Source organism: Vampirovibrio sp., assembly GCF_041737375.1.
Taxonomy (GTDB): Bacteria; Cyanobacteriota; Vampirovibrionia; order Vampirovibrionales; family Vampirovibrionaceae; genus Vampirovibrio.
On record NZ_JBGSRV010000010.1, the window covers coordinates 230,687 to 287,271 of the forward strand.

Genomic DNA, 56,585 nt, shown 5'->3' on the forward strand with positions numbered 1-56,585 from the left:
CTTCCAGCCCCCGGCCTGATCTTTTTCAGCGTACATCTGGCTCACAATATCCCGAATGCGGCCTTCGGAATCCTTAAAAACCTGCTCCAGATTCAGACCGTGCGTTGCGCCTACTTTATTAACGGAAATATTGCCATAATCCAGTTTAATCATGATTGCTTTCTTTCTTAAAAAACTTTAAAAACGCAGTCTGGCCAATCATGGCCAACGTTTTAATATGAGCCTTATCATAACCCAAACAAAATAGAAGAATCCGGGTTAACCACCTTGGTTCAGAATGCAACAGGACTTAGCGCAGAATGAAACAAGCAGATCAATGAACCCCGCCGGGTGTGCGATATACATCAGCGATATCAGGCCCTATCGGTCTTTATTGCTGTTGCAAAATGCCTTGGGCTTGCATTACGATGCCTCCATTCCAATCAATCAAGTTTTTCTATGGTTTCTTCTCATTAATGAATAGTTTGAGGGCCTTTAACAATCAATGCCTATTCATTTTGAGAGGAATGACCCATGACCGGGATCTTCCGCTGCAAAATAAATAGCGACCAAGATATTTTGTAATTTTCCAAGCCGGAACCAGAAAGGGGACGCCCATGCCACTTCAATTTGGCAGTATTGTTCATTTTATTGGCCCAAACCCTAAAGTGCTAGACGCCATTCAACGCAGAAACCCGGATCATTTTTTGCACAAAAACATTATGCGTAACACCGAAGCCCTGTCTCTGTCCGGGAAAGATTTAGTGCAATTTGCCCACCACAAACTCAATGTGCACCCCCCAAAAGCACCGCTGTTAGAAATGCGTTACCCCAGCGAATTGTTAAACAAAATCAGCCGCCAAGGGCGTATTGAGCAATCTCTGTTCTGGGTGGATGCCCATCGAAAAAAAGCGCATTTTGAGCGAGAACTCAATCAACGCCTGGAGGGAAGCAAACTAAACCCCGATCAACAAGCCCAACTTTTTTTCGACTACTATCAGGAAGCCAAGCGGGCTAAAAACGGTAAAGACGCTGACGGCCAGGATATTTTGGAAATCGTGTTCCCCTTTCCAAAGAACGCGGACATTAAAACCTCGGGCCACTAACACACCTCACCCGGCAAGTTCTTGCAATTTAAGTGGGTTCATCCACAGGCTGGCGGTGCGGGGCAGCCATGGCGATATTGCGATGCAAGCCGGCCCGCTTGGTGCGCTTCAGCGGGCTTTTTTGAAACTGCGCCCGAAAGGCCTCCTCATCTAACCCAAGCAGGGCTTCAGCCTGAGGCTTGCGGTTAAGCGGGTGGGGCTGAAAAGCAGGCTCCACTGTGGGCTGGGCAAACTTGATGTTCCAGGGGCAGACATCCTGACAAATATCGCACCCAAAAATCCAGCCCGATAAATTATCCTGAATCGCAGCCGGAAAACGCTCCCCTTTGTACTCAATGGTCCAGTAAGAAATACAGCGGTTGGCGTCTATCACCCCCTCATCCACAATGGCCTCGGTGGGGCAAGCATCGATGCACCGGCGGCAAGTGCCGCAGTGATTGGCCATGGGGGTGGCATCATAATCCAGCGCCACGTTCAGCAACAATTCTCCCAAAAAGAAAAAGGAACCCTGACCCGGTAAAATCACATTGCCATTTTTACCCATCCACCCCAAGCCAGCATTCACCGCCAGTGGTTTTTCCATAATGGGGGCGCTATCGGTTAATGCCCGCCCCTGCAAACCGGGGCATAGCGCTTCAGCGTAAGCCAGCAACGCTTTCAAACGATCTTTGAGTACATAATGATAATCCGTGCCTCGGGCATATTTGGCAATTTTTAAGGCCTGCGGATCGTGTGGGTCATACTCATCCGGGGTAAAGTAGTTCATGGCCACACACAGGATGGACCGGGTTTCATCCATTAAAGAAGCCGGATCCCGTCGTTTGTCGTAATGAGTGACCATCCAGGCCATGTCCGCCTGAAAGCCCTGGCCCAGCCAGGCGCTCAGCCGCTCATCTTCCCCATTCTGGAACGGTTCCGCCGGAATAATGCCCACCTTGGCAAAGCCCAGTTGCAGGGCTTTTTCTTTCAGCAGGCGGGTCAATTCAGCAGAAGCTGGGGCGGGTGAAGTCATTCCCTTATTTTAATATGAGCCCGGTCATAGTACACCCTGTGCGGGTCACCAAAGCCGTAAAAAAGGGCACCGAAACCGATGCCCTTTTCTTCCCCCCGAAATATGAATGGCTTTACTGGCTAGGTGTTTGAGCGGATGTGCGTCCCCGGCCACTGGCTTGTCCGCCTTTGCGTCCAGCCGCAGCCGCTTCTTCCGGTGTGAACTCGTGAGCGGTGCCTTTCTCATGGGCGGCACGGCCGCCTTTACTGGCAATTTCGCGCTGTTTGCTGGGGTCCATGGAGGCAAAGCCTCGTTTGCTGGTTCCGCTGCCTTGTTTGCTGGTCATTGTTTCCTCCCGTGCGTGCTTTAAAAACAGAAGTAACATTACTCTGTCTGTTTCATAGTCCGCAGTAGTCTTGAGGCTATTATGCGACTGCCCGGTATATATTTCAATCCGCCAAACGGCGAAACTGAACCGGACAACCGTCTAATTTTTTAATCTCAAAAGACAGGGTACCGCTCGCCTTTTGATCGACGAAAACGCTGGCCTCCGCTATGATAAGCGCAAGCGTCCCGCCCCCCAAATTAAATAAAGATACCCGACCATGACCCAACCCATTCTGGATATTTCCATCCCCATTTCCCACCACATGATTTGCTGGCCGGGCGACCCGCCGGTAAGCGTGGAACGAACGCTGGATGTTTGCTGCGGCGATCCGGCCACCGTGTCCTTTTTAAAAATGGGTTCTCATACCGGCACCCATGTGGATGCCTTTTCCCATTTCAAAGCAACGGGAAAAAGCTTAAGCACGATGGATTTATCGCCCTACATTGGCCCTGCGCTGGTGGTAGAAATTGAAGACCCCGAAAAAATCACGCTGGGAGAGTTACAGCGAAATCCGTCGTTTCTGGATTTACGCAAGGCGGAACGGGTGCTGTTTAAAACCGTCAATTCCGCCAGAGAGTGGTATCAGCAGCCGTTCAACGAGCATTTTTGTCACCTCAACCCCCACGCCGCCGATTTTTTAATTGAACTGGGCGTAAAGCTCATTGGTATTGACTACCTTTCGGTAGAGGCTTTCCACGCCAAAACCCTGTATCAGGCGGAGGCCCCCACCCATCATCGCCTCATGGACGCCGGGGTTTACATTTTGGAGGGGCTGAACCTGAAAGACGTAAAGGCCGGTTGGTATGAACTGATTTGCCTGCCCATGCGCCTTGAAAACGGAGATGGCGCACCTGCCAGAGCCGTACTAAGACCCACCAGCCCATTGAAAGCGTAATATGGACATTGACATTGAATCCCAGCCGCTGAGACGAGAAAAAGCCCTGCAAACACTGGGGCAAGAAAAACTGATTGGCATTGTTCGCACCGATTCGGCCGAAAGCGCCATTTGGACCAGTGGACTTTTGATTGATTGCGGCTTTCGGGCCATTGAAATTCCTTTTACAGTGCCCGAAGCGGTGGATGTGATTGAGGCCTTGACCGAAACTTACCCCGACGCCCTGATTGGGGCAGGCACCGTGATGGATTTGGACACCTGCTATCTGGCCCTGTCCGCCGGGGCCGAATTTGTGGTGTCGCCAGCGCTGGTGGAAGCCCTCATTCCCTTTGGGCAGACCGAAGACATTTTGGTGCTGCCCGGTTGCATGACCCCCACCGAAATCTGGAGAGCCACGGAGCTAGGTGCTCTGGCCGTTAAATTTTTTCCAGCCCAATGCGCGGGGGGCGCGGATTTCATTAGTGCCATCAAAGGCCCCATGCCGCAAGTCAGTATCGTGCCCACCGGCGGCATTCAACTAGCGCATGTGTCAGGCTATCTAAAATCAGGGGCGTTGGCCGTGGGAGTGGGCGGGCCCTTGATTCCCAAGCACTTAGTGACCAAACGAGACGAAGCCGCCTTGCGGGAACTGGCCATGTCCTACCTCAGTCAGGCTCAGCCCCCGATGGATCGTTCCGTTTGAGCGCCCGTTTGCAGCATACAAAAATAAAAGCGTGGCTCGCCTAAAACAGCCCAGCCTTCGCACCAGCAGTTAAAAGATGAACGATTTGGAGCCGTCCACACCATGAACCCCATCAACCCCGTTAGCCAGCAAGGGCGGCAACAATCACCCGAGGCGGACTCCCTACGGATGGGCTGTGGCTGGGGCAGACAGGAAACCGATAAAGCCTGGATTCTGGTGGAAACCACCCACGGGGACTCTCACCCCGGCTCTATTCATCTGGGAGAACTGGCCCAGTTTGTGGACAAGGGCATTATCAGCGTCGGTGGCACCCCCGCCCATTACACTTGCACCGATATTTGTGACGGTATCGCCCAAGGCACGGCCGGACAGCATTATTCCCTGCCTTCCCGTGAAGTGATGGTGATGGCCTGTGAAATGCATGCCAAGGCCGGACATTTTGACGGGGCCGTGTTCCTTTCGGGCTGCGACAAGTCCCTGCCCGCCCACCTGATTGCCATGCTCCGGCTGAACCTGCCCGCTCTGGTGGTGCCCGGCGGGGTTATGGAGGCAGGCCCGGAAGGCTTTACCCTGGAAGGCGTTGGCACCATTTACGCCCAAAAACGCCGGGGCGAAATAGATGAGGCCAGCTATGAATTTTTGCGCTCCGGGGCCTGCCCTTCTGCGGGATCTTGCGCCTTTTTTGGCACGGCGGCCACCATGCAGCTGCTGTCAGAGGCCATGGGCCTGGCTATGCCAGCCACGGCCTTAATTCCGGCCCACTTAAACGCCTTAAAAGACGCCGCCCGTCAGGCCGGAAAACGGGTATTTGAGCTGATTGCGGAAGACTTACGCCCCCGCCAAATTTTCACGCAAGCGGCTCTGGAAAACGCCCTGATCGTGCATGCGGCCACCGGCGGCTCCACCAACGCGCTCATCCATTTGGCGGCCATGGCCCGAGAAGCGGGACTTCAGTTTTCTTACGAGCGTATTAATGAAATCAACCAGCAAGTGCCGTTTATCCTCAATTTAAAGCCCTCTGGCAAATTCACCTCCGATAAAATCTGGTACGCGGGCGGGGTTTACCGAATTTTAAAGGAACTGAAGGGCTTTTTAAATCTGGATGCGCTAACAGTGACCGGCCTTACGCTGGGGCAAAATCTGGAAGTACTTGAGAAAACCGGCCATTTTATAAACATGCCTCATTTTTTAAGCAACTATGGGGGAAAACCCGAAGACCTCATCCGCCCAATTCACAATCCGCTGAGGCCGGAAGGTGCCATTCGCATTTTAAAAGGCAATCTGGCCCCGGAAGGCGCCGTGATCAAAACCTCGGCCCTGTCTGCCGAGATGCGACGCTTTCGAGGCAAGGCCAAAGTGTTTAACAATCAGGATGATGCCCGTGAAGCCGTGCTTACTGGCAAAATCCATCCGGGCGATGCCATTGTGATTCGCTACGAAGGCCCTGCCGCCACCGGCATGCCGGAGCAATTCTACATTACGGAAGCCATCGCTTCCAACCCCCTGCTGGCCACCAGTACGGTGCTGATTACAGATGGCCGCTTCTCCGGGGCGACCCGTGGCCCCGCCATTGGGCATGTGGCACCCGAAGCAGCCCGTGGCGGCCCCATTGCTACGCTGAACGATGGAGATTTACTGGAATTTGATCTGGACACGAACGCTTTGAATATAATAGGAATGAATGGGCAAGAACTGCCCACCGACGACCTGGATCGCATCATGCAAGATCGTCGGAATCAGTTAGAGAGAGCAGATCAAAAGCCCTCACCCCGATACCAGAACGGGCTGTTGGGCTTGTATTGTCGCTATGCCTTGTCAGCAAGCGAAGGAGGCGGATTATCGACATCATCTCCATAGGTGAAGCGATGCTGGAACTCTCCTGCGAAGGGGATCTCCAAACCACACGGGCCTTCACGCGCGGCTTTGGCGGCGATACCTTAAACACGGCTGTCGCTGCGACCAGACTGGGTTCCAAAGTGACCTATATTACCCGCATGGGCAACGATCCCTTTGCCATGGCCCTTCAGGAAATGATTTTAAAAGAAGGCATTCAGATCTCGCCCAAGCGCCCCACCCGAGGCACCACCGGCCTGTATTTCGCCGCCGTGGATAGCGAAGGGCAACGCGACTTTGTGTATTACCGCCAAAAAAGCGCCGCCACCTTGCTGTCGCCAGAAGACATTAGTGTGGACCTGATTAAAAGCAGTAAAGTGGTTTACTCATCGGGCATTACCATGGCCATTTCCGATAGCGCCCGCCAAGCGACCGTCAAAGCATTTACGATAGCCCGTGAACACGGCATTATGACCGCCTTTGACCCCAACTACCGGGAAGGTCTCTGGCAAAGCGAGGAAAAGCTGGTCGATGCCCTAAATGAAATTTTGCCACTGGTCGATGTGTTTCTGCCCTCCTTTCCCGATGACACCGCCAGCATGATCAACTTCAACAAGCCGCAACAGGTGGTCGATTACTTTTTGTTTAAGGGCGTGAAACTGGTGGTGGTTAAAGTGGGGGCCCAAGGCTGCTATTTGGGCTATAAGCGAGAAGTTCAACACATCCCGGCCATGTCCATCAAAGCCGTTGATACCACGGGAGCCGGTGACGCTTTTAACGGTGGCTTCCTGCACGGACTTTGCACCGAGGAAAGCCTGCTTAACTGCGCCAAGCTGGGCATTACCACCGCCAGCCTCAAGGTCCTCAACCGAGGCTCGGCCATTGCCATGCCCTCCAAAGAGGCGGTTTACAGTCGGGCCTTCAGCTATTAAAAGCCTGTAAAACCTGTTGTGGGCTGGCCTGCTTTTGGGCGAACACAATTTTTTTGCGGGCATCCAGCCCATACACCGCTCGGCCAGTTACGAATTTAGGCACCCACGCCGCTTTATAAAAGGTAGATTGCCGACAACACTGGTCAAACAACAACGGGAAAGAGACGTTCAGCCGTTGCCCCAAGTGAAACAGCTTTTCCCAATTGAGGCTACAAAGCGCCAAAACCTGCACATTGGCATCCAAAAATTGCGAATGAGCGTCCCGGTAGGATTGCAGCAAAGCCAAGTCTTCTTTCAGCCAGTCGGAAGCAAAAAACAGCAGCACGGTCCCTTTTTGATTCGCAAAATCGCCAAGCCCCACACTGTGAGCTTGATGATCCAGCAGCCGAAAATCAGGCACCATGGCCCCAATAGGCAGCAAAGTAGTGGGTAAAAACATGCCAGCAAGCCATCCAAATCAACAGGCGTCATCACAAAACGCTTTCAAACTCTAACATAGTCTTGAGGGGCCACGGTCGTCAACTCAGTCCAGCAATTTTCTCAACCCAAGCTAAATTTTCAAAGATGCCATTCTCAAATGATCAGTCGCATCTGAATTCAGCCAACACCCTTTAAAAGAAGCCGAGCATACCCATTGAGAACCTTCATGCCCTTAAAATCCAGCAAGGTGGCACTTTAAAGTATGAAGCCTTAAAAGTGCGGCTTGAAAACAGAGGGCTTCAGGCATACAATAAGGCCATTGTTATTGTCTGGTTTATCATCATAGGAGATTGTACAAATGGTTGCACAAATTGGCAAACAAGCGCCTGAATTTACAGCCGCCGCTTTCCACGAAGGCAAAATCACCGAAGTTTCTTTGAAACAGTACAGCGGCAAATGGGTCGTCCTGTTTTTCTGGCCCTTGGACTTTACCTTTGTCTGCCCAACTGAAATTCAGGGCTTCAACGACAAAAAAGCCGAGTTCGACAAGCTGAACGCCCAAATCATCGGCGCCAGCGTAGACAGCGTTCACTCCCACAAAGCCTGGAGCGAAGGCGCGCTGGGTCAAATGAACTACCCCATGGTTTCCGATATCAACCACCGCATCAGCCGTGACTATGGCGTGTTGCTGGAAGATAAAGGCATCAGCCTGCGTGGCTTGTTCCTGATTGACCCCGATGGCGTTCTGCGTAGCTACCTGGTCAACGATTTGGCCGTAGGCCGTAACGTGGATGAAGTCATCCGCTTGTTGCAAGCCTTCCAGTCTGGCGAATTGTGTCCAGTAGGCTGGAAACCCGGCGCTCAAACCCTCGGCAAAGCCTAGGTTTTACACTTAAAAAATAGTTTAAAGGCTCGATAGCGTCCGTTATCGGGCCTTTATTCTGTTCTTCATTTTTCCTTCACTCACACAGACCATTAGCCGTTCTCTTTTAACAGTAAGCCATCCAGACTACTCAACCTCCCAAACACAAAGAAGCCTCTTCTTAATGCGGAAGAGGCTTCTTTCAGTTGAAAAATTATTAAGATTTAGTTGGCCAGATAATCCCGAATCTCGACACTCAGCTTGGAAGGATCCAGCTTGATGCTAGGCCCCATGGTGGAGGTCAGATAAATGGATTTCACATAGGTGCCTTTAGCGGCGGCAGGCTTGGCGCGCAAAATGGCATCGTACAAGGTGGAGAAGTTCTTCAGGATTTGCTCTTCGGAGAACTTTTTGCCTTTACCAATGGCGGTGTGCACAATCCCTTGCTTATCAGCCCGGAATTCCACTTTACCGGCTTTCACTTCTTTAATGGCCTGAGCCACATCGAAGGTAACGGTGCCAGTTTTGGGGTTGGGCATCAGGCCCTTGGGACCCAACACTTTACCCAATTTACCCAACAATGCCATGGCATCGGGGGTGGCAATCAAGACATCAAAATCCAACCAGTTTTCTTTTTCCATTTTTTCTACCAAATCTTCGCTACCCGCGAAGTCGGCGCCTGCGTTTCTGGCTTCGTTTACTTTTTCGCCTTTGGCGATAACAGCAACACGAACCGTTTTGCCGGTGCCTTCTGGCAGAACAACGGTACTACGAACCTGTTGATCGGCGTGTTTAACGTTAATCCCCAAACGAATGTGGGTTTCAACGGTTTCATCAAATTTAGCATGCTCCAGCGCTTGCTTTAAGAGGGAAACACCTTCTTTAATACCAACAGGCTGGGTGGCGGCACCCATAATTTCCTGAAAGTGCTTTTGGCGTTTGGATAATTTGGCCATTTTTTCAACTCCTTGTGGTCAGGCAATTGCCGAGGGCAATCTTCCACATTGATGACTAACAAATAACGAAAGGGGATTAAGCTTCGCAGGTAACGCCCATGCTGCGGGCAGTACCGCGTACCATTTGCTCGGCAGATTCGGTGGTGTGAGAGTTCATATCGGCCAGCTTGATGTTGGCGATTTTGGTCACTTGTTCAGCGCTCAACGTGCCTTTTTTCTCGGTGTTGGGCTTGCCTGATCCTTTGGGGATACCGGCTTCCTGAGTAATCAAAAACGCGGTAGGGGGCGTTTTCAATACAAATGTGAATGAACGGTCTTCATAAACGGAAATCTCAACCGGAATAATTTGACCGGTTTTGTCAGCAGTTTGCGCGTTGTACTGCTTAACGAATTCCATAATGTTAACGCCGTGCTGACCGAGCGCTGGACCCACCGGGGGAGATGGGTTGGCTTTGCCTGCGGGCAGTTGCAGTTTAATTTTACCGGTTACCTTTTTAGCCACTGGAACATATACCTCCAAAGATATTTAGGGAAAGTTGAATATGAATGTAGATCAAAAAAGAATTTTGATCCACTGTTTGTGGTTTCGCCGAAGGGCTTATTTACCAAAGACTTTGAAAAAGTCTCAAGCAACCCGACTTAGTGAGATTTTTGAACCTGGTTGAAAGCCAGTTCCACCGGGGTTTCTCGGCCAAAAATAGAAACGGAGGCTTTCAAGCGTTCTTTTTCCGGGTTGATTTCGGTGACAGTCCCTTCGAAATCAGCAAACGGACCGCTGACAATCTTGACCACTTCGCCGACCTTGAGATCGATTTCGATTTTGGCCACCGTGGCGCCAGGCCGTTGATCTTTCAGCAAAATGCGCTTGATTTCAACGTCTTTAGCGGGAATGGGTTTTTTCTGAGAGCCGACAAACTTGGTAACACCCGGCGTATGCCGAACCACATACCAGGAATCGTCATCCATTAACATTTCTACCAGCACATAGCCTGGGAAAATGCGCTCTTCTTTTTCAGTACGCTTGCCATCTTTAATTTTGGTGACGGACTTTTGAGGCACTTCTACCCGAAAAATTTTGTCGCCCATGTTCATAGACTCAATTCGGCGTTCCAGGTTTACCTTAACCTTGTTTTCATGCCCCGAATAGGTGTGCACAATGTACCAGCGACGCTTTGGCGGGCGCTTGGCAGTAGTGGCCGAATCTGCGCTAACGCTGATGGACTTGTCCGAATTTTTCTCAGACAACACCTTCACCCGGTGGTCTACGGAGCTGGGCTGCGGCTCATCCTCGTCGTCCAGGTCGCTGGCATCAAGCTGGTCGGCTTCCAATGCGTCAGAGGGAATTTGATATTCTTCTAAAAGGTCCATGTCAGTTTCCTGTAGTTCACTTTTAACTGCGATGGGGCGTAATGGCGTTAACAATAAAGTGGAATGTAAAATCCATCACAAACAAGATCAGGGTCATTATACTTACAACCGCCAACACCACGATAATTTGCCCGATAATTTGCTGGGTGGTGGGCCAACTGATTTTGGTCCACTCGGTGCGGACGCCCTTGAGATAAGTGGTCAATTGTTCCATAGGTGAGCCTGTCGCCTGTTGCGGGTGGGACTTTTTCCCGGAGGAGCCGGGCGTTTTTGAGGTGCTGGCCGATTGTAAACTCGTCATCTGAAGGATTTTAGACTCCTGGATAGACTGATGGGCCCGCTATGGTTGTCCCTCTGAAAGAAAGGAACTAAAAATCGCGCCCTGGAGGACTCGAACCCCCGACATTCGGTTTTGGAGACCGACGTTCTACCAACTGAACTAAGGACGCATATCATGGAATAAGGTTGCCTTGACTTGTGGACAAGACCCATCAATGAAACCAAACGCTAGAGGCATTGTATTTTAAGAACACTCTGAGTCTGATTTCCCTGACGAGACGTGGAACATTGTAGTCTGAAAGTACAAAGAAAAGAAGGCCCTGCCAAATTTGAAACATGATTGCTAGCCAAATTTACAGGATGCCACTCAATCAAAACAAAAAGTCATTGAATAAAAAGAGGCTCTGCATTGAAATTGGCCTGAAGTGCTAGCGTGTTTCTCTGTGGACAGTGTGACTGGTGCAGCGAGGGCAGTATTTTTTAAGTTCTAACCGCTCATTGACCTGATTCAGCCCTTTTTCTGTAGAGTAGTTCCTTTCGGAACAGTCTGCACAGGCTAAAATGATTTTCTTTTTTTTCTTTGCGTTGCCCATTTTTTAATAACCAATGGTTCTTTTGTGGATCGAGATGATAGCCCTAACCCATTCCAATGTCAACGCAAAGAACCCAGGATGCGGGAACTTTTCTTTACTTTTATCTTCTTCCGTATCTAAATCTTAAGTTATCTTAAGTTACCTTAAGAACATCAGCAACGAAGCAGATCACAGCCAAGCGATCTCGCTGAGAGCCTCTCAAACCTTTTGCTTTGCTGGATCAGTCGTAAACTTTTCTTACAAATGTACTCAACTCGTTGTTTATTAACTTTTCCATATAGTAAACTAACTCTTGTCTACAGAGAGCTTGCCCCAGATTTCCAGAGGGACAAGACCTTCCCAGGAGAGTTTTGAGGCAGTGACCATCGCGGTTTATCCAGGCAGTTTTGACCCCATTACATTGGGGCACGTGGATATTGTGACACGGGCCAGCCAAATGTTTGAGCGCGTGATTATGGCCGTGGTTAAAAATCCTCAAAAAAAGCCCAACATAGAAATTCAAGCGCGGGTACTGTTAGTAGAGCAAAGCCTGCAACACTTACCCAATATACAAGTTGAATCTTTCGAGGGATTGACGGTGGATCTGGCCAAGGCTCACAATGCAAAAATCATTATTCGAGGCCTTCGTGCCGTTTCAGATTTTGAAAATGAGTTTGCCATGTCTCAAATGAACAAACGACTTTGCCCCAGCGTGGAAACCCTCTTTATGATGGCCGGACTGGAATACCAGTTTCTGTCTTCCAGTATGACCAATGAAGTGGCTCGGCTGGGCGGCAGCATTGAAGGACTGGTACCGGAGAACGTTCGCGCGTATTATAAGTCTCAGCGTCCTATTGAAAAGGCGGGCGGCTGATGATTGAGCGCAGCGACGCCATGAAAATCATGGATCAACTTGAAGCTCAGATGATGAAAAAGGGCTGGCCGGTGCCGTTAACCCCTTTTTATCTGGTGGATCAGGAGAAAGTGGTCATGCTGCTCGATCAACTGCGGGTTTGCCTGCAAGATGAAATGGATGCCCGCTTTATCAAAGCCTTTTCAAGCGCCAGCGAGGCGGAAGCATTACTTTATCAGAAGAAGCCAAAAAACCAAGGAAAGGAGAGAAGCCATTAATACTTTTGCCAGAATGATTGAGCGCATGGAAGACTTCATTCTCACAGGAATGGGGATTCCGTTTACGCCTTTTACCATTGTTAACGGTGAAAAACTGGTGCCTCTCCTGGATCGCATCCGGGAAAACCTGCCTGCCGAAGTGCAACAGGCCCAGCGGGTCCTTGATCGCCGGGATGAAATTGTGATTGAGGCCCAAGCCAAAGCCAACCAGATTCTTCAGGATGCCAAAAAGCAATCTGAGTTTATGCTCAGCGAATCTGAATTGCTGCGGGCCGTTCATGAAGAGGCAAACCGCATTCGCCAGCAAATTACCATGGAGCTGGAAGCCATGCGTAAAAAGGCATTTGAAGAAGCAGAAGCCGCACGGGCTCAGGCTTACGAAGAAGCTGCCTCCGTTCGGGGTGGGGCAGATCAGTATGCCGAAGCCATTTTGGGCAGCCTGGACAAAAGTCTGGTGGAATTCCAGTCGGTGGTTCGCAATGGACAACGCCACCTCAAAAAAGTTCGCATGGATGCCGCCCAGCAAATGCCGCCCGCTTTGGCTCCCAATTACGGTGCTTATCGCCAGGAGCCAGCCCATTCGGCCAATGAAACTGCCGCCAGTGGCACCTATGCTCAGGAATTTTTGAAACAAACCACGCTAAGTAACACCTAACAGGCAAACGGCCTGTCAGGCAATACACTTTTCTTCTTACATCGTTTCTGCGCACTTTGATGAAAATCAAAGTGCTTTTTATTGAGAATTAACCCGCAAAAAAGCCGCTAGGGCGAGCCTGCTCTGCTTTCTGGCAGTCTAACGAATCAGCACTTCACTGCTCAGAACCACTTTACGCAGCAAATTTACCAATTGATTGTCATACAGCGTCATGCGGCCTTGCCCAATGACGGGCAGCGCATCCATTGGCTCGTGGGCGTGGGTGCGGTAAGGGCGATGCGAGGTCAGGGCGTCAAATACATCGGCCAAGGCCAAAATACGGCCACCAATGGAAATTTCAAAACCCTTACGGTTGGCCGGATACCCTTTTCCATTCATACGCTCGTGATGCTCACTGACCCACAGGGCAATGTTATCAAAGCCAGGCACCGACTTTAAAACCTCTTGGCCTGCCACGGGATGATCCCGGATGATGGAGCGCTCATCGGCCGTAAGCGGGCCATTTTTCATGAGCAAATGAATGGGCGTTCCCAAATGTCCAATATCAATCAGCATACCCGCCATGGCCAGCTCACCGCATTGTTCACGATGAATGCCCAGAGATTCGGCCAACGAGGTGGCGAAATCGGCAATTCGACGAGAGCGGCCCCCTTTATACAGCGGCATTAACGAATCGGACAAAGCGCCCATAGCCCCTACAATGCTCAGCAAGGTGGAGCCGCCCATCAACATGGTGCGCTCGGGAAGCAGGCTACGAACCATGGTCTCCACTTCCAGAGAGGCGATCATCCGCAAAAAGTCTTCATTCACCGTAATCATTTCCCGAAACACCTGAACCACGGATTGATCAAAGCGACCTGGGGTTTTAATTTCCATAAAATTTTCCAGGGCCAGCCGACGAGAGGTGAGTCCGGAGACTTCTTTTGTACAGTTTTCCAGAACCCCTTCCACCACATCGGCAAACGCCAAAATACGGCCCCCAATGGGGATTTGCTCTTCAGTGAGGCCGAAAGGATAGCCCGATCCATCGCAAAGCTCGTGATGGGTAGCAATCACGTCCGCCACATCGTCTGAAAGGTGAACCTTGGCAATAAATTCCCGAGCGGCCAAAGGATGCTGATGGAAAATATTGTACAAATCCCCCGAAAACGGGCGCTCGTGAGGAGAGCCAATAATGCGGGCGTTCACCAGCTGATGGCTCTGGAACAGTTGTTTTTCAGTCATTCCGGGAGGCAAGTGGGGGTAAATGTCCGATACCATACGGGCAAGGCCAATATCGTGCAGCAGGGCCGCATAAACAATGGAGGCCACTTCCCGACCGGGCAAAGCCATCAGCTTGGCGATAGAGCCCGCAATGACCGCCACCTTCAGTCCCGTCCGCATGGGGCGGCCTTCCAGCAAATCCATGGCCTTAGAAGTTGCCACCATTAAATCATTAATGCTGGGGAGTTTTCCCTGATTATGCCGCACCCGCTGCGGGGTTTCCGGGCCACGAAAACGCTCGGCCACTTCCGAAAAAACACCCAAGGCGTATTTCCTTTTCCACGCTGACAGTTCTTTCTATTCTAGTACATGGAAGGCCCATGCAAAAGCGGCAAGCGCAAATTCATTGAAAAAGCATGCGACTCAGCGCAAAATCAAGCGGATCGCTCAGCCTCTTTTTTAGCCTTTTTTTCGTCTTCCTTAATCCACTTTTTATACATCTTGTCAATACTCTTCCCCTTGGGATCTTGAACCATTTTTGCAGCCAGCAGCGCCAACCGGATACCCCCAATCACCATCATGGTGGTCGGAATGGTTACCGCCATCACTGGCGATCCAATGGCGAAAATGGCACCCACTACAGCACTAATGCCCATATCCCACCAAACCTGGTTGCTGCCCAAATATTCCTTGGTAGTATCCCAACCCACCTTCAAGCGAGTACGTTCCGAGAAGGGTGTGTATTTAGAAGCAGGCTGCGGCGCAGGGCTATTCGCCTCCGCCTGCGGCTTAGCAACGGCCTGCTCTTCAGAAAGAGCGCCGACTTCTCCCACAGAAGCAGGAGCGGCAGGGGCGGTCACACCCCCAGTTGCCGGGGGAGACTGGGCATTGGCATCACTGGGCGACTCACCCAAAATCTCCTTAGCCAAGCTTTGATACAGATCAGCATGTAACTTAAATTGCTCAATTTTTTGTTTCAAAATATCAGTATTTTGCTTTAATAAAGCAGCCAATGGGTCTTGGACGGTAGGCGTTTCGTGGGTTTTAGGGACTTCTAAGGGCGTTTCGCCTTCACCCACCACAAATTTGGGTTGCGCTGGCTGGGGCGGACGACTGGGTAAAGTGGGATTGGGGCGCTGGGGATTGATGGACATGGCAAGGCTCCTTATAAAAGAGATCGATCTGGGCAGATTAAAACGAAACCCATCCAAAAGTTGCACATTCAATAATAATTCTCAGGCCACTTCTGATCCTAAACAGAGCAAAGCCGAACATCCAGAGGGACATTCGGCTTTCCATTAAAATAAAACGCTTAGACCGAGGCCACGCTCATTTCCAACGCTTCCAGATACTTTTCAGCGTCCATGGCAGCCATACAACCCGTACCCGCCGCCGTAATGGCTTGCCGGTAATGGTGATCAATCACATCGCCGCAGGCAAACACGCCTTCTACGTTGGTGCCTGCCGTTCCGGGCTTCACCTTCATGTATCCATTGGCATGCAAATCCAGCTTGCCCTCAAAAATGGACGTGTTGGGCTGGTGACCAATGGCCACAAACACCCCCTGGGTAGGGAATGACTTCACTTCATCGGTTTTCAGGTTTTTCAGGGTCACAGAAGTAACCCCGGTTTCTTTGCTGCCTATAATTTCTTCCACGGCCGTATCCCAAATGAATTCGATTTTGGGGTTGGCAAAGGCCCGTTCCTGCATGATTTTGCTGGCCCGCAAGCTGTCCCGGCGGTGAACCACCACCACTTTGGAGCAAAAGCGGGTCAGGAAGTTGGCTTCTTCCATGGCCGTATCGCCGCCGCCTACTACCAGTACTTCTTTATTGCGGAAAAAGGCCCCATCGCAAGTAGCGCAAGAGGAAACCCCATGCCCCAGCAACTTTTGCTCGGATTCCAGGCCAATCCACTTGGCGGAAGCCCCGGTGGCCACAATCAGGGTATCGGCGGTGTAGGTGCCATCATCGGCCACCACTTTAAAGGGGCGCTTGCTCACATCCACTTCGGTGACGGTGTCGTAAATCACCTGGGTGCCAAAGCGCTCGGCCTGAGCCTGAAATTTTTCCATCAGCTCCGGGCCCATAATGCCTTCGGGAAAGCCGGGGAAGTTTTCCACATCGGTGGTAATAGTCAGCTGGCCACCGGGTTGCGTTCCTTGCAAAACCAGCGGGGCCAGATTGGCGCGGGCCGCATAAATAGCAGCGGTCCAACCAGCGGGGCCAGACCCGATAATAACAACCTTATGATGATTCTCAGCCATAATAATAATGCTCCATGGGGGGATAAAAGCTTTCAACAAAGGGATCTTATCACAATGCCCTGGCTTGCCGCTTGCCTGAACCCGCCCCCGCATTCTTCATCCATTGCGTTGATGAAGTTATCTTAAACTCAGCCAGAGCAAAGCCCGCCTGTCAGGGTGTTCCCCAAAGCCCCTATAAATAGAGGATTTGAGGAGATGTAAAGCCTTTGTATATTAAGATGTGTTACCCAAAGCCCACCCATAGGTTTAAACCATTGGATGGATTGGCATTATATCCGTGTAGAGGGCAGTGACCCATCTGCAACCAGGAAAGTCAGTTGAGCTAGTGCAGATTATTTTGGCAAACAAGGAGACATCAATGAAAGCATTCCTGAGCAACAAAAAAGCCCGTAAAGGCCAAGGCGTTATTGAGTACGCAGGCGCTCTGGTTATTGCAGCAGCCATTGTTGCTGGCGTTCTTTTAATTGGACCACAAGGTATAGAAACGCTGTTTACCGAAATTTTAACATCGGTAACCGCAACCTTTACCGACGCCTTGTAAATGTTGGCTTAGTGACAATAAAACTTTATGGAGCAAGGCTTAACGTCTTGCTCCATAGTCACTTATTAGCGTTTAACCCTGGTAAAAGCGCTTGTTGAGGTGTAGTCGTGGTGTGCAAACCGTGTGGAAAACCCGATAGAAAAAATCGCGCCCAGTCTGGTCAGGCTGTGATTGAGATGGTTGCGGGCATCGTGATGTTTACAATCATGCTGGCGCTGGTCATGAGCATTTCCATGTACCTGTATTTTCAGCAGGCCTTGGTAACTGCTGCCCGAGAAGGGGCCAGACAGGCTTCTTTAAGCAGCGAGCTTGGGAACGATGGCAGCGAACAAGCGGGCATTAACGCCGTTCAGGCTTATGTCATTACCTCCATTCGAAATTTAACCGGCCAGCAAGCCAGTCCCGCAGTGGCAACCATTACGGTGGTTCCGCCTTCGGCCTCACTGGTGCAAAACCCCGGAGAACGAACCGTCACCGTGAACATCGAATGGCAAATGAACAATCCGGTCGGTATTTCCAGATTTCTGAACGCATTGGGCGCAGATGGCAGAAAGTTCCAGACCTTTCCAGTTTTTGCCACCGCCACCATGCGGTACGAGGAATAAGGTCGATAGAGTGGACAGAAAAAGTTGAACATTCACCGTTGATTGGTGGGGAAATGCGTTCAACAACGGTGGCGACGCCATTTTAGGGAACGCAACCCAAAGCTCAGCCATGGGAACAGACGTTTGAAGCTCCGCTATGAGAGAAAATACGGCAAGAATAGTCTGTCCAGAGGATCTGTTTTCGGTGGAAAATCCGCATATTAATAGAGTGAGTAGGTCAGGTTCGCCTTTAAACATACTGAGCAGACAACCATTCAAAAGGAAGAGGAAAATAGTCATGCCAACGCCCAATTTGCCCATTAAAACGGGACACGTGTTTATCGGGTTGGCTGTGGTTATGGGTATTACCACGGTAAGTCTTTTCAGTGGTGGCAAACCAGCTCCCAAAGTGCAGGCCCAGCAAAAAATTGAAACGGTTGAAGTGGTAGTGCCGCTGGTTCAGATCAACCAGGGCCAAACACTGTCTTTAAACGACCTGACACGGGTGCAATGGCCAGCGGCTTTTTTACCCAGAGGGGAAACCTTTGACAAGCCCTATATGGTATCGGGACGGGTGGCCAAGCAAACCCTGTTTCCGGGAGAACCGATTTTTATTCAAAAAGTTTCCGGCAGCAATTCGGCAGGTGGTTTAACCGCTTTAATTCCAGTGGGCAAGCGGGCTGTTACCATTGCCGTTAGCGAAATTAAGGGTGTGGCCGGTTTTGTAAAACCCGGCGATCATGTTGATATTTTGTCCACCTTTGAAATAGAGCGCAATGACGAAAAAAGCCTGAAAAAAACCACCACCGTTTTACAAAACATATTGGTGCTGGCTTCCGCTCAAACCATGGTTAAAGATGACGACTACAACATTGAAACACCCGAGGGGGTTGAAAAAGGAACAGCCCTGAAAACATCAAAAACAGAGCTCGCCAAAAAGAACGACAAAGCGAACCCCGAAAACGAAAAGGCGAAAAAGCCCGAAGAGATTGAAAAACGCCTGAAAGAAAAGCGTAAAGCCCAAAAAGAAGCGGCCAAGGAAGCCAAGCTGGTATCTTCGGTCACACTGGCGGTCAATCCCGATCAGGTGGAATTGCTGGCTTTGGCGGAAGAAAGCGGAGAACTTCGCCTGTCTCTTCGTTCCGAGGCGGATAATAGCATTGCCGATTTATCGGGACAAAACAGCGATCAGTTGCACGGCAAACCCATGTTTGTGGCCCGTCAAACCCCAGAGTACAACCCACCACCCCCACCGCCTCCTAGCGCCATGCCGCCCTCGGCTCCCCCCATGCCAGCCCCTTTTCTGGGCGCTCAGGTTGAATTCATTCAGGGTGATGACAAAACACTGTACAACTTTAATCCATAAACCAGAAACCAGCATTTTTAACGCGTTGAACCGTTGAAGACGGATAGAGAGAGACGCATTGCGCCCCTACTTTCGCACTGGTATCGCTAGCCAGCAAGAACCCCTACTTTTTTATCGAATCGCATTTGCATTGAAAGACAAAAAACATTTTTGAGCATTCAACCTGACGGTGAGGAGAGAGACCCTGTGATGACGTTCAGACAATCGGCCGCAATGGGACTTAGCGCCCTGATTTTAAGCAGCAACCTGCTCCTGCCTTCAGCGGAAGCCGTTTCCATGACAGCCAGCGCCAAGTTAAGGGCCAACCAGCAACTGGATACCCTGATTCATGGACCTCTTTACCAAAGCCTGTCCCAGCAAAACGTGTTGCATCCCATTCAAAAACAGGGACTTTGGGAACGATTGAACCCGCTGAGTCTGCTGGCTTTGAATCAACGCCCAGCCACCGCAAAAAGCGCGCCGCTTAACACGTTCAAACCAGTGGCCGTCCCACTGCCAATTTCAAATCATGCCGCACCCGCAAAGCCCATTCAAAAATTGAAGGTGGTTCGCTCGACACCTAACCCCAAGCTAAAGCCTTTACTGCCCGCAACCCTGCCGCTAGAACCGGCCAGCAGCCTCAACCCCAAACTAAAGCCAGCGCAAAGTGTTCCCACCCCCGCATTGCGTATTGAACCCACCGATATTCCCCTATCCTCTCAACCTGCTCCCGCTACAAAGGCCACCTATACCCAAATTTTCTTGCCGCAAGCACAGTCTAAACCCAAAGCCCCTGTCTCCAGCCCTAAAAATGTGGCTGCTCCACCCAACCCAACCTTTCACGCCATTTACCAAACCCACAGCCCCCAAACCAGCAGGATGGCAAGCGCCCAAAAGCCCAAAGCGGATGAAGCCTTTCATATGCTGGCCACCAGCGCGCTGGATCGACTGGTGATGGAAACCAAAACCAGCAACCTTTTGTATTCTCCCAAAATGGATACCAATACGGACGACCTAGACACCTACAACAACAACAGCAATTTAAAAGTGCTGAAGTCCGGTATCAGCCAGAAAATGACCAGTGTGGATTTGACCATTGGCAAAGCCGAAGTCATCTACCTCAGCCGCCCAGCCTCTCGGGTTTCTGTCAGCAACCCGGATGTGGCCAGCGCGGTAATCATTAGCCCAACCCAGATTCAACTGGTGGGAAAAGCAGTAGGCGTATCCAACCTGCTGGTGTGGGGCGATATGGTTTCCCCGGATCATACGGTGGTGGATATCAACGTTCACAAAGATGTCTCTGTACTGGCCAACCAGCTCAGATATGTCGATCCCGGCATTGAAATTGTACCTCTCGCCGCAGAAGATACCGTGATTCTGACCGGGCAGGCAGAAAGTCGTGAAACCGCTCAACTGGCTGTTGAAATGGCCAAGGCGTTTTTTGGCAAAAATAGTAATATGGGCGTGCCCGGCAGCAACAGTGGCCCTAACTCTCAGGCTCCCGGCTCAGCCATACCCGGCTTAAACACCAATGTCATCAACCTGCTCAAGGTCAAAGGCGAGCCTTCCACCAAAATTGAGCTGGTTCGGCAGCGGCTGGGAGAAATTGATCCCAATATCCACATTGAAGTGGTACCGGGTCCCGATGGCAATGAAAAAGTGATACTCACCGGACGGGTGGGCACGGCCAGCATTGCTTCCAAGGCCCTGAACATGGCCAGCGTGTTTTATGGTCAACCCGGCATGAAAATGATTACCGCCCAAGGGGGTAACGATTTTACCCGCATGTCTGTCAACGGAGATTCCGCCAACTCGGGCGGCGGTGGCGGACAATCCAATTCCGCCAGCGGAGGCAGTGCAGCCACTGGCGGAAACCTCCTGCAAGGCTCTGTGGTTACAGACGCCACAGGTAACGTGATCAGCATGCTGGAAATTGCCCAAAAACCTCAAATCCGTTGCAGCATCAAATTTCTGGAACTGAATAAAACCTCTATGAACGCCTTGGGTGGCACCATTAACGGGGTTACTGGCAACACCGGACTCGCCAGCTGGAGTGGCGTTCAATCGGCAGCACCGGGCAAGCCTATTTCGGCTTTAAGTAGTCAGGATATGTCCGGGGCAGCCTTTAGCAACCTGGCCAGTCGCGCTGCCGGAGGGTCAACCGGAAGCAACCTCATACAAAGCCGGTTTAACGAAGTGTATCAAAGCGGCATTACACAGGTGCTAACCATTAACAACCAAGTGGCCACAGCCATTCAGGCCCTACAGGAAAGACGGCAGGTTCGCACCTTGGCTGAGCCCACACTGACCCTACTCAGTGGCGAGCAAGGCAGCTTTCTGGCCGGTGGTGAAATTCCGATTGCCTTTGTGGGCGGTCAAGGCCAGGTGACGATCGAATACAAGGAATTCGGCATCCGCCTGAACATATTACCCACCGTAACCGATGATGGCAAAATTCAGATGCAAGTGGCACCAGAAGTCAGCTCACTGGATCAGGCCAACGGGGTTTCCACCAACTCGGTGAGTGTGCCTGCTTTTATTAGCCGACGCATGAATACCACCCTATTGGTTGAACCCGGCCAAAGCTTTATTCTGGCCGGACTTTACAACCAGCAGGATACCGATTCGATGAGTCGCTTTCCGGGCTTAGGCTCTATCCCCATTTTGGGGGCATTTTTCCGCAACACCTGGGACAGCAGAACCAAAAGCGAGATGGTAGTGGTCATTCGCCCCGAAATCATCTACAGCAATACCGGAACTTCTGGCCCAGGCACCAGCGCTTTGCCCAGCGACACGGAAACATCGGCCCTGTCTAAAAAATAAATTCAAGTCGCCCTGTTTCCAGACGATACCCAAGTTAATTCCCGTTAGCTGCTTTGATTGGTCGTAACGCTTTGAGTGACCAGTGGAAGCAGCGTTCCTGCCCACCAGCGGTTAAGGATGAATCCACGTTAAAACACGAATAATGGAATGAGTTAGCCAAATTATGAACGCCCTGAGAGTTGTTGCGGTCGCCAGTTCCGAGGAAACTCGGTTAAGTCTGTATAACCAGCTTCAAGCATTGGACTTTGTAGAGTTCAATGGCGTTTACATTGAGTTGTCTGACGCGGTTCGGGAATGCCAGGAGGTAGGACCCGATGTGATTCTGGTGGACACAACCGGTCGAGAGCTTGATGCGGGCCTGTTTATACAAGCCATTGGCATGAACCCGGAAACCCCTTGCGTCATATTCGCCATGCACCGGGAAATGGATATTACGGTGTTTAAAGAAACCATCCGTCAGGGGGCCAAAGAATTTATCCAATATCCGGAAGACAAGGAAAGTTTAGAGCTGGCCCTGAAAAAACATTTTAACTACATGAGCCGCATGTCTTCCCGACACCATAAAACGGCTGCCCACAACCCGGCGGGAGAAGTGGCGGCCAACGGAAAAATTATAGCCTGCTTTGCCAGCAAAGGCGGTGTCGGTTGCTCCACCATTGCCGTCAACCTGGCCCACGAATTACATGTCCTCAAAAATTTATCCGTGGTGTTTGTGGATTTAGATCAGGTTTTCTGCAACAGCGCCATTATGCTTAACCACAAGCCCAGCTACTCTTTGGGGGATATCGCCGACAGCGATCCGAAAGACGTGGATGAATCCCTGCTCAACAAAATTATTATCAAGCACGAATCCGGGTTGCACATTGTGGTGGGCAGTAAAAGCGTGCTGGACGATAACGAGATGATTTCCGCCGAATTGCTGGAAAAAGCCATGGATTATCTGGCAACCAAATACGACTATGTGATTGTGGATTTACCCACCCACGTTCTGGACCCTTACCATCAATACATGGTGGAACGGGCGGATGAACTATTGTTAGTCTCTTCCCCCGATATTCCCAGCCTGTACCGCACCCGGCAATATCTGGATCTGGCCCAGAAATATCTGGATATGCGAAAAGTCAAAATGGTGCTGAACCGCTACAACCTGAAAGCCGCCTATCGCATGAGCAATCAGGATGTGGAAGAAGAGTTTCGTTACGAGATTTACGCCCGAATACCCAACGACTGGGAACTGAATGTAGAGGCCAACAGCTTTGGCTCGGCGCTCAGCAAGGTCAACCCAAAATCTGAAACCGTAAAAGCGTTGCAAAAAATGACTTTGCAACTCGCCGGAGAAGAGGCGGAAGCCGCTGACTCAGACAAAAAGGCGCCTGCGAACAATGGATTGCTGAGTAAACTATTCTCTTCCAAAAACGCCGCAAGCTAAACTCAGCCACTCTCAATGCCGCTTCAAACAGATTCACAAAACAGGATTAATTTTAAAAACCGGGCATAAAGCAGATAACGAGGATTTTTTCATATGTCTTTATCCAGGCAAAACCGATGGGGCTTTGGAAAAAAAGAAAACCCTGCCACGCCCGAACCAGAGGGGATTCAGGCTGGCATGATTCCAGAGCCGCTCGGCGCTGCTGCTGCCATGCCCAAGTTCAATCCACCCACCCCCTCCCCAACGGCCGCTAAGCCTAAAAAAGAAGTAAGCCCGGAAGATCCGCATTACGAGTTGAAGTCCAACATCCACCGCCGCCTGATTGAGGAAATTGACCTCAAGCAACTAAGCGAAAAAGGCAGCACCGGTCTACGAGATCAAATTAAAGATGCCATTAGCCACCTGCTGATGGAAGAAAGCACGTTGCTTACGCTTTCTGAGCGAGATCGCCTGATTGACGATATTGTGAATGAGGCCATGGGCCTTGGCCCATTAGAGCAATTGCTACGCGATCAATCCATCAGCGAGATTATGATTTTAGGGCCGCATCTGGTTTATGTGGAACGCAATGGAAAACTGACCGAATCCAAAGTGCGTTTTAAAGACGACACCCACCTGTTGCAAATTATTGACCGCATTGTTTCCGCCGTGGGTCGCCGGGTGGATGAAACCCAGCCGCTTTGCGATGCTCGCTTAAAAGACGGCTCCCGGTTCAACTGCGTAATTCCGCCCCTGGCCCTGGATGGCCCCTTGGTCACCATTCGGAAATTCTCCAAAGATCCGCTGAAAGTTCAGGATTTAATCAACTTTGGTTCCTTAACCGCAGAAGCCGCCGAACTATTGCGGGGCTTTGTGCAAGGCCGCATGAACATTGTTATTTCCGGCGGTACCGGCTCTGGTAAAACCACGCTGCTCAATGTGCTATCCAGCTTTATTCCCGATGATGAACGCATTGTGACCATTGAGGATACCGCCGAACTTCAGCTACAACAACGGCATGTGGCCCGCATGGAAACCCGTCCCGCCAACCTGGAAGGCCGGGGAGAAATCACCATGAGGGATTTGGTTAAAAACTCCCTGCGGATGCGGCCAGAACGCATTGTGGTGGGGGAATGCCGTTCGGGCGAAACGCTGGATATGTTACAGGCCATGAATACCGGTCACGATGGCTCCCTAACCACCTTACACGCCAACACCCCCCGCGATGCCATTCGGCGGATGGAAACCATGGTCATGATGGCCGGTTACGACTTGCCTCAAAAAGCCATTCGGGAACAAATCGCCTCAGCGGTGCATGTCATCATTCAGGCCAGCCGTTTAAGTGATGGCAGCCGTCGGGTGATGAATATTACCGAGGTGGTGGGCATGGAAGGCGAAGTGGTGCTGCTTCAGGATATTTTCCACTTTGTGCAACGTGGCATGGATGAAAACCATAAAATTATTGGCGAGTTCCGCCCCACTGGCATCCGTCCCAAATTTATGGACGTATTAAAAGCCGAAGGCATTGAAATCGACGAATCGCTTTTTGCGATATAAGCGCTTACCTTTTTTGAGGATTAAGGTGTATGGAAAACAGTTTGCTGATGAGCCTAATACCGGCCACCGGGGTGGTGTTGCTTATTATTGGCTTCTACAAAACATGGTTTGAAAAGCAGGTTCAGGCTCAGGAACACATCCAGGATTTGCTGGGCAATGTTAGCAACCGTAATCGACCGGCCAAGGATCAGGACAATATCCTGAAGCGGCGTAAAAAAAACAAGGACGGCACCGCCAGCAAAAGGGAGCAACTGGAAATCAAGCTGGAACGGGCCAATATGCTGATTACACCCAACGAATTTTATATGATTTCCATCGGCTCGGCCCTGCTGGGTGGGCTGGTAATCTGGTTTTTATCCGGGCAAAACATGTTGATTACCATTCCCTTGGGAGCCGCCTGTATTGCATTGCCTTATGCCTTTATGAGCCTGAAAACCATGTTGCGCATGAAAAAAGCCGCCGCTCAATTTTCGGATGTACTCAACAGCATGGTAAACGCCTTTAAAACCGGCTTTGGTTTCAGCAGAGCGGTACAAATGGTGGCGGATAACTATGATGACCCCTGGGGAACCGAGTTCGGCAAAATGGCCGCCGAAATGAATTTAGGGGCCAGTATGGAAGATGCCTTGTACAGCCTTTCCAGCCGGGTACCATCGCCCGATGTGGATTTATTTGTAACCGCCCTGTTAATTCAAAAAGAAACCGGCGGCAGCCTTGCGGAATTGCTGGGTAACTTGTCCCACACCATTCGGGATCGCTATAAACTGTTTCAGAAGGTGGGGGCCATTTCCGCTCAGGGTAAATTATCGGCGGGCATTGTTTGTTGTGTGCCATTTTTATTGTGCGGCATTATGTATCTGTTTTTACCCGATGCCATGATTCAGTTTGTCACCAATCCCATTGGCATTGCCCTATTGATTCTGGCGGGTTTTTGGATGTGCTGCGGTGTGGGCGTTTTGTACAAAATTGTGCAAATCGAGGTATAGCCTATGCAACTGATTTTGATTTTATTATGCCTGCTTGGCACGATTGCCTTTTTGCTAATGGGCATCAAAGCCAATCAGGAGGATGAGCAGGTACAGGCCCGCATTAGCGCATTAAGCCGTAGAGAAACCAAGAAACATACCAGCCGCCAAAAACAACTGGAAAACAGCTTTTCACATCGGGTTCTGTTTCCTTTTGCCCAAATGATTTTCGATAAAACACAGTCCATCATTCCTTTAAGCAGCAAGTCCTGGGTTAAGTCCAAGTTAATTCAGGCCGGCTATCAAAAGGCACGCTATCAAAAAGTGTTTTTAGGCATTCAGTTACTTTGCACCGTGGTGCTTTTTGGGGTGTTCTTCAGCCTGATATCCATGGTGGGTAAGTTTAGTGGCGGGGTGGGCGTTGCCGTGGCCATTGCCTTCGGGTTGGCCGGTTACGGAATTCCCATGCTTTGGCTCACCCAACAGGCCCAAAAACGGCAGAATGGCATTCAAAAATCGCTGGCTGACTTTTTGGATTTACTGGTAATCTGCATGGAGGCCGGACTGGGATTGGACGTGGCAATTAATAAAATTACCAGCCTTAAATCCGTCAAAACATCGGCCTATTTGCAGGAAGAACTCAACCGCTACACCCGCGATGTGGGGCTTGGGCGAAGCCGAAAAGATGCCTTGCTGGACATGGCCGAGCGTACCGGTGTTGATGATTTTAACGCCATTATTAACGCCATTATCCAGTCTTACGAAATGGGAACCAGTGTGGCCCATACCTTAAGGGTGCAATCCGATTCTTTACGAGTGAAACGGCTGACCCAAGCGGAAGAAACTGCCAATAAAATTCCGGTCAAAATGGTCATTCCCATTTATATTTTTCTGTTTCCCGCCATTTTTGTCTGTATTTTTGGTCCCATCGGCATGGTCATGCTGGAAGCCGTCAAACAGATTTTGAGCAGCAGAGGCGCATAAACGCTTGACATTGGCCTGGGTTCTAAATTTAAGCCCATGCCAACTCGGTATTGAGCAGGCATTAATCCCCCTAAAAGAGTGTACAAATAACACTTTCCACCGACTGTGCCTGAAAAGTTTTCCTTTACAATTTGGATGAATTTAATTATCATAATAAGAAAGTAATCTCATCTTTGCGATGACACCTTGCAAGATTAAGTGAAACAAGCCAGATTACTTTTAAACCAGGATTTGCTCCGCCTTATGTTCTCTAAAGCGGTTTGAAAAAAATTCAGAAGAGAAAAGCTCAAAAGAGATTGTGACTCCATATTTAAATGCTATTGGATATGAGTTCAATCGTCTTTTCAATAATTTTATCAGCTATCCATTCCCATCAGCCTTCGGGTTGATGTACTGGAACAATTGGTGACGAGTGAGGTAAAAACAAGGCGGGACTTAAAATCCCGCTTTTTCTTTTTGCTTTTCTTCGGCAAAATCGCACGCATTGAAACCAAAAGAATGGGGAACCAGCCCATCCCCAAAAAACTTCAGGCTGGCTGCGGAAAGGCTTGTCTCCGTTCGCGCAGTCTGTTTGTGGACAAGGGGCCGGTGCTTTTGTTTTAATGGTTGGTGTTAAACACTGTATGATGTTGACTCTAATAGAGGTGTCATCTTGGCCGGTTTTCTAAACCTAATGGAAAAAATGCCCGCTCTGGCACAGCCAAAGCAAGCCAATGCCAAATCCGGGGCTTCCAAAGCGGCGGATCCTCTGGGTGGTTTTATCCACCAGCTCAAAAACAGAGAAATTCAGCCCAATTTAAACAGACCCGCATTGCCTTACACCGCAACCAGAAGCTGGAACGCGTAAGCAATCGGATATCAATATTTTCACAAATTGAATGGGCGGCCCGCATATCCGCCCATTTTTGTGCCTGCCTGCCCGCTTCCTCAAAAATCCCCGAGCAAGCAAGGCCTGAAAAAGCGGCACATGTTACAAAATTGTTAACATTAGCCTGCCACCCCTCAATTTTAAGCCTCAGCTTGTTTTTATTTAGATACTAGACTTCTATTTAAGAGATGAGGGTTTTTACCCATGCTTAACGCTCAAAACTTTAATCCGTTTTCAAGCCTTTCCGCCAAAGCTGGCTCAGCCTCAGGTGGTGCCAAAGGGGCCTCTGCGGGCAGCAGTAAAGCAGCCGGTTCAGGCGATGACTTGGCCACTTTTCAGTCGGCTTTAAAGCAAGGTGCCATCGCCCCTAACCTCAATCAGCCTTTACCCGCCACAGGGCAAGGTCAACGGCTATTCGCAATGGGCTAATAACCTAGCCGTGATAAGATACACCAAGGGGAGACTCATCGTAGCCTCCCTTTTTGGTTGTAAAGACGGTGGAAGCATGCCATGTCCAAAGAACTCGCCATTATTGACCTGATTACCGCGCTATCCGGGCAAACCGAGGCCATGGCCGATGACGCCTACTGGGATGAGGCCACCCGTTCTGTGTACACCACAGACATGCTGGTGGAAAACCGGCATTTTAGCCTGAATTATTTCACCCCGCAGGATTTGGGCTGGAAAGCAGCGGCAGCCAATATTAGCGATTTGGCTGGCATGGGCGCTCAGTTAAAATGCCTGCTAATTTCCCTGGGATTACCCGAGGCTTTGGGGCTGGATTTTGTGGCGGCCCTTTATCAGGGCTTTCAGGAGGCCTGCCAAACCTTTGACGGGTTTATCGCTGGAGGCGACACCGTGAGCAGCCCGGTTTTAACCATCAACGTCACCGCAATCGGAGAATGCCCGCAAGGCACCCATCCCGGCAGACGCTATCAGGCTCAGGCTGGAGACTGGATTATTGCCAGTGGATTTCATGGCTTAAGCAAAGTGGGACTGGATGCACTACGGCATCAATGGCCGGCCTTTCAAACCAGCAAAGCGGCTCACCTCAAACCCATTCCCCGAATTTCTGCCGGACAGGTTTTAGCCCGTAAGTTTAAACGCTACGCCTTAATGGATAGCAGCGATGGGCTGGCGGATGCCCTGATTAAAATAGCCCACAGTAGCAAACAAAATCTGGTGGTGGAACAGCGCAAACTGGCCATGCACCCCGAAATTATGGCCTACGCCCAACAGTTAATCACCACTCAACCCACTGCCGCCTTGGAGCAAACCGCACTGGACACAGTCCTTTACGGTGGTGAAGATTTTGAACTGGTGGCCACCGTGCCTGAACTGGATGCGGACATACTGGCCCATTTTCACGTGATTGGCCGGGTGCAGGCGCTGGAGGGAACGCCTCCGGCAGCTTACCTGCAAAGCCCCCACACAGAAACGCTTCAGCCCTTAAGCCTCCAGAAAACGTATCAACACTTTGGAAGCGCGACCTCCCATGAGTAAATCCGCCTGTTGGGCCATCGTTCCCGCCGGGGGTGGGGGCAGTCGTTTTTCTGACAAGCAGGACAAGCTTTTGGTCTCTCTGGCAGGCAAGCCCGTTTTGTTACGAACGGTTTCCGCCTTACTGGCATGTCCCGGCATTGATGGGGTGGTGATTGCGGCCAGTGAAAGTAATTTGAGCCGTTATCAAGCACTGCTAAACCCGCATTTTTCACCGCAAAAACTGATTTTCACAGTGGGCGGCCCCTCCCGGAGGGCCTCGGTATGGCAAGGCCTATTGGCGTTACCCGCCGGGGTGCGAACGGTGGTGGTTCATGACGCGGCACGGCCTTTAATCCAGTCAGCGTTGATTGGGCAAGCCCTTCAGGCCGTGGCACAAGGGGCCAAAGGCAGTGTGGTGGCCATTCCCGTGGTGGATACCATCAAACAAATTGACCCGCACACAGGCACTATTCACCAAACGCTGGATCGAACCACCTTATGGAGAGCCCAAACCCCTCAGGTTTTTGAGTTTTCAGCCCTGCAATCCGCTCACCAACAAGTACCACAAGCAACGCCCGTCACCGATGATGCTCAACTCCTTGAACTGGCCGGAATAGGCCCCATCCAGATCATTCAGGGCGCTGAAAGCAACCTTAAAATTACCACTCAGGAGGATATTCCCTTGGCGGAGTCCTTTTTACGGCAAGCTGAAAGTGGCGTGGGGCTTTTTACCCAGCCCTGAAGGCTCTATAATAAGCAGGCAGTCAGGCAGGGGTTATTGAAATGCTTTCTTTTCTAAAAGGTCTTTTGGTCAGCAAGGCGTATGAATCGCCCAAAGGCGCCTATTTTCTGGTGGATATGCACGGCATGGGCTTTGAAGTGCTGACCAGCCATCGGGCCATTGAAAGCAGTCCCATGCCAGGAGAGCAGATTCAACTGTTTACCGCCCTCATTGTTCGGGAAGACGCACTGTTTCTGGTGGGCTTCAACACCAAAGAAGAGCGTGATCTCTTCAATATCCTTCAAAGCGCCTCTGGCATCGGCACCAAAGTAGCTCTATCCCTGCTTTCTGCTCTCTCGGTTTCTGAAATCGCCCAAGCGGTGGTTTCCAACAACTTTAACTTACTCACCAAAGCCAAGGGCGTTGGCAACAAGCTGGCTCAAAAAATGACTCTGGAATTAAAAGAAAAAATGATGAGCTGGCGATCGGCTGATTTTGTAAGCGGGCTGGAGTCCTCTGGACTGCTCAACCCCTCCGAAGCGTTTTTGGAGGCAGAATCCGTGCTGTTATCACTGGGGTATCAACCGGAAGAAATCCAGCGCAGCTTTAAAGCCATTGAAGGGGATGTAGAGAAAGACGCTTCAGAAATTGTACTGCGGGAATCCTTGCGCTGGTTGGCGCAATCGGTTTAATGCACAGGGCAGCCAAAAAAACACCCTGTTGCAGTGGGCGCAAGCAGGGTGGGGAGATGATGAGTATCGTGACCGGAAGCCTCAGCATCTCCGGCAGAGAGAGTTTAAGCTTTTGAAGGGGTCTATTGCCTTCCACCTGCATAAAAACCAGCGATTTGAGGAGCGTACTAGGGCAACGCACCCAACTTTGGCCCTTTAAATAGGAAAAATCACCCCTTGCTTTTTGGATAAAAACAGGTGAAACCTCCTCTCCTGAAAAATAATGGGCGATTTCTCAGGCGTTGCTCTAAACTTTTCAGTGCTTTGGCCGATACATCCGGTACACCCCTGGAGATCGATCCGGTTATGCCCAAGAATAACGCCCGCAAAATAGAAGCCCACCTTGGTGCCCCCCCCGAAAATGGGCCAGAATCAGCGCTGCCAGAATCCAAAGAGAGTTGGGAGCAAGAACAGTACGCCTGTTACTATAATTATTTTTTTTCGCTCATCAACAACGAAAAACTCTACTACGATAAAGTAGGCAAGCGCTCCGGCTTAAAAGAAGGGCGTATTGAAGAGGTCCTTACTTATCGGCTCAAACCATCTCGTCGAAACACCCAACTGATTGGTTACCGGGAAGGCAGTTGCTATGTTTGCAAAAGTAAAATGCAAAACAATGGCCCGGTGGAGCCTCTCTGTCTCAAATGCCTTAAACTCATTGAAATTGCCTGTTTGGAAATAGAAGAAGATACGGCCATTTTGATGGCAGCTGCCAAACCAGCGCAGGAACAAGCTGGCGAGGAACCTATAGCCCCACCAGCTCAAGTGGCTGATGCACACCCAGCCTCAGAAACGCCGATGATGGTTGAAGCATCCCTTTTAGAGGTGACCCAGGCAGAGTTGGCCTGCTATAAAAAACATTTTGGAGAGCTGCCACCCGAAGCCCAGCCCCAAGTCAGCGCCCCGGCCATTTCCCCTCAGGCCCCGGAAGCCAAGCATGCCCTTAGTCTGGAGCCACCTACCGAATCAAGTACGGCCCCCAAGGTGCCAGATCCAGAGGCCATGAATGAAACGGAGCAACTTTTACAAATTCTGGCCGTGAATGATCAGGATTTAGCATACGAAGCCGCCGATTTAACCGATTTATTAAAAATCATTTTGCCCACTCACAATGCGCCCCTGCGGCATTTTGGCTTTCAACGCAGCAAGTCCTGCAAGGCACCCTCGTAAAACACCCAGCGCCAACAAAAAACCCGTAACCAAATGGCACGGGTTTTTCAGTTTTAAAAGTGGGTGTTTGTTTAGGAAAGCGCCGGAACGATGCTTACTTTCTGAGAAGTTTTGCGGTGACGCTCAAACTTCACAGCGCCAGCAACCAGGGCGAATAAAGTGTCATCTCCACCACGGCCCACGTTGGTGCCAGGGTGAAATTTAGTGCCACGCTGACGTACCAGAATTTCTCCGGCATTGACCGCTTGACCACCAAAACGCTTGACGCCCAGACGTTTAGACTCGCTATCGCGTCCGTTCTTTGTCGATCCTACACCTTTTTTTGATGCCATTGCTTGTTTTCTCCAGTTTTAAATTCGCTGCGACGACGCCCGCCAAAAAGCGGGCAATCTGGTTAATTGGGCAGGTTTAACCCTTCAATTTGAATTTGGGTGTAATCCTGACGATGGCCGTTTTTACGGCGATAGCCTTTTTTGCAGCGCATTTTGTAAACCAGCACCTTAGGGCCACGGAAGTGACGAAGCACTTTTGCCTTAACAGTAGCGCCGCTTACATAGGGAGCGCCCACCAAAGACTTTTCGCCGTCCATTACCATCAAGACATTGCCGATCTCAAAAGTCTCATCAATATCCCGAGGCAGCAGATCCACGTCAATATAACGTCCTTCTTGAACCTGGTATTGTTTTCCGTTCAAATCCACGATAGCTAACATTTGCTTAAATACCTTTATTGAGGGGTCTAACCGTACAATTGCGGGACATAGATCACGAGGGTGACGGTCGAAGTGAGAAATTAATATACCAACACCAAAAACCCGTGTCAAATTCCCGTTCAGGCCCAGAGGCCCAAGGGCTGCCTTATTGGGCAGCGCCTTGGTATTCTAGGGTAATTTTGCGTTCGCCCGCAAAAATGGACACAATGCGGAAACAATAGGTTTCAGTCAGGTAATACTGACGTCCGCTATTATCATAAGCGCAATAAGCCTCAATACCGGGGGCCAACTCAGCCAGCACACCGGAATTCAGCAACTTGGAAATGCGCCCGTTCAGCACTTCGCCCACTTTAAAGTGGTCGTTCACCGTCATCCAGGGATCGGGCTGCAAGCGCTTCAAGCTCAAGCTAATCCGCTGTAAATCACGATCGACGGTTAACACACGCACCGTCAGGCGCTCGCCCAAAGTCAACACTTCTGAGGGGTGCTGAATCCGGCGCCAGGTGATTTCAGACAAGGGCAACAAGCCGTCAATGCCGTTGATGTCCACAAACACGCCGAAGTCGGTGATTTTAACAATCTCGCCTTCCACAATGTCGGCTTCATTCAACTTGCCAATGGTTTCAGCCCGCATTTTGGCTTTTTGCTCAAATACGGCTTCACGGTGACTGAGGATTAACTTGTTTTTATGCTTATCCACTTCCAGAATTTTAGCGGGCAGAACATCTCCGACCAAGTCGTGCAGGGTTTTGGCAACCCGCAACTGGCTGGCCGGAATGAAGCCTTTAAAGCCCAGAATATTAACAATAACGCCACCTTTAGTGGTGCCGCTAACGGTGGTTTCCACAATTTCACGGGAATCACGCAATTCCATCAGGCGATCCCAGTTTTTCCACATAGCCACCCGACGAACGGACAAGGTGTAGTGGGGACGGGTTTCATCAACGCCATCGTGTTGGTTCAACAGGAATAATTCCAGAACCTGACCCGGCTTGTATTGGGCTCTCAGGTCATCCAGCCCATAGCAACCCGGAATTTCCTTCATGGGAACGGCACCCTCGGACTTACCGCCGATATCAACGCTCATGCCGTCTTTTTCAAGCTTTAACACTTCGCCCACCACAATGGTGCCGGGTTTTAGTGTGGTTTCAAAGCTTTTTTCCAGCAAGTCTGCGAAACTCTGGCGCATTTCTTCGGATGTTTCTACTAATAAAGTGGTCATTCCCATTAATCAAAATTCCTCTTTTGATTGCTAACTGTAACGATTTTTGGTTCTAAAGCGCCTTCAGGTACTCTAAAACCTCCTGTATTAACCAGTCTGGCGTGGAAGCACCAGCGGTTACTCCAATGATGTCAGCCTTTTCAAGGGCCTCGCATCCTTCAAGTTCTTTGTAAGTCTCAATATGAATGGTGTCTGTGCCTTCGGTGCGGCAAATTTCTGCCAAATGAGTGGTGTTGGCACTGTTTTTGCCCCCGATAACCACCATAAATTGCACCTTGCCGGTTAACTCCAACGCGGAATTTTGTCGAAAATACGTGGCGGGGCAAATGGTGTTAAACACCTTCAGCTCTTTGGCCACTTTAGACAGTTCTTTCACCATCTCAAAAAAGTTTTCTTCCATCTGGGTGGTTTGAGAAACCACGCCAATGCGGCGACGAGGCACGTCTTTCAGCTTTTCAGCGATTTCTTCCACCTTGTTAATGGCCACAATAATGGAACCAGGTACTCGCGCCGAATAAGCCTTAATGCCAATGATTTCCGGGTGTTCTTCCTTACCCACAATCACCACGGTGTAACCTTCTTCGGCCAACTGAATGGCCTTGTTCTGCACCAGCCGAACATCCGGGCAGGTGGCGTCAGAAACATCCACCCCTTTGGCCAATGCCTGCTCCACCATTTCGGGAGGGGCGCCATGAGTGCGAATCACGCAAACGCTGCCTTGCGGCACTTCATCCAGAGAAGACACCGTTTTAATGTGCTTGGCATCCAGCTGATCAATCACTTGTTGATTGTGAATAAGCTGCCCCAATACATAAACAGGCTTGTCGCTGCTTTCCCCAACAGCCAATGTTTTGTCCACAGCCTTTTGTACGCCGTGGCAAAAACCGGAATGTTCAGCCACCAAAATGGTTTTTGGCTTTTTAGACTGAGTGACGGATGAAGCGTGATCCAAGTTGGATTCAGACCTTTCGTTGAAGATTTCCCGTTCAATCGGCGGAGGCGTAAGTGAAAAGCCAGATTCGAGTGGGATTTGCATTTCTGCTCCTTAATTTGTATTACAATCTGCCCCAAAAGATCAACCATTTTCAGGAAAGGGGCGAAGAGGCCCCGATGTTATAATACTGATAAGATCATGAGTGGTACTCATTCATTGTACCCTTGAGTGTTTTAAGCTTGATGGCATTATAAAGCGCCCGGTTTGGGAGCGCTACCAGATTTCAGCAACGCCTGAGTGAGTTAGAGGAATTTTATTTCGTGAGCGGCCCGCCAACCAGAACCTCGTCTGAGGATATTTTTTCCAGTGTATTGGAAGAAATGCTGCATAACTACCTGATTTCCGATCTGGACGCCCAAAGTAAAGAAAAATTGCGCGATCAAATTGTGGCCAGAGTCATGCCTTACGTCAAAAAAATCGCGCATGGCCTGGCCCGTCGAAGCAGCGACCCGGTTGAAGATTTAATGCAGGTTGGCAATATTGGACTGCTCAAAGCCATTGATAAGTTTAATCCACTGGTGGGCAGCAGCTTTAAAACGTATGCCACCTATTTTATTACCGGGGAAATTCGCCATTACCTGCGGGACAAAACGGCCATGATTAAAGCGCCCCGTCAAATGTATGAGCTTTACTACCGCATTAACCAGATTATCCAAAAACTGACCGAGCATTTAGGGCGCACCCCCACCGATATTGAAATTGCGGAAGAATTACAATGCCCGGTTACCAAAGTTACACAGGCCCAGGATATTGAACGGCGCCGTTTGCCGGTTTCGCTCGATCAATTTATGGTGAACGACAACGGCGGCAGTGAAACCGTTTACCTGGAACGACTGGTGGACCACACCCAAACCGAATTAACCGAAACGCATGAAAACCGCATGCTGTTAGAACAAGCCATGTTTACCCTGAAAGAAGATCTTCAGGACGTGGTTAAAATGACTTATTACGAAGATTTGAGCCAAACCGAAATTGCCGAGCGGCTGGGTATTTCACAAATGCAAGTCAGTCGCAGGCTTCGTAAAGCCCTGGAACTGCTTTCCAAAAACCTGAAAACGGACAAGCCTGCCTAAGGCAGCAAAAACACAGCGGCGTTCCCTTATTAAAAAGGCCCTGGAGAAACTTTAAGCGTGTCAGACCCTACCCTGCAAGCATTTTGGATGGTTTTTCTATTTGTTATCGGTCTGTGCGTTGGTAGTTTTCTCAATGTCATGGCCCTGCGCTTTCTGGCCGATGAACCTATTGTCCTGCCTCCCTCTCACTGCCCGCAATGCAACTCCCCACTGCGGGCCATCGATAATATTCCGGTGATCAGCTACTTATTGCTGGGTGGTCAGTGTCATTACTGCAAAACCCCCATCAGCATTCAGTACCCGCTGGTTGAACTGGCCACTGCCATGCTGTTTTGCGGAACCGTGTGGTTCTTTGGCCTGACTTGGCAAAGCGCCTTTTTGCTGTTCATGATTTCCAATTTGATCGTTATTTTTATTACCGATCTCCGGGAAAGCCTTATTTTTAACTTCAATTCCATTTACATGCTCATTCCCGCCGGGTTGCTTTACAGCGTATTGAACCTTGGAAATACCGCCGGTACGGCTTTTACGCTGGATTTAGGGGCGCTGGTTCTACATGTACCAGAGGCCCTGATTTCCGCATTGATGGCCATGCTGATTTCGGTGGTGTTTTTTGAGGGCATGATTTTGTTCTCCCGCTTATGCTTTGGGACCGATGGATTTGGGCATGGCGATACCTTTTTAATGATGGGGGCCGGTGCTTTTTTAGGCTGGCCATTAACCGTACTGGCCTTATTGCTCGGGTTTGTGGTTCAAACCATTCCCGCTATCCCCATGCTGGTGATTCAATGGATTAAAAACAAGCAGTACACCTCCCTTATTTCAGGAGCTGTGGCTCTGGCCGGTGGCGGCAGCCCGCTCATCCTGATGAACACCCCCTTTTCCCCGGAGTCCAAAACGCTGATCAGCCTGATTTGCCTGGTGATTTCGGTGATTGCCCTGATTGTATTTTTAAAACAGGTTCGCACCGCCCAAACCTTTACCTACTTGCCCTTGGGGCCTGCGTTGGTGTTGGGCATTCTGGTATCGCTGTTTTTTGGGCAGGATATCATCAGCCTGTATCAAGGCTATTTATTGCGCAACTAGGCCCTCAGCTTTTTGGGGATAAACGCTGACCAATGGCCCTGACCACTGGCAAAACCCGCATCTTTATGCTAGCTTAATTGAGATTCATCAGTTTCAAAACGCCTTTCACCCACCACAAGGCACTGCGGAGTTAATCATGCTGGCATTTCATTTGCTGAACCACCGGATTTTAGTGGATCCCGCTTACGGGCTGGACGTGCTAAACCACATGTGGGCCACCGAACCCGTTGGCACTACCAGCATCTTGCTGACCAGCATTGGCCTGTTGCTCACCCTGTCTTTTAAACTCATGGACTTTTTGTGGGATGTTTACAAGGAACAGGCCCGACAAGGCCGCCTGAAAGTGGAACTACTGGGGGAACAAACCAGTACCGGGGCATCATCACTGTGTAGCGTCATTTCCAATATTGGACGCGAACCCATTGTGGTTCGGGATATCGGCTACGCCAAGCCTCGCCTGATTGGCACCGAATTTGTTCGCCTGCAAGCCCAGAACTCACCGTTACCCCACGCCCTGAACGCCCGAGAGTTATTGCGGATTCACATCACAGAAGATGAGGCGGACCTGAGCAAGCTGGCCGGACAGTTCCGAGTCAAGGACTCTTTAGGGAAACTGTGGGAAGCGCCCGATGGGGAAATAAAAAAGGCCCGCCGACAGTTAAAAGTACTGAAAGCCGCCATGGCCAAAATGCCAGCCCCAAGCCCGGACAACCAGCCGTTGCCCAACCCCCGCCATGCACTGCTGGAGCATTTGCAATCCAGCGCGCCCATTTCCACCCAAAATTAGGCGGCGTCCCCACTTGGGGTGATCCTCTAATGGCTTGGCAATGACAGTTGCGCCCAGTTCCCCTATAATAAGGGGCATTATGACTGATATTTTCGCTTCCCCCTCCGCCACGGACATTTTAAACCTGAAAGAAATTGAAAAACTGCCCGCATCAGCCAAGGTGGTCATGTCTGGTATGCGACCCACCGGCAAGTTGCATCTGGGGCATTACATGGGTGTGCTTAAAAACTGGATCGCCCTGCAAGAGCAATACCCGTGCTTCTTTTCCATCGCCGATTGGCATGCCCTGACCACCAAATACGATGACACCACCAGCTTGCGGGATAACATTCTGGAAATGGGCCTGGACTGGCTTGCGGCGGGGATTGATCCCCAAAAAGCCACCATGTTTGTACAATCTTCCATTCCTGAAATCGCCGAACTTCATTTGCTGCTGAGCATGATCACCCCTGCCAAGTGGGTACAAACCGATCCCACCCTGAAAGATATGGTGGCCATGCTGCACGAAGATCTTTCTTACGGGCTTTTGGGCTACCCGGTATTGCAAACGGTTGATATTCTCTCAGTTCGGGCCGGTTTAGTGCCTGTGGGCAAGGATCAACTGGCTCATCTGGAAATCTCTCGTGACATTGCCCGCCGGTTTAACCACGTTTATCAAACGGCATTATTTGCCGAACCACGCCCCCTGTTAACCGAAACCCCTATGCTATTAGGTCTGGACGGGCGAAAAATGGGGAAATCTTACAACAACGCTATTTTCCTGAGTGATTCAGCCGATGAAACCTGGGCCAAGGTTAAAACGGCCATTACCGATCCGGCCCGAATCAAACGCACCGATCCGGGAAACCCCGAACATTGCGAAGTGGTGTACAAGTATTATCAGGTTTTCGCTTCAGAAAACGCTCAAAATCTGGCCGCTGAAGAGTGCCGCACAGCCAGTCGGGGTTGTATGGATTGCAAAAAGCTGCTGGGCGAGATGATCAACGAGCAAATGGCCCCCATCAGAGAGCGACGCGCTTTATACGCCTCGGACAAATCTCAGGTTGAGCAATTGCTAAAAACAGGCTCCGAAAAAGCACGGGCCGAATGCCAGGAAACATTACGCCAAGTAAAAGCCCTGATGAAGCTTTTTTAGGGGAAGAAAAAAGGAAACAGCGAATGTTACATTAACAAGCGCTGTCATAAGGGGACAATAAGGGACATTTTGTCTGTTGACGAATTCTTGTAAGGGCCACGCCAGCCTTCAACGTAAGCTGATGACATGACCCGGTATATCCTGTAGGAATCAATTCCAGGTGAATTACGCACCCAGGAATAAATTGGTGCCTGAACCCGGGAATTGCGTAAACGGTTGCAGCGGCGCGTCAAAGAAACTTTGAAACGACGTATTAAACGAAAACGGGTTAAATTGCGGGTAAAAAGCGGTGTTTAAAGGCTGACCGCTTGAGAAAAAAATCAGTGCCCCAATATCTTGAGAAAAGGCGGCCCGTTGCCCGCTGGGCAAATTCGGAAATACGCCTTGAGTCAGAAAAGGGTTAGGAAACGAAAAACCGCCAGGTACAGACATTACTGTCCTCCATTCTTTTATATTGATAACGGATGAACCGTTAACTTCTCGCAAGAAAAATCGCTTCGATTATTTCTATGTAAGAATAGCTGCTCTCTTCTATAGAATAATAAAAACAATCCAACCTTGCTGATTGCGCTGATTCCATTTTTTGTAACAGTTTGATCACGAAACAGCACCATCAAGAGGCTTGCTTAGGCAAGGCCTCTGGGCTTTTTCAAGCGGTTACCGGTAATCTCCCCACAAAAAAAGTGGGCTTAAAATGTTCTCCCGGGCTTGGAATTAAACAACTTGAACAATTCTTGCTGACTGCCTGCTGTTCCAAACAACCCGATAGACTGGTAATGATAGTTTTGGGCCAAGCCATTGGCCAGCAGCACTTCCAGCACATTTTGAGAAAAAACCACATCGTTTGGCCCTGCGGAACTAACCAGAATACGGGTTTGATAACAGGCATCCGACGTGGGTAAATTAGCATCCAGCGCATGAAGCCCAATGCGAAAAGGCGGTTGAGCGTCCATGGGGCGCAAAGTTGCGTAATAACGCAGTAAAGCCTGACCCGACTCCATGCAATATTGAATGGACTGGGACAAAGAGGGAAACTCCAACGTCATATAAGCAGGCGATTGCTCCAGGGTGCTGCCCAATTGGCGGGTAAAGGCCTTGGCCAACAACTCCCCACCTGCGGGGCAAAGGGCAAACTCATAACTGACATGAACCAGATAACGCCGGTTGGTGGCCACTTTTTTTTGATGACGGTTCTGAGCGTCCTGCAACTTCTTTAACCGTTCTCTCTGCAAACCGGCATGTAATTGAATCTCTTGCTGCTGTTCGGTGGTTTTCAGATATTCGGAAATAAAATTCAACAGGAAAAAAGCCAGCGTGAAGGCAAAGGCCAACACCCCCTGTGTCATCGAAATTCGTTGCCCATTATAAAGAATGGGGGGCAGGTGAAACAGAGCGTCCAACGCCAGATTCATGGGGTTTAAAAATTGGCTGATGTGGACCAGATGGGGATTGAGCAGCGGCACATTCACAATTAAAAGCAACCAGTGAAAAATAATCACGGGAGAAATGACCGCGCATAGGGCGGCTAAAACATCGCAGGCAATATACAAAATTCGCAGCATAGGGTGGAAAATCAAACACTCGCTGGGCGCTGCCTGCTCACAGAAGACACGGCCCACTCAGTACTCATTGGGAAATGACCTTACAAACTGCCCAAAACGCAGATTGTAATCAGCATACCCTGAAACCCCAAATAGAGGCGTCCTCTCAATGGGGGAGTATACGCCAGGCGGCGCTCAGCGTTCCAATCAGTTTTGGCGGGGGTATTCCTGCACAATATTGTAGGCGGTATCCCTTTGGGCGGCATCAAACCCGCCTTGGTGAATCACCTTGAGCATTTCCGCAACGCTTTTGCGAGTGGGATTAATGCCGCATTGGGTTACCACGTTTTCTTCCAACAACAGGCCGCCCATATCATTGGCGCCCATTCTTAAAGCGGTTTGCCCGATTTTTAACCCTTGTGTAATCCAGGAGGCCCCAATATTGGGAATATTATCCAGCACAATACGGGCCAAAGCGCTCACCTTCAGGTATTCAACCCCGGTGGCCGGGAGGTTGGGCAGTTTTTCCAGCTTGGTATTGGGCTTTTGAAAAGTCCAGGGAATAAAACTGAGGAAACCGCCGGTTTTATCCTGCAAATTACGAATCTGGAACAGGTGATCCACAATATGCCAGTCTTCTTCCATCATGCCAAACATCATGGTAGCCGAAGTTTTAAGGCCCAGCCCGTGGGCCACTTCCATAACTTCCAGCCAGTCGTGGGTATTTACCTTTTTATGGCTCACTTTGCGCCGAATCTCATCGTGCAAAATTTCACCGCCCGCACCGGGAATCGAAGAAATACCCGCCTCGATTAACTGCTGAATGACCCATTCCAGACTTTTGCCGGTAATCACGGTCATATAAGCAATTTCGGTGGGGGAAAAAGAGTGAATGGTGAGGGTGGGGAAATCTTTGCGCAGATTCCGCACGATATCCAGATAATACTCAAAGGGCAAGTCCGGGTTTACGCCGCCTTGCAGGAGTAGTTGGGTGCCTCCGGCTTCCACCAGTTCCCGGGTTTTCTCCTGAATCTGGGGATAATTCAAGGTGTAGGCGTCCGCATCCTCTTTATGCCGGTAAAAGCCACAGAACAGACAATCCACATTGCAAACGTTGGTATAGTTCACGTTGCGGTCAATGACAAAGGTAACCGGCTGGCCTTCGGGGTGAAACCGGCGTTTCACTTCTTCCGCCATAATGCCCAGCTCAAACAGGCTGGCTTCCCGAAGCAGGCGTAACGCCTCGTTTTCATCAATGCGGTTAGCGGGAGGCAGAATCGGAGAGGAGGAACTTTGGGCAATCGTTGACATCTGTCTGTGTTAGTATCCTATATGATTGCGGGCCTTATTTACGCATACCATAGCAGAAAAGCGCCCCATCCTGAATAAGCCACCTCATACAACCCCAATCAATTCTTACCCGCATTCTAATACTCTCGCACCACTCACCCAACTCAGGGAGCCTTCAGCCCATTTATGGCCACCGATTTTAAAAAAACCGACAGCCGACCTTCCTACCGGCAAGATGAACATCAGGAAACCTATTTATATACGCCCGTAGCCCCCAACCCCGATGCGCTGCGGGTGGCTATGGTGTATCCGGCCCCTTATCAAATTGCCATGTCCTCCTTGGGGTACATGATTTTGTTCAAACAACTAGACACCAACCCCGATATTGACGCTCGGCGCATTTACGCGGACACCTTGCAGGAGCACAATCCCAAAGAGCTGGAGCTGATGGGCCTTTCCTTCGCCTTTGAGCTGGATATTGTGAAGGTTTTAGACATTTACGCCGAGTACCAGATTCCCATGTTCGCCAAAGACCGGGATCGCTCGCACCCCTTAATTTTTGCCGGTGGGCCGGTGCCCATGAGCAACCCGGAACCGTTCGCCGAGTTCTTTGACTTTTTCCTGATTGGAGAAGGCGAAGAGGTGATGGACACTTTGATGCACGTCTATCGCAAGTACCGGCACCTTTCGGATCGGGAAGAATTGATTCACCGTCTGGCGGTAGAAGTACCGGGCTTGTACGCCCCCGGCATGTATGACATTCACTATGAAAGCCCGGATGGCCCCATTAGCGCCATCGTACCCAAGTACGAAGACATCCCGGCTCAGGTGGACAAACAACTGATTGCCAACATGGATGACTTTATTGCCCACACCCCCATTATTAGCGATAAGGCCATCTTCGCCAACACGCTGTTGGTGGAAGTAATGCGGGGCTGCGCCCACCGCTGCCGGTTCTGTCTGGCCAGCTACAGTATGCTGGGGCCAATGGGTTCCGGCTTGCCTGCCGCACGGGGCGGCACCATTGAAAAAATTATTAAAATCATTGAAAACGGCATTCAATACACCGATAAAGTGGGCCTGCTGGGCGCGCTGGTGTCCGATCACCCGGAATTTCCAGCGCTGTGCGATTATCTGGATAGCAAGGAAGGACTGACCATTTCCTCTTCTTCCTTAAGGGTGGATACCATTACCGAGCAAATCGCCAATACCTTTAAAAAGGGCGGTCAAAAGCAACTGACCCTGGCCATTGAAACCGGCTCTGAGCGCATGCGCCGCCGGGTGAACAAGAATTTACGGCACGAGCAAATTCTGGAAGCCTCTGCCACTTTGGCCAAAGCAGGGCTGGAAGGCGTGAAGTTTTACGGCATGGTAGGCTTGCCCGATGAAACCGACAACGATGTTGAACTGTTGGCCGAGTTGCTGAAAGAAGTTCGCAAAGAGAATCCTAAGCTGAAAATCCATTTGGGCTGCAGCTCCTTTGTCCCCAAGGCGGGAACCCCCTTCCAGTGGCAACCAAAACTGGACAACAAAGCGGTGGATCACCGTTTTGAAATTTTGCGTAAAAAGCTTTTAAAAGTGGCTGATGTACGAGCCTCCAGCGCCAAATGGGATTACTTTCAGGCATTCCTCTCCCGAGGCGATCGCCGCCTCACCAAGCTGATTGTTCGGTTTTACGAGCTGGGCGGCAGTCTGGGCTCAGTGAACCGGGCTTATAAAGAGCTGAAAAAAGAAGGTCAGGTGGATTTCCCGGACTTAGACTGGTACGCTCTTCGTGAGCGTCCCGAACACGAGATTTTGCCGTGGGAAATCATCAGCCTGGGTGTACCCAAGACCATTCTTTATAAAGAAGGCTTACCCCCTCCCGGATTTGAAAACGCTGTTTTCAAGAACTAATAAGCCCATTCAAACCAAACTACGCCTTCACACGGGCTTAATTTCCAATGGTTTAGCCGGGATGGCTCCCCTGAATTGCTTCTAATGCGTTGCTTCAGGGCCTTTGTTCTTCTGCATTTTTTCGGCAGCCCAGTTAAAGGGCAGCAAAGAATCATCCAGCAAGCCCAGTACAAACATGCCGAATTGCCGGTAGTCCATTTTTTCGTGACCCGAGGCCTTGTGCGTTAAACCCTGCCAAACTTGGTAGGGTTTTCTGAGTATCACATTTTGAGGGACGCTGGACAGTTTGGCGGATTCCACACCGGCCTTATACCCTGCGGATAACCCCTTTTGAATGCCTTCCACCCCCACCAGAGTTAGCAAGAAAGCGGTCAGGTTCTCCCCGCTTTTTTGATAATAGCGCACCTTCTCCGAATCCGATTGCGGGTGATTCAACGCTTTGACCTCATTAACCACCGATGTCGCCGCTGAAATCCCCATAATGGCCGCCCCGGAAGCCGCCCCCACCACGGGTTTAAAATGACCCAACGCCGTGACCCCCGCCATGGCCGTTAAGCTGATGGCCGGGTGATTCTTAATGACATGCCCAAAATGCTCCAGTGCTCCCCACATGCCCCGCAGCCGGTAATCCCAAGGCTTGGCCCGGTAACTGAGCTGCCCTTGCCGCCACAGGTCCTGACATTCGGTTAACGGGGCTTTTAAAAAAACCTTTTTAAAAGCGTTGCCCGCCAGCTCCTGCTGCAGAATATCCTCTACACCGGTTACTGCTTTGCCTTGGGCGTGGGCCAGCTGAAGCACGGCCTGTTCAAACTCAAGCTGGCGGCCTTGTTGATACACCGCCGTCAACGCTTTTTTTGCCGCCTGCTCATCCATGCCTCGCTTCCCCAAAGTGGCCTTATAAAAAGCATCGGCCAAACCCGCCACGGAGGTTTCCCCTGAATCGGCCAACGGAGCGATTGAAACACTTGAAAACCCCTTGGGATTGGCCGCAGGAAAAGTAGAGACAGAAGGCAAAGCAGAATACATAGACAGTGGCGCTGTTGCCATCGGTAACAGCGGTCTATTATTGGTGGCAAAACCATAATTCAGGGTTGGCGGGAAGGACATGGACTGGCAACCTTTTTCGCTTTCACGTTCAAATTTTTTGTTTGCATCAGGCGATGAGCAAATGAACCGACCAATATTGATTTAAAAACAGAAAGTATCTATTTTTGTTCTGATTTTATTTTGACCCAATATATGCCGGAAACATTGTGGCATAAACCATTACCCCAGAAAAAACCGGATAAGAGGTCATGACTATCAAGCCCGGCCCGACCGGAGTAAAATACGAACAGTCACACAATCAAAGCAGGGCTGGATGATGGACATTCAAAGACGTGTATCCCGTAAAATCCGGGTGGGAAATGTGGAAATTGGCGGAGATGCCCCTATTTCGGTGCAATCCATGTTAACCAACGATACCCGAGATATTCAGGAAAGCGTTTACCAGATTCAGCGGCTGGCGGATGCCGGATGCGAAATTATTCGTCTGGCCGTGCCGGACAAAGAGGCGGCTGAAGCCTTAAAGTCCATTGTCCCCAAGTCGCCCATCCCGGTGGTGGCCGATATTCACTTTGATTACCGTCTGGCCTTGGCCGCCGCCGATAACGGGGTGCATTGCATCCGCATTAATCCGGGCAACCAGCCCCGCAAGGAATTTATACGGGCCGTGGTTTCCAAGTGCAAGGAACGAGAAATCCCCATTCGCATCGGGGTGAATAGCGGCTCGGTGGAAAAACCCATTAAAGAGGCCTACCCAGATGATTTGGTGACCCAATTGGTGGAAAGCGCCCTGCTGAATGCCCGCATTCTGGAAGAGGAAGACTTTTTTGAGTTTAAAATTTCGGTTAAAGCCAGCGATCCGCTCAAAATGGTGGAAGCTTACCGAAAACTGGCCACACGGGTCGATTACCCGCTGCATTTGGGCGTGACAGAAGCAGGCACCCTGAAACGGGGACTGATTAAAACCTCCATGGCCTTTGGCATGCTGCTTTCCGAAGGAATTGGCGATACCATCCGGGTATCTCTCACCGCCGATTCCATTGAGGAAGTGTTTGCGGGCCATGAAATCCTGCGGGGCATGGGCTTAAGGCAGTCGGGATCGAACCTGATCAGCTGCCCCTCTTGCGGTCGGTGTGAAGTGGATTTACACGGGCTGGCCAATCAGGTGGAAGCCTTAATGGCTGATATGGACAAGCAAAATCCGGGCAAACCGCTGGATGTAGCCGTAATGGGCTGCTTTGTGAACGGCCCCGGCGAAGCGGGCCACGCCGATATTGGCATTGCAGGCGGCGTAGGGCAATACTATATTTTTAAAGGCGAAGAAAAAGTAATGCGGGTACCAGAGCAAGACGCACTGGAACAATTCAAGGCCGAATTGCAAAAAACCTACGCCGAATACAGCCCGGACGCCAAAAAGCACCAGCCCAAAAAAGAAGCCAATTGGCAAACCGCCAATAAAGACGCCGAAACGCTGGCCGTGGAAGCACATCTTTCTGAGCTGGAGAGCGTTTAGCTTTTAAGAGAACGCTGTAAACGGGCCGTTAATGGAAAACGTTAATAAGCGCCCATTGAGCGCTTATTAAGTGTGATTCAATGCGTTTTACCGGCCAAACAGGAAGCGTATGACCGAAATTACGCCCAGCAAACTAAAGAAGCCAATGGCAATCCAGCCCCAGCTAGGCATTTGAAAGCCAGTGCGCTGATCCTGAGCGTAAAAGAAACGGGCTTCGCCTTTACTGAGCAAAATGGCGCTTTTGGGGCCGGTGTCGTTCACCACTGTTAAATTACCCTGATTGATGGCTTTGAACCAGACATCTTTCTCAAACAACTGGGCATCCCGCACCAGGGCAGTGTCATTTTCGCCCGTCAGCAATAAAGCCACCCGGTTTTCATTCCAGGGAGACAGCAGTTCTTCCACAATGCCTTGTCCCGGCGTATAGCTGAGTTGGGCCATGCGGTTTTTCTGGTCTTCCTGCAAGGTATTCCAGGTGCCTTCAGTTAACAAGGCCGCTTTGTATTTTAACTCATCAAACAACTTGTTTTGGCTGCGTTGGCCAATAATAACCAGGTTGCGATCTTTTTTAACCTCATCCGGCAGCTTGGAGGCGTGATAGGCCGCCAGCTCAATGCCTTTTCGAGAAGCGGACTCCCGCCCCATGCGGGTTACAAACTGAAGCATGGCTTCCAGATCCGTGCGCTTAATGGTGTCCGGCATCACAATGGCGGTGCGAGACATATCCTGATAGGCGGTAAAGGGATAACCACCATCGTTAATCAGGCCCACATCGGGCAAAGGCGCTTTAATTTCACCGGGAAACTCCACATAGGAGGTGTTATGCACGGTACCCCAAATATGAACATCGGTCACAAAGCGGCACAAATCATATTTTTCCGGGTAAACGTGGAAGCGATATTCCAAATCGTTAAAAGTATGGAACTCCTCGGTGGGGATTTCAATGGTTAAATCCGCCAGACTTTTGCCGTTTTTATCATCCAGCGGCACACTTTTAATGGCCTTGCCATTCAGCAGCACTTCCAGCTTGGATTGGGTGGAATCCAGCTGCGAGGCGTAACTGTAAACGGTATGCAACTTCACTTTTTGCTTACCCGGCAAAGAAATATCGGGCATCAGCTTGAGTTGATAAAAAATGGGCAGCGCGGTGATGCCACGGGCAGTCTGGGTTTTCAGGCCCAGGTTGTCAAAATTGTCACCGGTTTGCAAAATAAAGCCGTCCCAGGCCCGGAAGGGATAGTCGGCGCCTTTTTGATAGTCCTTCACAATGGCCGAGCGACCCACCAGAATTTTGTTCAAGCTACCCTGAGCCAGAAGGTGGGCGGCTTTTTTCACCCCGGCAGGGCCGTTGCCACTCACAATTAAAATGGAGCGGGTGCGGTTATAGGGGTTGGGAATGAGTTGTAACACCCCATAGTCATCGGGCAAGGTGGTGCCGCTTTTGTCGGCAAACTTTCCGCCCGATAAGGGCAAATCCAACCCGCCGCCCAAAGAGGCAATGGCATCGTTTTCCGAGGGTGAACCCACCAGAATCAGGTTTTCATTGGATTGCAAAGATCCCGCATCCCCAATGGAAGGCTTTAAATCACGCCATTTGGCTTGCTGCCCCAAATGGGCGGCCACTACTCCAAAGGCTTCCAGCGCTTCATCGGAAGGAGCACTGGGCAACACATAGGTCATGGTGGTGGGGGTGTAGTTATTCAATTCATCCAGCAGGGGAAACGGATATTGGGCCAGATCCGGGTGTACCTGATCCCAACTGTAATTGAGGGTCAAAGCGGTATCCGGCAATACTTCCGTCCATAACTCCTCGCTGAAAGGATCTTCGCACTTATAGGTATAGTGCTGATCCACTTGATACGACAAAATATTGTTGTCTTTCAACAGCTCTGGCGGTACAGGTATGGTCACCGTGGTGGGCATAATGTTGTTTTTGCCCAGGGGAATCGATTTTAAGATGCGGTTATTCACCAGCACGTTCAGGCTGGAGCGTTCTGGCAGAAGGTTACTGCCATGCTGAAAGCTCAAACGAATGTTAGAGGCTGAGGAAACCTTCCAGCCTTTGGGGCGGGTAAAGGGATAATCCCGTTGGGTGCGAACCGTTTTTAACCGGTAGCCTTGGGGATCGCCCAGTTCTTTCATGCCAACCCGCAGGGAGTTACCGGCAGCCGGTTTAACCACCACCGGAGCAGGGGTTGGCTGAGCCAAAGCAATGGGGAACAAACTGGCCGATGACGAGAGAATCACCCCCAGCAAGGCCAGAAAAGTTGTCCATTGAAGCAGATGGGATTTATGATTCATTCCTTGTGTTCCTTATCGCTCAAAGCTTTCAAATCTATTGGGAATCGGGCGAATTGCCCCAAAACATACTGCATAACCTAGCGCCTAAACAGGGCGCGAATCAGGATGGGTACAATCACCAGCAGGACAAACAGGCACAGCAACACCCCGATAATCAGGCCCCAGGACAAGCTTTTCAGCCAACTCAGGGTGCTTTCCCACCAATTGCCCGGCCCGTTGTTTTTTGCTTCGGTATGAAAACGGGTTTGGGTCACCGGGTTCAAAGCGGGATTCATCAACGAAGCCTGTTGCAGAAAGCCGCTGTTCAGGGTGTCAAACTGCTTATCGGTTTCCAGCAAGTCGCCCAGTTTTAAAAAGCCGGGACCATTACTGGCCGTAAACACACTCATAACCCGATCAGCGCCCAAAGCGTATTGCTCCAGATAAGCCCCATGGCCCAGCTCCAGGTTTTGGCTGGACATTTGACCGTCATTAGGCTCGGCCAAAGTCAGCATTTGCATCAGGGCGCTGCCGCCCGTTTGCCATACTAATTTGGCCCCATCCGGCAAGGTCATGCTATCGGCAGCAGTGCGAAAAACAGCCCCATTTCTATCGCCAGGAATGGTGATGTTTCCCTTGCTCAAACTAAGCCGCAAATCGGTATCCGCCAAAGTGGCCCGGCCCAAACGGGTGGTGAAACCCAGCATGGCGTCCAGCAATTCAGCACTGGGGTTGGCAGGCACCGCCAGGTGTACGTTCTCTAAATTATCCGTTTTGGAATAAGGGTACATGGTATTGTTCAGCAGCCCCGCATCCGGCAAATAGGAGTTGGGCGAGCCTTCTACCCGCAACTGGGAATCATCCATAATTTTGCCCCAGGCGTTGTCCATATAATTGTCCACGCACCAGCCGTATTTATCCGGCATCAGGTGGAACTGGGCCACCAACTGGTTACGGGGATGAATCAACTCGTTAGAAATGGGCACACTGGCCCGCACCATTTGCTCACCCGCCGGATTGAGCAGGGGCAGGTTGGCGATGGAAACATCGTTCATCCGCAATTCCAGAGAGGAAAATTCGGGGTTGAGCTGGGGACTGTAACTATAATTGAGATCCAGCCACAGTTTGCCACCGCTTTGATGGAATTTGCCCACAATAGGCACTTCATAAGTAATGGGCGGGGCGTTGATTTTATGCACTTCCTGAATTTCAAAGCCCAGCTGCTGAAAAGTACGGGTTTGGCCTTCCACAAAGCGAGGCACCTTGGACGTGCGGGTACCCGGTGTATTCCAGCCAGAAGGCACTTCCTGAGCCATGCCCGTTAGCGTACTCTCTTTGGGGCGCAAGGTTAGATATTCAGCGGCTTTCATCACCGCTTCATCACTATTGCCTGTGACCACTAACACCGTATGTTCCTTGGAACCGGGGGCCTGAAAGAATAAAATCAGTCCTTGATCGCTGGCCAGAGTTTGCCCGGTTTGCCGGTTGATCCACTGGCCACCCTGCAACGCGTAATTACCAAACGCCCCCGCAAACTGGGCCGCCGAAGGAATGCTATCCCCCTTGCCCACAAACACCAAATGTTCGGTATCCGGGCCGCTGGTATTATCAAAGGTCACCCGGCTTTTCAGTTCATGATCCTGAGCCTGCTGAGCCAAGTGGACATTCACATAGGCCAGCGCCTGCAATTCCTTTTCCGAGGCTGTTTTGCCGGTAATATAATGCACCTTGGCGGGGCTATAGGTTAAAGCATCAATAATGGGATAGGGAAACATGCCCAAATCGACTTTGGGAACCACTGGCTGGTAATCAAACACCAGTCGGGTGGCAGGCAAAATCTGGGTCCATAACGACTTATCCAGCGGATCTTCGCATTGATCGGTGTAGTGCTGCTGCACCCGGAAATTCAGGGTGTTAAAGTCCTTCAGCAAGCCCACCGGCAGCGGAATGGTCATTTTGGTGCCTTCCGCATTCTCTTTGGTGAGCGGAATATGCTGAATGACCTTATCGTTGACGCTGATTTGCAACCAGGAGCGATGCGGTTGCAGCTCTATGGAATGCTGAAACTCCAGATAAAGCGCACTCTTCGGGGAAACCTGCCAGGTTGGGGGCTTGGTAAACTTGGCCTCGTACTGGGAACTGACCGTGGGCAGCAGAATGACATCAAAAATTTTGAGGCGCTCTAAAGGCACCACTTCCGTGGCCGCCATGGCCAAGGGTACGCTTAAGCCGATGCCTAAACTTAAAGCCAGCATCCAGCATGCCAAACCGTTTTTGAAAGCCGTATTCCTCACCATCACTCCTTGGTTCGAGAGGTTGTTCCCAATCTTCACGCAAAATGGATATAGTTCTGATTATAATATGCATCCCCATTTAACGGGTGTTTTAATTTTCGTACCAAGCAATTGGCATTTTTTAAAACTCAGCGGCTTTTATGCGGGAGCATTCACGGTTTCTAAATTTGCTTTCACAATCAGGAAACATGAAGCCCTCAAAAACGACTGAATGATCACCTGCAACCTCGTGAACACTAGAGACTTAGAGGAGTTTCCCCCATGCCCATTTCCCTTCAGGAACTGCGTAAAGCCAACGAAAAACAGCGCCAGCAAGAACAAAAACAGCAACAAGGCCGTTCTGCCAACCGCTTTCCATGGCAAACAGAGCCTGCGGCCAAAAAAGGGGTATTAAAATTCGCCCAATATCTTTACGGCAGCTAAAACGACCGGGGCCAGCGCTCTAAGCGAAGTTCAGCCGCAAAAACTTGCGCTTGCCAACTTGCAGCACCACCGAACTGCCGGGGGGCAGGTTCAGTTGTCCGTCCACGTCCATTATTTTTTCGCCATCCAGCTTTACGCCGCCACCCTGAATTAAACGGCGGGCCTCGTTACGGCTGGGAGCCAAGGCCTGCTCGGTCAGCAAAGTGGTTAAAACGTAATCAAGGCCACCTTGTAAAGCCAGCTCGGGAATGTCCTCGGGGATGTCCCGCTTCTGGAACTTGGTGATAAACGCTTGCTCGGCCTGCTCTGCGGCTTCCGGGCCGTGGTACTGGCCAACCATGTATTTGGCCAAATGCATTTTAATATCTCGGGGATTTAACTCCCCTGCTTTAAATAGCTGGGTTTGCTCTTCAAGCTGCTCTTCATTTAAAAGGCCCAGCAAAAACTCATAACGACCCAGTAACGGATCGGGAATGGACATGAGCTTGCCGTAGAAGTCTTCCGGGGTATCGGTGAGGTTAATGCAATGCTCCGGGTAAGATTTCGACATTTTAATCTTGCCATCCGTACCTTCCAGCAAAGGCATCAGCAATACCATCTGTGGATCTTTCTCTCGCCCGTAGGCAATTTGGAGTTCCCGGCCCATCAGGTTATTAAAGCGTTGATCGGTGCCGCCCAGCTCAATGTCGGCATCCACCACCACCGAGTCATAGCCCTGCATTAAAGGGTAAAACAGCTCGTGCAGGGAAATGGGGCGATTTTCTTTTAAGCGATTGGCAAAATCCTCACGGGCGATAATTTGCGCCACGGTGGTTTTGGCAGCCAGTTTCAAAAAATCTTCCAGCTTCATGCCGCTCAACCACTCGCTGTTGCGAACCACCTGAGCCTTGCGCACATCAATCACTTTGCCCGCCTGATCCAGATAGGTTTGGGCGTTCACCTTAATTTCCGCTTCCGTCAAGGGGGGGCGGGTTGCGCTTCGGCCCGACGGATCGCCAATCATGGCGGTGGCGTCCCCGATAATTAAAATGGCCTGATGCCCCAAATCCTGAAAAGCGCGCAGCTTGCGAAGCACCACGGTGTGGCCCAAATGCAAGTCGGGCCGGGTAGGATCCAGACCGAGCTTCACCCTTAAGGGCGTGGAGCTTTCCGCCGCCTTTTGCAACTTGCGAGCCAGTTCCATCACCCCGGCAGGCAGCAATTCACCACCCCGACAAAGGTTCTGGGCCTGTTCTAAAAAAATTTCATTAATCACAATGGGGGAAACAGAGGTCATAGGCTTATGCTACCACATACCAAGGCAGGAAAAAGAAGCTGCCAAGGCCAAAAACAGAACGGGATTTCAGAGAACGCTTGATGCTGAGCTTTTTAAACATAGCAAAAAAGTGCCTCTTGCCGCTAGTTTTTCAAATAAGCGCCTTCGCACCAAAAGGGCTGTCCGGGCTCCTCTTCCGCAATGCGGACAATGGCCCAGCGCAGCAAGCGCCGGGGTGCTTCCAGTTGGCTTAAAATTAAACGTTCCACGGTTTCCACCGGGGCCTCCGTTTGCAGCATGGCTTGCCAGCCTTCCAGCCGAACCTGAAAGCTTTCCACAGTGGGTAGGGATTGAACCGCGCCCATGCCCGCTATTCCACCGTAACGCTTTTGGCCAGGTTACGGGGCTGATCCACGTCCTTGCCCAAAAACTCGGCCATGTAATACGCCAGTAATTGCAGGGGAATGGTGGTCAGCAACGGCGAAAACGGCTCGGGACACTCCGGTATCTCCAGAATATCCTCAAACGTGTTTTGCAGCTCCTTGGGAATGGGGGTGTTGGTAATCCCAATCATGCGGGCTTCACGGGCTTTGGCTTCCTGACAATTGGAAATCATTTTTTCAAAAATAGGCCCTTTGGTCAGCACCGCCACCACCGGCATATTGCTATCCAGCATGGCGATGGGGCCATGCTTCAGCTCACTGCCCGAATACCCTTCGGCATGGATGTAGCTAATTTCCTTCAGCTTTAAAGCGCCTTCCAGCGCCACCGGGAAATTGACGCCACGGGCAATAAACAGCATATCTCGGGCCTGACCGTACTTGCGGGCCAAGGCTTGCAAAGGCTCTGTATTGTTCAGCACCGACTCAATGCGGGCCGGTATTTTCAACAACTCGCTCTTCAGTGTTTCCAGCAGCTCCGGCTCAATGCGATTCCGCTTTTCGGCCAGGGACAAGCCCAGCAAATACAAGGCCGTGACCTGAGCGGTGAAGCTTTTGGTGGCGGCCACGCTAACTTCCACCCCAGCCCGTACCGGCATTACAAAATCGGCCTCACGGGCCATGCTGGAATCTTCCCGGTTGGTTAAGGTTAACACCTTGGCCCCTTTTTGATGGGACAAGCGCAAGGCGGCCAGTGTGTCGGCTGTTTCTCCCGACTGGGACATGGTAATCACCAAATCCCGCTCGTTAATAAACGGGTTCCGGTACCGGAATTCGCCCGCCGCTTCCACTTCCACCGGAATTTGCACCAAATCTTCAATAAAGTACTTGCCCACCAAACCGGCATTATAAGAGGTGCCGCAACCAATCAGCACAATGCGGCTGATGGTTTGCAAATGGGCCTCAAAGGCCTGCTCGGCTTGCGGGGTGTTCCCCAAAATCCAGATGGGCTGATGAACGCTTTGCAAACGACCGGTTAAGGAATTGCGAACCACGTCGGGCTGCTCATAAATTTCCTTCAACATGAAGTGCTTATAGCCCTTCTTGTCGATGGTGAGCGGATCGGTGCTAATGGTTTCAATCACCGGCTCCACTTCCTCCCCCTGCAAATTCACAATGCGCAAACCGGCAGGGGAAATCTCCACGATTTCGCCATCTTTCAGGTAAATCAGTCGGTTGGTATGGTTTACGATGGCCACCGCGTCGCTGGCCACAATAAACTCATCATGACCATCCGCGTCTTTGCCCACCCCAACCACCAAGGGGGCCTGATTTCGAGCGGCATACAAGTGATTTGGGTGTTTTTTTGAAATGACCGTCAGGGCGTAAGCGCCCTGTAATTTGCCCAGCGCCTTTAAAATAACCTTACAAAAATCAGTTTCCCCTTCCGATAAATGCTCCAGAAGCTGAACCACGCTTTCCGTATCGGTTTCGGATAAAAACTGGTGACCCTTGGCCTGTAATTCCTGGCGCAGCTCGTAAAAATTCTCGATAATGCCGTTATGCACCAAGGCAATTTCGTGGCGAGAGCCGGTGTGGGGGTGCGCGTTTACATTGTTGGCCGCCCCATGGGTGGCCCAGCGGATATGCCCAATACCAATATGACGATGACCATTCATTTTGCCGTTACTATTTCCCCGAATTTGCAAACCGGGGGGCAAAATGTTTTCCAGATTCATCAATTTTCCAGAGGCCTTGTAGACTTGCAGCAAGTTATCATCATCCAGATAAGCCACACCCGCAGAGTCGTAGCCCCGATATTCCAGATGACGTAAACTGTCCACAATCAAGGGAACCGGAGACTTTTGGCCTAAATAACCGACGATACCACACATGCGCTGAGTCCTCTGGGTTAATTTTTGGATGCAAAAACAGGACCAATAAGGCTATGGCTACAACTAAACCAAATTGCTGGATTTAATTGATGACTCTCACCCTGCCTGCTGTCAGATTGATCATTGCCGAAAACCTGCCCTTGCGCAAGAGGCAAGGGCAGAAATCAGCCATCTGGGTATCTGGCCAACCCGCATCAACCGAGCGATCCTGCAAAGGCTGTGCTTGCCACACATCTATAAAACGGTAAAGGCAGTACGCACCAGGCGCTCGTTATCGGTAATCAGGTACACCAAATCTCTCTCTTCCAGAAAAACGGCATCCAGCTCCACAATGGGTCTTCCGGCCCGAATGACGCAAACCACCCGAGTACTTTCGGGCAAAGGTACATTGTTGAGTAACATGCCTTTGGCGAATGAAACCTGCGATATTTTGACTTCGACCAAAGACAATCCGTGGTGTTTTAAAATGGCAACATTATTCAGGTCACGAGGCGTTAAGCCCGCATTTTTAGTGGTTGTGGTCATCTCATTCTCCTTTCCCTTCCTGAATGGCTTTCCCTTACTGACATCAATGGGCTGACATCAACGCGCAATACCACTTGAATTCGTTGCGCCCAGTCAACGTGTGCATTAATAACAAGCTTTTAACCAATTTTTAAACCCTCAATGGGCTTGAATTTAGCAGAAGCAAAAACACTTGTAAAAGAGATGTTGAGAAACACAAAGGCCATCCGCAACGCAGGCCTTAAAAAATGAATAGCACACCCTCAGGCAAACCGGCTTTTGGCTTGGGTTTTATTGCCTGAAGCAACCCTCTACCCGAGGCCGTATTTGCTAACCCCTTCGGTCTTCAGTACCATAAACAGTATCTTCCCGATGTAAGCATGAGTGTAAAATCCCCCTTATGAGCAGCAAGCCCTACCGTCCCTACAGCGAGTACCTGAAAACCAAGCTGGGATATCGAACCTATAAACTGACCCTGGACGCTGGCTTTACCTGCCCAAATCGGGATGGCACCAAAGCCTACGGGGGCTGCACCTTTTGCGATCAAACCGGCTCATCCTCCAGAGCGCAAGACAAACAGGACACCATTACCGAGCAACTGCTGAAAAACATGGAAAAGCAGCGCAAACGGTTCAAGGCGGATCGCTTTATCGCTTATTTTCAAAGTTTTACCAATACTTACGATTCCGTTTGCAGACTAAAGGCCCTGTACGATGAAGCCTGTGAGGCCCATCCCGATATTATCGGGCTGGCCATTTCCACCCGCCCCGATTGCGTAGATGAGGAAAAAATCGCCTTAATCGCCAGCTATAAAGAACGCATGCAATATGTTTCGGTGGAATATGGCCTGCAAACCATTCACAACCGAACCCTGGATTTGCTAAACCGGGCCGAAACCTTTGAAGACTTTTTAAGCGCCTACCAGTTAACCCTGAAATACAATCTGGATCATTGCATCCACGTTATTCTGGACTTACCGGGCGAGAGCTGGGAAGACCAGATGCAAACCGCGGATAAGCTGGCCGAGCTGCGGGTGAACGGGGTTAAAATCCATTTACTTTGCGCCATGGAAAAAACACCGCTGGCTGCTCAATACCTGCGGGGAGAGTGGCAGCCGCTGGATCAGGCCGCTTATGTCTCACTTATTTGCGATTTTATGGAACGCCTCCACCCGGATTGCGTGATTCATCGGGTGGCGGGCAATGGGCATCATCAACATGTGGTTGCCCCCTTATGGCTGCAAAAAAAGCTGGAACTGATGAACGAAATTGACGCTGAGTTCGCCCGCCGAGGCACCCGGCAAGGCGTAAAATGCCGTTTTCTGGACCCGGTGAGCGTTTAATATTTTTGCCAAAACATTGCATCGCCCCTCTCTTTTCGCTACTGTCAGGCGAATATATTTCAACGTGGGTTTGGCCAAATTGGCCTTTGGTTTTTTAAAGAAATAGACTTAAAGCAATCTTAAAGCAATAAAGATGAAGGGGTTTCATAATCATGGGCATTTTCGCGCATGGCGTGTCTGGCGCTCCTGTCACGCTTGGCAAGCCATTTCCAAACAACCGCT

Annotated in this window: 58 protein-coding genes, 1 tRNA gene and 1 pseudogene (2 of these 60 running past the window's edge); 33 read left to right on the plus strand and 27 right to left on the minus strand. The window is 50.5% G+C overall.

Going from position 1 to position 56,585, the window contains the following annotated elements:
• Positions 1–153, minus strand: the 5' end (the start) of a protein-coding gene (locus ACEW81_RS06015; protein ID WP_373532063.1) for a glucose-6-phosphate isomerase. The gene continues 1,248 nt to the left of window position 1, outside the view; the window shows 153 of its 1,401 coding nt (coding positions 1–153); the start codon lies at positions 151–153; its stop codon lies beyond the left edge, outside the window.
• Positions 154–596: 443 nt separating this feature from the next.
• Here ACEW81_RS06015 and ACEW81_RS06020 point away from each other — a divergent pair, with 443 nt between their 5' ends.
• The gene (locus tag ACEW81_RS06020; RefSeq protein ID WP_373532064.1) at positions 597–1,085 is read left to right on the plus strand and encodes a hypothetical protein; all 489 of its coding nucleotides are present in this window, start codon (positions 597–599) and stop codon (positions 1,083–1,085) included.
• A gap of 28 nt (positions 1,086–1,113) precedes the next feature.
• Here ACEW81_RS06020 and queG read toward each other — a convergent pair whose 3' ends face one another.
• Positions 1,114–2,097: a tRNA epoxyqueuosine(34) reductase QueG gene (queG, locus tag ACEW81_RS06025; RefSeq protein WP_373532065.1), complete on the minus strand. Its 984-nt coding sequence runs from the start codon at positions 2,095–2,097 to the stop codon at positions 1,114–1,116.
• A gap of 112 nt (positions 2,098–2,209) precedes the next feature.
• Positions 2,210–2,422: a KGG domain-containing protein gene (locus ACEW81_RS06030; RefSeq protein ID WP_373532066.1), complete on the minus strand. Its 213-nt coding sequence runs from the start codon at positions 2,420–2,422 to the stop codon at positions 2,210–2,212.
• 259 nt (positions 2,423–2,681) lie between these two features.
• On the opposite strand from ACEW81_RS06030, the gene ACEW81_RS06035 reads away from it, so the two are divergent.
• The 4 genes from ACEW81_RS06035 to ACEW81_RS06050 all read left to right on the plus strand — a co-directional run bounded on the left by ACEW81_RS06035 (position 2,682) and on the right by ACEW81_RS06050 (position 6,806).
• Positions 2,682–3,359 (plus strand): cyclase family protein, encoded by a 678-nt coding sequence (locus ACEW81_RS06035; RefSeq protein WP_373532067.1) that lies wholly within the window; start codon positions 2,682–2,684, stop codon positions 3,357–3,359.
• 1 nt (position 3,360) lies between these two features.
• Positions 3,361–4,041, plus strand: a complete 681-nt coding sequence (locus ACEW81_RS06040) for a bifunctional 4-hydroxy-2-oxoglutarate aldolase/2-dehydro-3-deoxy-phosphogluconate aldolase (RefSeq protein WP_373532068.1) — start codon at positions 3,361–3,363, stop codon at positions 4,039–4,041.
• Positions 4,042–4,143: 102 nt separating this feature from the next.
• Positions 4,144–5,898 carry a dihydroxy-acid dehydratase gene (gene ilvD / locus ACEW81_RS06045; RefSeq protein ID WP_373532069.1) on the plus strand — a complete coding sequence of 585 codons (1,755 nt, stop codon included), beginning with the start codon at positions 4,144–4,146 and terminating at the stop codon, positions 5,896–5,898.
• Between the two features lie 8 nt (positions 5,899–5,906).
• Positions 5,907–6,806, plus strand: coding sequence for a sugar kinase (locus ACEW81_RS06050; RefSeq protein ID WP_373532070.1), 900 nt, complete (start codon positions 5,907–5,909; stop codon positions 6,804–6,806).
• Here ACEW81_RS06050 and ACEW81_RS06055 read toward each other — a convergent pair.
• Positions 6,796–7,245, minus strand: coding sequence for a redoxin domain-containing protein (locus tag ACEW81_RS06055; RefSeq protein ID WP_373532071.1), 450 nt, complete (start codon positions 7,243–7,245; stop codon positions 6,796–6,798). The two genes, ACEW81_RS06050 and ACEW81_RS06055, sit on opposite strands and share 11 nt — an antisense overlap.
• A gap of 339 nt (positions 7,246–7,584) precedes the next feature.
• Here ACEW81_RS06055 and ACEW81_RS06060 point away from each other — a divergent pair, with 339 nt between their 5' ends.
• Positions 7,585–8,109, plus strand: a complete 525-nt coding sequence (locus tag ACEW81_RS06060; RefSeq protein ID WP_373532072.1) for a peroxiredoxin — start codon at positions 7,585–7,587, stop codon at positions 8,107–8,109.
• A 203-nt stretch (positions 8,110–8,312) separates the two neighbouring features.
• On the opposite strand, the gene rplA is transcribed toward ACEW81_RS06060, so the two are convergent.
• The 6 genes from rplA to rpmG form a co-directional block, all read right to left on the minus strand.
• Positions 8,313–9,044: a 50S ribosomal protein L1 gene (rplA, locus tag ACEW81_RS06065; protein ID WP_373532073.1), complete on the minus strand. Its 732-nt coding sequence runs from the start codon at positions 9,042–9,044 to the stop codon at positions 8,313–8,315.
• A gap of 76 nt (positions 9,045–9,120) precedes the next feature.
• A complete protein-coding gene (gene rplK / locus ACEW81_RS06070; RefSeq protein WP_373532074.1) occupies positions 9,121–9,546 on the minus strand; it encodes a 50S ribosomal protein L11 in 426 nt (141 codons plus the stop codon).
• A gap of 137 nt (positions 9,547–9,683) precedes the next feature.
• Positions 9,684–10,412 (minus strand): transcription termination/antitermination protein NusG, encoded by a 729-nt coding sequence (gene nusG, locus ACEW81_RS06075; protein WP_373532075.1) that lies wholly within the window; start codon positions 10,410–10,412, stop codon positions 9,684–9,686.
• A 22-nt stretch (positions 10,413–10,434) separates the two neighbouring features.
• Entirely contained in the window at positions 10,435–10,713 is a 279-nt protein-coding gene (gene secE, locus ACEW81_RS06080) for a preprotein translocase subunit SecE (RefSeq protein WP_373532076.1), read from the minus strand.
• Positions 10,714–10,788: 75 nt separating this feature from the next.
• Positions 10,789–10,861: transfer RNA gene (locus ACEW81_RS06085), tRNA-Trp, on the minus strand.
• A 258-nt stretch (positions 10,862–11,119) separates the two neighbouring features.
• Positions 11,120–11,284, minus strand: coding sequence for a 50S ribosomal protein L33 (gene rpmG / locus ACEW81_RS06090; RefSeq protein ID WP_373532077.1), 165 nt, complete (start codon positions 11,282–11,284; stop codon positions 11,120–11,122).
• 358 nt (positions 11,285–11,642) lie between these two features.
• Here rpmG and coaD point away from each other — a divergent pair, with 358 nt between their 5' ends.
• The 3 genes from coaD to ACEW81_RS06105 are packed head-to-tail and all read left to right on the plus strand — an operon-like array spanning position 11,643 to position 13,049.
• On the plus strand, positions 11,643–12,137 hold the full coding sequence (coaD, locus tag ACEW81_RS06095; protein WP_373532078.1) for a pantetheine-phosphate adenylyltransferase: 495 nt from the start codon (positions 11,643–11,645) through the stop codon (positions 12,135–12,137).
• Positions 12,137–12,394: a hypothetical protein gene (locus ACEW81_RS06100; RefSeq protein WP_373532079.1), complete on the plus strand. Its 258-nt coding sequence runs from the start codon at positions 12,137–12,139 to the stop codon at positions 12,392–12,394. Before coaD ends, ACEW81_RS06100 begins: the two co-directional genes overlap by 1 nt.
• Positions 12,395–12,419: 25 nt before the next feature.
• Complete coding sequence (locus ACEW81_RS06105; RefSeq protein WP_373532080.1) at positions 12,420–13,049, plus strand: ATP synthase subunit B family protein; 630 nt, start codon at positions 12,420–12,422, stop codon at positions 13,047–13,049.
• 138 nt (positions 13,050–13,187) lie between these two features.
• Here ACEW81_RS06105 and ACEW81_RS06110 read toward each other — a convergent pair whose 3' ends face one another.
• From ACEW81_RS06110 to trxB, 3 genes are all read right to left on the minus strand, one after another.
• Positions 13,188–14,576 (minus strand): HD domain-containing phosphohydrolase, encoded by a 1,389-nt coding sequence (locus tag ACEW81_RS06110; RefSeq protein ID WP_373532081.1) that lies wholly within the window; start codon positions 14,574–14,576, stop codon positions 13,188–13,190.
• Positions 14,577–14,686: 110 nt separating this feature from the next.
• A complete protein-coding gene (locus ACEW81_RS06115) occupies positions 14,687–15,406 on the minus strand; it encodes a hypothetical protein (protein WP_373532082.1) in 720 nt (239 codons plus the stop codon).
• A 158-nt stretch (positions 15,407–15,564) separates the two neighbouring features.
• Positions 15,565–16,518 carry a thioredoxin-disulfide reductase gene (gene trxB / locus ACEW81_RS06120; RefSeq protein WP_373532083.1) on the minus strand — a complete coding sequence of 318 codons (954 nt, stop codon included), beginning with the start codon at positions 16,516–16,518 and terminating at the stop codon, positions 15,565–15,567.
• Between the two features lie 358 nt (positions 16,519–16,876).
• Here trxB and ACEW81_RS06125 point away from each other — a divergent pair, with 358 nt between their 5' ends.
• The 14 genes from ACEW81_RS06125 to ACEW81_RS06190 all read left to right on the plus strand — a co-directional run bounded on the left by ACEW81_RS06125 (position 16,877) and on the right by ACEW81_RS06190 (position 31,697).
• Positions 16,877–17,059: a hypothetical protein gene (locus ACEW81_RS06125; protein ID WP_373532084.1), complete on the plus strand. Its 183-nt coding sequence runs from the start codon at positions 16,877–16,879 to the stop codon at positions 17,057–17,059.
• Positions 17,060–17,166: 107 nt separating this feature from the next.
• Positions 17,167–17,664 (plus strand): TadE family protein, encoded by a 498-nt coding sequence (locus ACEW81_RS06130; protein ID WP_373532085.1) that lies wholly within the window; start codon positions 17,167–17,169, stop codon positions 17,662–17,664.
• A 277-nt stretch (positions 17,665–17,941) separates the two neighbouring features.
• Positions 17,942–19,009 carry a Flp pilus assembly protein CpaB gene (gene cpaB, locus ACEW81_RS06135; protein WP_373532086.1) on the plus strand — a complete coding sequence of 356 codons (1,068 nt, stop codon included), beginning with the start codon at positions 17,942–17,944 and terminating at the stop codon, positions 19,007–19,009.
• Between the two features lie 189 nt (positions 19,010–19,198).
• Complete coding sequence (locus ACEW81_RS06140; RefSeq protein WP_373532087.1) at positions 19,199–21,811, plus strand: type II and III secretion system protein family protein; 2,613 nt, start codon at positions 19,199–19,201, stop codon at positions 21,809–21,811.
• A gap of 163 nt (positions 21,812–21,974) precedes the next feature.
• The gene (locus ACEW81_RS06145; protein WP_373532088.1) at positions 21,975–23,240 is read left to right on the plus strand and encodes a CpaE/TadZ family protein; all 1,266 of its coding nucleotides are present in this window, start codon (positions 21,975–21,977) and stop codon (positions 23,238–23,240) included.
• Between the two features lie 93 nt (positions 23,241–23,333).
• Positions 23,334–24,776: a CpaF family protein gene (locus ACEW81_RS06150; protein WP_373532089.1), complete on the plus strand. Its 1,443-nt coding sequence runs from the start codon at positions 23,334–23,336 to the stop codon at positions 24,774–24,776.
• 29 nt (positions 24,777–24,805) lie between these two features.
• The gene (locus ACEW81_RS06155) at positions 24,806–25,762 is read left to right on the plus strand and encodes a type II secretion system F family protein (RefSeq protein ID WP_373532090.1); all 957 of its coding nucleotides are present in this window, start codon (positions 24,806–24,808) and stop codon (positions 25,760–25,762) included.
• Between the two features lie 3 nt (positions 25,763–25,765).
• The gene (locus ACEW81_RS06160; RefSeq protein ID WP_373532091.1) at positions 25,766–26,725 is read left to right on the plus strand and encodes a type II secretion system F family protein; all 960 of its coding nucleotides are present in this window, start codon (positions 25,766–25,768) and stop codon (positions 26,723–26,725) included.
• A 652-nt stretch (positions 26,726–27,377) separates the two neighbouring features.
• Positions 27,378–27,572, plus strand: a complete 195-nt coding sequence (locus ACEW81_RS06165) for a hypothetical protein (protein ID WP_373532092.1) — start codon at positions 27,378–27,380, stop codon at positions 27,570–27,572.
• A 225-nt stretch (positions 27,573–27,797) separates the two neighbouring features.
• Positions 27,798–28,022, plus strand: a complete 225-nt coding sequence (locus ACEW81_RS06170; protein WP_373532093.1) for a hypothetical protein — start codon at positions 27,798–27,800, stop codon at positions 28,020–28,022.
• Positions 28,023–28,103: 81 nt separating this feature from the next.
• The gene (gene thiL / locus ACEW81_RS06175; protein ID WP_373532094.1) at positions 28,104–29,096 is read left to right on the plus strand and encodes a thiamine-phosphate kinase; all 993 of its coding nucleotides are present in this window, start codon (positions 28,104–28,106) and stop codon (positions 29,094–29,096) included.
• Entirely contained in the window at positions 29,089–29,817 is a 729-nt protein-coding gene (gene ispD / locus ACEW81_RS06180; RefSeq protein ID WP_373532095.1) for a 2-C-methyl-D-erythritol 4-phosphate cytidylyltransferase, read from the plus strand. The genes thiL and ispD overlap by 8 nt, the downstream gene beginning before the upstream one ends.
• A gap of 41 nt (positions 29,818–29,858) precedes the next feature.
• Positions 29,859–30,488: a Holliday junction branch migration protein RuvA gene (gene ruvA, locus ACEW81_RS06185; protein ID WP_373532096.1), complete on the plus strand. Its 630-nt coding sequence runs from the start codon at positions 29,859–29,861 to the stop codon at positions 30,486–30,488.
• Between the two features lie 345 nt (positions 30,489–30,833).
• Positions 30,834–31,697, plus strand: coding sequence for a hypothetical protein (locus ACEW81_RS06190; RefSeq protein WP_373532097.1), 864 nt, complete (start codon positions 30,834–30,836; stop codon positions 31,695–31,697).
• 71 nt (positions 31,698–31,768) lie between these two features.
• On the opposite strand, the gene rpmA is transcribed toward ACEW81_RS06190, so the two are convergent.
• The 4 genes from rpmA to ispH form a co-directional block, all read right to left on the minus strand.
• Entirely contained in the window at positions 31,769–32,029 is a 261-nt protein-coding gene (gene rpmA, locus ACEW81_RS06195) for a 50S ribosomal protein L27 (RefSeq protein WP_373532098.1), read from the minus strand.
• A gap of 62 nt (positions 32,030–32,091) precedes the next feature.
• The gene (gene rplU, locus ACEW81_RS06200) at positions 32,092–32,409 is read right to left on the minus strand and encodes a 50S ribosomal protein L21 (protein ID WP_373532099.1); all 318 of its coding nucleotides are present in this window, start codon (positions 32,407–32,409) and stop codon (positions 32,092–32,094) included.
• A 145-nt stretch (positions 32,410–32,554) separates the two neighbouring features.
• Entirely contained in the window at positions 32,555–33,637 is a 1,083-nt protein-coding gene (locus tag ACEW81_RS06205) for a 30S ribosomal protein S1 (RefSeq protein ID WP_373532100.1), read from the minus strand.
• 46 nt (positions 33,638–33,683) lie between these two features.
• Positions 33,684–34,667, minus strand: a complete 984-nt coding sequence (gene ispH / locus ACEW81_RS06210) for a 4-hydroxy-3-methylbut-2-enyl diphosphate reductase (protein ID WP_373532101.1) — start codon at positions 34,665–34,667, stop codon at positions 33,684–33,686.
• A 218-nt stretch (positions 34,668–34,885) separates the two neighbouring features.
• Here ispH and ACEW81_RS06215 point away from each other — a divergent pair, with 218 nt between their 5' ends.
• The 4 genes from ACEW81_RS06215 to trpS all read left to right on the plus strand — a co-directional run bounded on the left by ACEW81_RS06215 (position 34,886) and on the right by trpS (position 38,706).
• Positions 34,886–35,698: a sigma-70 family RNA polymerase sigma factor gene (locus tag ACEW81_RS06215; protein WP_373532102.1), complete on the plus strand. Its 813-nt coding sequence runs from the start codon at positions 34,886–34,888 to the stop codon at positions 35,696–35,698.
• Between the two features lie 57 nt (positions 35,699–35,755).
• A complete protein-coding gene (locus ACEW81_RS06220; protein ID WP_373532103.1) occupies positions 35,756–36,784 on the plus strand; it encodes a prepilin peptidase in 1,029 nt (342 codons plus the stop codon).
• Between the two features lie 136 nt (positions 36,785–36,920).
• Positions 36,921–37,571, plus strand: a complete 651-nt coding sequence (locus ACEW81_RS06225; protein WP_373532104.1) for a hypothetical protein — start codon at positions 36,921–36,923, stop codon at positions 37,569–37,571.
• Between the two features lie 79 nt (positions 37,572–37,650).
• Positions 37,651–38,706 carry a tryptophan--tRNA ligase gene (trpS, locus tag ACEW81_RS06230; protein ID WP_373532105.1) on the plus strand — a complete coding sequence of 352 codons (1,056 nt, stop codon included), beginning with the start codon at positions 37,651–37,653 and terminating at the stop codon, positions 38,704–38,706.
• A 165-nt stretch (positions 38,707–38,871) separates the two neighbouring features.
• On the opposite strand, the gene ACEW81_RS06235 is transcribed toward trpS, so the two are convergent.
• The 3 genes from ACEW81_RS06235 to mqnC all read right to left on the minus strand — a co-directional run bounded on the left by ACEW81_RS06235 (position 38,872) and on the right by mqnC (position 41,558).
• Positions 38,872–39,192, minus strand: coding sequence for a hypothetical protein (locus ACEW81_RS06235; protein WP_373532106.1), 321 nt, complete (start codon positions 39,190–39,192; stop codon positions 38,872–38,874).
• Positions 39,193–39,395: 203 nt separating this feature from the next.
• Positions 39,396–40,325, minus strand: a complete 930-nt coding sequence (locus ACEW81_RS06240; RefSeq protein WP_373532107.1) for a hypothetical protein — start codon at positions 40,323–40,325, stop codon at positions 39,396–39,398.
• A 129-nt stretch (positions 40,326–40,454) separates the two neighbouring features.
• On the minus strand, positions 40,455–41,558 hold the full coding sequence (gene mqnC, locus ACEW81_RS06245) for a cyclic dehypoxanthinyl futalosine synthase (protein ID WP_373532108.1): 1,104 nt from the start codon (positions 41,556–41,558) through the stop codon (positions 40,455–40,457).
• Between the two features lie 165 nt (positions 41,559–41,723).
• Between mqnC and ACEW81_RS06250 the strand changes: the two genes are divergently transcribed.
• Entirely contained in the window at positions 41,724–43,433 is a 1,710-nt protein-coding gene (locus ACEW81_RS06250; protein WP_373532109.1) for a radical SAM protein, read from the plus strand.
• An 81-nt stretch (positions 43,434–43,514) separates the two neighbouring features.
• Here ACEW81_RS06250 and ACEW81_RS06255 read toward each other — a convergent pair whose 3' ends face one another.
• A complete protein-coding gene (locus ACEW81_RS06255; RefSeq protein ID WP_373532110.1) occupies positions 43,515–44,540 on the minus strand; it encodes a hypothetical protein in 1,026 nt (341 codons plus the stop codon).
• A gap of 256 nt (positions 44,541–44,796) precedes the next feature.
• Here ACEW81_RS06255 and ispG point away from each other — a divergent pair.
• Positions 44,797–45,873, plus strand: a pseudogene (gene ispG, locus ACEW81_RS06260) (flavodoxin-dependent (E)-4-hydroxy-3-methylbut-2-enyl-diphosphate synthase); the annotation flags it as partial.
• Positions 45,874–46,077: 204 nt separating this feature from the next.
• On the opposite strand, the gene ACEW81_RS06265 reads toward ispG, so the two are convergent.
• Positions 46,078–48,291, minus strand: coding sequence for a cellulose biosynthesis cyclic di-GMP-binding regulatory protein BcsB (locus tag ACEW81_RS06265; protein WP_373532111.1), 2,214 nt, complete (start codon positions 48,289–48,291; stop codon positions 46,078–46,080).
• A gap of 77 nt (positions 48,292–48,368) precedes the next feature.
• Positions 48,369–50,480 carry a cellulose biosynthesis cyclic di-GMP-binding regulatory protein BcsB gene (locus ACEW81_RS06270; RefSeq protein WP_373532112.1) on the minus strand — a complete coding sequence of 704 codons (2,112 nt, stop codon included), beginning with the start codon at positions 50,478–50,480 and terminating at the stop codon, positions 48,369–48,371.
• Here ACEW81_RS06270 and ACEW81_RS06275 point away from each other — a divergent pair.
• Positions 50,470–50,775, plus strand: coding sequence for a hypothetical protein (locus ACEW81_RS06275; RefSeq protein WP_373532113.1), 306 nt, complete (start codon positions 50,470–50,472; stop codon positions 50,773–50,775). The two genes, ACEW81_RS06270 and ACEW81_RS06275, sit on opposite strands and share 11 nt — an antisense overlap.
• A gap of 50 nt (positions 50,776–50,825) precedes the next feature.
• Positions 50,826–50,987: a hypothetical protein gene (locus tag ACEW81_RS06280; protein ID WP_373532114.1), complete on the plus strand. Its 162-nt coding sequence runs from the start codon at positions 50,826–50,828 to the stop codon at positions 50,985–50,987.
• A 19-nt stretch (positions 50,988–51,006) separates the two neighbouring features.
• On the opposite strand, the gene tyrS is transcribed toward ACEW81_RS06280, so the two are convergent.
• From tyrS to ACEW81_RS06300, 4 genes are all read right to left on the minus strand, one after another.
• Entirely contained in the window at positions 51,007–52,263 is a 1,257-nt protein-coding gene (tyrS, locus tag ACEW81_RS06285) for a tyrosine--tRNA ligase (RefSeq protein WP_373532115.1), read from the minus strand.
• Positions 52,264–52,385: 122 nt separating this feature from the next.
• The gene (locus ACEW81_RS06290; protein WP_373532116.1) at positions 52,386–52,607 is read right to left on the minus strand and encodes a hypothetical protein; all 222 of its coding nucleotides are present in this window, start codon (positions 52,605–52,607) and stop codon (positions 52,386–52,388) included.
• A 5-nt stretch (positions 52,608–52,612) separates the two neighbouring features.
• Positions 52,613–54,517 (minus strand): glutamine--fructose-6-phosphate transaminase (isomerizing), encoded by a 1,905-nt coding sequence (gene glmS / locus ACEW81_RS06295; protein ID WP_373532117.1) that lies wholly within the window; start codon positions 54,515–54,517, stop codon positions 52,613–52,615.
• A gap of 234 nt (positions 54,518–54,751) precedes the next feature.
• Positions 54,752–55,042 (minus strand): hypothetical protein, encoded by a 291-nt coding sequence (locus ACEW81_RS06300; protein ID WP_373532118.1) that lies wholly within the window; start codon positions 55,040–55,042, stop codon positions 54,752–54,754.
• Between the two features lie 379 nt (positions 55,043–55,421).
• Between ACEW81_RS06300 and mnmL the strand changes: the two genes are divergently transcribed.
• Positions 55,422–56,363, plus strand: a complete 942-nt coding sequence (mnmL, locus tag ACEW81_RS06305) for a tRNA modification radical SAM protein MnmL/YtqA (RefSeq protein WP_373532119.1) — start codon at positions 55,422–55,424, stop codon at positions 56,361–56,363.
• A gap of 152 nt (positions 56,364–56,515) precedes the next feature.
• Positions 56,516–56,585: the start of a hypothetical protein gene (locus ACEW81_RS06310; protein ID WP_373532120.1), read on the plus strand. 1,130 nt of this gene lie beyond the right edge of the window; 70 of the gene's 1,200 nt are visible here — the first part of the coding sequence; it begins with the start codon at positions 56,516–56,518; its stop codon lies beyond the right edge, outside the window.

What these genes read in the sequence shown, in the direction of transcription:
- ACEW81_RS06020 (WP_373532064.1), top strand. Translation starts at nt 597, where the DNA reads ATGCCACTTCAATTTGGCAGTATTGTTCATTTTATTGGCCCAAACCCT.
- queG (WP_373532065.1), bottom strand. Translation starts at nt 2,097, where the DNA reads ATGACTTCACCCGCCCCAGCTTCTGCTGAATTGACCCGCCTGCTGAAA.
- ACEW81_RS06030 (WP_373532066.1), bottom strand. Translation starts at nt 2,422, where the DNA reads ATGACCAGCAAACAAGGCAGCGGAACCAGCAAACGAGGCTTTGCCTCC.
- ACEW81_RS06035 (WP_373532067.1), top strand. Translation starts at nt 2,682, where the DNA reads ATGACCCAACCCATTCTGGATATTTCCATCCCCATTTCCCACCACATG.
- ACEW81_RS06040 (WP_373532068.1), top strand. Translation starts at nt 3,361, where the DNA reads ATGGACATTGACATTGAATCCCAGCCGCTGAGACGAGAAAAAGCCCTG.
- ilvD (WP_373532069.1), top strand. Translation starts at nt 4,144, where the DNA reads ATGAACCCCATCAACCCCGTTAGCCAGCAAGGGCGGCAACAATCACCC.
- ACEW81_RS06050 (WP_373532070.1), top strand. Translation starts at nt 5,907, where the DNA reads ATGCTGGAACTCTCCTGCGAAGGGGATCTCCAAACCACACGGGCCTTC.
- ACEW81_RS06055 (WP_373532071.1), bottom strand. Translation starts at nt 7,245, where the DNA reads ATGTTTTTACCCACTACTTTGCTGCCTATTGGGGCCATGGTGCCTGAT.
- ACEW81_RS06060 (WP_373532072.1), top strand. Translation starts at nt 7,585, where the DNA reads ATGGTTGCACAAATTGGCAAACAAGCGCCTGAATTTACAGCCGCCGCT.
- rplA (WP_373532073.1), bottom strand. Translation starts at nt 9,044, where the DNA reads ATGGCCAAATTATCCAAACGCCAAAAGCACTTTCAGGAAATTATGGGT.
- nusG (WP_373532075.1), bottom strand. Translation starts at nt 10,412, where the DNA reads ATGGACCTTTTAGAAGAATATCAAATTCCCTCTGACGCATTGGAAGCC.
- secE (WP_373532076.1), bottom strand. Translation starts at nt 10,713, where the DNA reads ATGACGAGTTTACAATCGGCCAGCACCTCAAAAACGCCCGGCTCCTCC.
- rpmG (WP_373532077.1), bottom strand. Translation starts at nt 11,284, where the DNA reads ATGGGCAACGCAAAGAAAAAAAAGAAAATCATTTTAGCCTGTGCAGAC.
- ACEW81_RS06100 (WP_373532079.1), top strand. Translation starts at nt 12,137, where the DNA reads ATGATTGAGCGCAGCGACGCCATGAAAATCATGGATCAACTTGAAGCT.
- ACEW81_RS06105 (WP_373532080.1), top strand. Translation starts at nt 12,420, where the DNA reads ATGGAAGACTTCATTCTCACAGGAATGGGGATTCCGTTTACGCCTTTT.
- ACEW81_RS06115 (WP_373532082.1), bottom strand. Translation starts at nt 15,406, where the DNA reads ATGTCCATCAATCCCCAGCGCCCCAATCCCACTTTACCCAGTCGTCCG.
- trxB (WP_373532083.1), bottom strand. Translation starts at nt 16,518, where the DNA reads ATGGCTGAGAATCATCATAAGGTTGTTATTATCGGGTCTGGCCCCGCT.
- ACEW81_RS06125 (WP_373532084.1), top strand. Translation starts at nt 16,877, where the DNA reads ATGAAAGCATTCCTGAGCAACAAAAAAGCCCGTAAAGGCCAAGGCGTT.
- cpaB (WP_373532086.1), top strand. Translation starts at nt 17,942, where the DNA reads ATGCCAACGCCCAATTTGCCCATTAAAACGGGACACGTGTTTATCGGG.
- ACEW81_RS06140 (WP_373532087.1), top strand. Translation starts at nt 19,199, where the DNA reads ATGACGTTCAGACAATCGGCCGCAATGGGACTTAGCGCCCTGATTTTA.
- ACEW81_RS06145 (WP_373532088.1), top strand. Translation starts at nt 21,975, where the DNA reads ATGAACGCCCTGAGAGTTGTTGCGGTCGCCAGTTCCGAGGAAACTCGG.
- ACEW81_RS06150 (WP_373532089.1), top strand. Translation starts at nt 23,334, where the DNA reads ATGTCTTTATCCAGGCAAAACCGATGGGGCTTTGGAAAAAAAGAAAAC.
- ACEW81_RS06155 (WP_373532090.1), top strand. Translation starts at nt 24,806, where the DNA reads ATGGAAAACAGTTTGCTGATGAGCCTAATACCGGCCACCGGGGTGGTG.
- ACEW81_RS06160 (WP_373532091.1), top strand. Translation starts at nt 25,766, where the DNA reads ATGCAACTGATTTTGATTTTATTATGCCTGCTTGGCACGATTGCCTTT.
- ACEW81_RS06170 (WP_373532093.1), top strand. Translation starts at nt 27,798, where the DNA reads ATGCTTAACGCTCAAAACTTTAATCCGTTTTCAAGCCTTTCCGCCAAA.
- thiL (WP_373532094.1), top strand. Translation starts at nt 28,104, where the DNA reads ATGTCCAAAGAACTCGCCATTATTGACCTGATTACCGCGCTATCCGGG.
- ispD (WP_373532095.1), top strand. Translation starts at nt 29,089, where the DNA reads ATGAGTAAATCCGCCTGTTGGGCCATCGTTCCCGCCGGGGGTGGGGGC.
- ruvA (WP_373532096.1), top strand. Translation starts at nt 29,859, where the DNA reads ATGCTTTCTTTTCTAAAAGGTCTTTTGGTCAGCAAGGCGTATGAATCG.
- ACEW81_RS06190 (WP_373532097.1), top strand. Translation starts at nt 30,834, where the DNA reads ATGCCCAAGAATAACGCCCGCAAAATAGAAGCCCACCTTGGTGCCCCC.
- rpmA (WP_373532098.1), bottom strand. Translation starts at nt 32,029, where the DNA reads ATGGCATCAAAAAAAGGTGTAGGATCGACAAAGAACGGACGCGATAGC.
- rplU (WP_373532099.1), bottom strand. Translation starts at nt 32,409, where the DNA reads ATGTTAGCTATCGTGGATTTGAACGGAAAACAATACCAGGTTCAAGAA.
- ACEW81_RS06205 (WP_373532100.1), bottom strand. Translation starts at nt 33,637, where the DNA reads ATGGGAATGACCACTTTATTAGTAGAAACATCCGAAGAAATGCGCCAG.
- ispH (WP_373532101.1), bottom strand. Translation starts at nt 34,667, where the DNA reads ATGCAAATCCCACTCGAATCTGGCTTTTCACTTACGCCTCCGCCGATT.
- ACEW81_RS06225 (WP_373532104.1), top strand. Translation starts at nt 36,921, where the DNA reads ATGCTGGCATTTCATTTGCTGAACCACCGGATTTTAGTGGATCCCGCT.
- trpS (WP_373532105.1), top strand. Translation starts at nt 37,651, where the DNA reads ATGACTGATATTTTCGCTTCCCCCTCCGCCACGGACATTTTAAACCTG.
- mqnC (WP_373532108.1), bottom strand. Translation starts at nt 41,558, where the DNA reads ATGTCAACGATTGCCCAAAGTTCCTCCTCTCCGATTCTGCCTCCCGCT.
- ACEW81_RS06250 (WP_373532109.1), top strand. Translation starts at nt 41,724, where the DNA reads ATGGCCACCGATTTTAAAAAAACCGACAGCCGACCTTCCTACCGGCAA.
- ACEW81_RS06255 (WP_373532110.1), bottom strand. Translation starts at nt 44,540, where the DNA reads ATGTCCTTCCCGCCAACCCTGAATTATGGTTTTGCCACCAATAATAGA.
- ACEW81_RS06265 (WP_373532111.1), bottom strand. Translation starts at nt 48,291, where the DNA reads ATGAATCATAAATCCCATCTGCTTCAATGGACAACTTTTCTGGCCTTG.
- ACEW81_RS06270 (WP_373532112.1), bottom strand. Translation starts at nt 50,480, where the DNA reads ATGGCGGCCACGGAAGTGGTGCCTTTAGAGCGCCTCAAAATTTTTGAT.
- ACEW81_RS06280 (WP_373532114.1), top strand. Translation starts at nt 50,826, where the DNA reads ATGCCCATTTCCCTTCAGGAACTGCGTAAAGCCAACGAAAAACAGCGC.
- tyrS (WP_373532115.1), bottom strand. Translation starts at nt 52,263, where the DNA reads ATGACCTCTGTTTCCCCCATTGTGATTAATGAAATTTTTTTAGAACAG.
- ACEW81_RS06290 (WP_373532116.1), bottom strand. Translation starts at nt 52,607, where the DNA reads ATGGGCGCGGTTCAATCCCTACCCACTGTGGAAAGCTTTCAGGTTCGG.
- glmS (WP_373532117.1), bottom strand. Translation starts at nt 54,517, where the DNA reads ATGTGTGGTATCGTCGGTTATTTAGGCCAAAAGTCTCCGGTTCCCTTG.
- ACEW81_RS06300 (WP_373532118.1), bottom strand. Translation starts at nt 55,042, where the DNA reads ATGACCACAACCACTAAAAATGCGGGCTTAACGCCTCGTGACCTGAAT.
- mnmL (WP_373532119.1), top strand. Translation starts at nt 55,422, where the DNA reads ATGAGCAGCAAGCCCTACCGTCCCTACAGCGAGTACCTGAAAACCAAG.